56 protein-coding genes, 1 tRNA gene and 1 pseudogene (1 of these 58 only partly in view) are annotated in these 55596 nt (G+C 64.0%); 29 read left to right on the top strand and 29 right to left on the bottom strand.

The features are described from left to right. On the top strand, positions 1–854 hold the 3' portion of the coding sequence (gene dhaK / locus E4K64_RS26250; RefSeq protein ID WP_135166063.1) for a dihydroxyacetone kinase subunit DhaK. 130 nt of this gene lie to the left of the window's left edge; only the last 854 of its 984 coding nucleotides appear in the window; its start codon lies beyond the left edge, outside the window; the stop codon is at positions 852–854. Between the two features lie 647 nt (positions 855–1501). Here dhaK and E4K64_RS26245 read toward each other — a convergent pair. Continuing rightward, complete coding sequence (locus E4K64_RS26245; protein WP_135166062.1) at positions 1502–1741, bottom strand: (2Fe-2S)-binding protein; 240 nt, start codon at positions 1739–1741, stop codon at positions 1502–1504. Further along, positions 1738–2574, bottom strand: coding sequence for a xanthine dehydrogenase (locus tag E4K64_RS26240; RefSeq protein ID WP_135166083.1), 837 nt, complete (start codon positions 2572–2574; stop codon positions 1738–1740). The genes E4K64_RS26245 and E4K64_RS26240 overlap by 4 nt, the downstream gene beginning before the upstream one ends. A 336-nt stretch (positions 2575–2910) precedes the next feature. On the opposite strand from E4K64_RS26240, the gene E4K64_RS26235 reads away from it, so the two are divergent. Beyond that, the gene (locus E4K64_RS26235) at positions 2911–3738 is read left to right on the top strand and encodes an SDR family NAD(P)-dependent oxidoreductase (protein WP_235884788.1); all 828 of its coding nucleotides are present in this window, start codon (positions 2911–2913) and stop codon (positions 3736–3738) included. A 173-nt stretch (positions 3739–3911) separates the two neighbouring features. Here the strand turns inward: E4K64_RS26235 and E4K64_RS26230 are convergent. Next, positions 3912–4064 (bottom strand): annotated as a pseudogene (locus tag E4K64_RS26230) (molybdate ABC transporter substrate-binding protein); the annotation flags it as partial. Between the two features lie 235 nt (positions 4065–4299). On the opposite strand from E4K64_RS26230, the gene modD reads away from it, so the two are divergent. The 3 genes from modD (at position 4300) to E4K64_RS26215 (ending at position 6123) form a co-directional block, all read left to right on the top strand. Beyond that, positions 4300–5202, top strand: a complete 903-nt coding sequence (gene modD / locus E4K64_RS26225) for a ModD protein (protein ID WP_167772262.1) — start codon at positions 4300–4302, stop codon at positions 5200–5202. A gap of 137 nt (positions 5203–5339) precedes the next feature. Beyond that, positions 5340–5684 (top strand): hypothetical protein, encoded by a 345-nt coding sequence (locus E4K64_RS26220; RefSeq protein ID WP_135166059.1) that lies wholly within the window; start codon positions 5340–5342, stop codon positions 5682–5684. A 235-nt stretch (positions 5685–5919) separates the two neighbouring features. Next, positions 5920–6123 (top strand): hypothetical protein, encoded by a 204-nt coding sequence (locus E4K64_RS26215; RefSeq protein WP_135166058.1) that lies wholly within the window; start codon positions 5920–5922, stop codon positions 6121–6123. Between the two features lie 248 nt (positions 6124–6371). Here E4K64_RS26215 and E4K64_RS26210 read toward each other — a convergent pair whose 3' ends face one another. Further along, positions 6372–7070: a hypothetical protein gene (locus E4K64_RS26210; protein WP_135166057.1), complete on the bottom strand. Its 699-nt coding sequence runs from the start codon at positions 7068–7070 to the stop codon at positions 6372–6374. 444 nt (positions 7071–7514) lie between these two features. Here E4K64_RS26210 and E4K64_RS26205 point away from each other — a divergent pair, with 444 nt between their 5' ends. The 6 genes from E4K64_RS26205 to E4K64_RS26180 all read left to right on the top strand — a co-directional run bounded on the left by E4K64_RS26205 (position 7515) and on the right by E4K64_RS26180 (position 13535). Continuing rightward, complete coding sequence (locus E4K64_RS26205) at positions 7515–8912, top strand: MFS transporter (RefSeq protein WP_135166056.1); 1398 nt, start codon at positions 7515–7517, stop codon at positions 8910–8912. A 119-nt stretch (positions 8913–9031) separates the two neighbouring features. Next, positions 9032–9859 (top strand): 3-oxoadipate:acetyl-CoA acetyltransferase, encoded by an 828-nt coding sequence (locus tag E4K64_RS26200; protein WP_135166055.1) that lies wholly within the window; start codon positions 9032–9034, stop codon positions 9857–9859. Positions 9860–9994: 135 nt separating this feature from the next. After that, positions 9995–11197 carry an MFS transporter gene (locus tag E4K64_RS26195; protein ID WP_135166054.1) on the top strand — a complete coding sequence of 401 codons (1203 nt, stop codon included), beginning with the start codon at positions 9995–9997 and terminating at the stop codon, positions 11195–11197. A gap of 200 nt (positions 11198–11397) precedes the next feature. Beyond that, complete coding sequence (locus E4K64_RS26190; protein WP_135166053.1) at positions 11398–12627, top strand: CaiB/BaiF CoA transferase family protein; 1230 nt, start codon at positions 11398–11400, stop codon at positions 12625–12627. A 202-nt stretch (positions 12628–12829) separates the two neighbouring features. After that, positions 12830–13045, top strand: coding sequence for a hypothetical protein (locus tag E4K64_RS26185; protein ID WP_126258062.1), 216 nt, complete (start codon positions 12830–12832; stop codon positions 13043–13045). 97 nt (positions 13046–13142) lie between these two features. Next, positions 13143–13535: a RidA family protein gene (locus tag E4K64_RS26180; RefSeq protein ID WP_167767490.1), complete on the top strand. Its 393-nt coding sequence runs from the start codon at positions 13143–13145 to the stop codon at positions 13533–13535. A gap of 166 nt (positions 13536–13701) precedes the next feature. On the opposite strand, the gene E4K64_RS26175 is transcribed toward E4K64_RS26180, so the two are convergent. Further along, on the bottom strand, positions 13702–14364 hold the full coding sequence (locus tag E4K64_RS26175) for a TetR/AcrR family transcriptional regulator (RefSeq protein WP_135166051.1): 663 nt from the start codon (positions 14362–14364) through the stop codon (positions 13702–13704). 220 nt (positions 14365–14584) lie between these two features. On the opposite strand from E4K64_RS26175, the gene E4K64_RS26170 reads away from it, so the two are divergent. The 4 genes from E4K64_RS26170 to E4K64_RS26155 all read left to right on the top strand — a co-directional run bounded on the left by E4K64_RS26170 (position 14585) and on the right by E4K64_RS26155 (position 18451). Next, on the top strand, positions 14585–15820 hold the full coding sequence (locus tag E4K64_RS26170; protein WP_135166050.1) for an acyl-CoA dehydrogenase family protein: 1236 nt from the start codon (positions 14585–14587) through the stop codon (positions 15818–15820). 138 nt (positions 15821–15958) lie between these two features. Further along, entirely contained in the window at positions 15959–17017 is a 1059-nt protein-coding gene (locus E4K64_RS26165; protein WP_135166049.1) for a phosphotransferase family protein, read from the top strand. A gap of 445 nt (positions 17018–17462) precedes the next feature. Continuing rightward, positions 17463–17828, top strand: a complete 366-nt coding sequence (locus E4K64_RS26160) for an NIPSNAP family protein (RefSeq protein ID WP_135166048.1) — start codon at positions 17463–17465, stop codon at positions 17826–17828. Beyond that, positions 17825–18451: a LysE family translocator gene (locus E4K64_RS26155; RefSeq protein WP_135166047.1), complete on the top strand. Its 627-nt coding sequence runs from the start codon at positions 17825–17827 to the stop codon at positions 18449–18451. Before E4K64_RS26160 ends, E4K64_RS26155 begins: the two co-directional genes overlap by 4 nt. A gap of 152 nt (positions 18452–18603) precedes the next feature. On the opposite strand, the gene argE is transcribed toward E4K64_RS26155, so the two are convergent. Next, entirely contained in the window at positions 18604–19782 is a 1179-nt protein-coding gene (argE, locus tag E4K64_RS26150; RefSeq protein WP_135166046.1) for an acetylornithine deacetylase, read from the bottom strand. 1203 nt (positions 19783–20985) lie between these two features. After that, a complete protein-coding gene (locus E4K64_RS26140; protein ID WP_135166045.1) occupies positions 20986–21771 on the bottom strand; it encodes an SDR family NAD(P)-dependent oxidoreductase in 786 nt (261 codons plus the stop codon). 135 nt (positions 21772–21906) lie between these two features. On the opposite strand from E4K64_RS26140, the gene E4K64_RS26135 reads away from it, so the two are divergent. Continuing rightward, positions 21907–22605: a histidine phosphatase family protein gene (locus E4K64_RS26135; protein ID WP_167772261.1), complete on the top strand. Its 699-nt coding sequence runs from the start codon at positions 21907–21909 to the stop codon at positions 22603–22605. Positions 22606–22671: 66 nt separating this feature from the next. After that, a complete protein-coding gene (locus tag E4K64_RS26130) occupies positions 22672–23439 on the top strand; it encodes an SDR family NAD(P)-dependent oxidoreductase (RefSeq protein WP_135166044.1) in 768 nt (255 codons plus the stop codon). A 193-nt stretch (positions 23440–23632) separates the two neighbouring features. Here E4K64_RS26130 and E4K64_RS26125 read toward each other — a convergent pair whose 3' ends face one another. Next, positions 23633–24868 (bottom strand): serine hydrolase domain-containing protein, encoded by a 1236-nt coding sequence (locus E4K64_RS26125; protein WP_135166043.1) that lies wholly within the window; start codon positions 24866–24868, stop codon positions 23633–23635. 150 nt (positions 24869–25018) lie between these two features. Between E4K64_RS26125 and E4K64_RS26120 the strand changes: the two genes are divergently transcribed. Beyond that, a tRNA-Trp gene (locus tag E4K64_RS26120) sits at positions 25019–25094 on the top strand. A 118-nt stretch (positions 25095–25212) separates the two neighbouring features. On the opposite strand, the gene E4K64_RS26115 is transcribed toward E4K64_RS26120, so the two are convergent. The 3 genes from E4K64_RS26115 to E4K64_RS26105 form a co-directional block, all read right to left on the bottom strand. Beyond that, positions 25213–25974, bottom strand: a complete 762-nt coding sequence (locus tag E4K64_RS26115) for a glycosyltransferase family 2 protein (RefSeq protein WP_135166042.1) — start codon at positions 25972–25974, stop codon at positions 25213–25215. A gap of 140 nt (positions 25975–26114) precedes the next feature. Then, complete coding sequence (locus E4K64_RS26110) at positions 26115–26621, bottom strand: hypothetical protein (protein ID WP_135166041.1); 507 nt, start codon at positions 26619–26621, stop codon at positions 26115–26117. An 8-nt stretch (positions 26622–26629) separates the two neighbouring features. Continuing rightward, positions 26630–27136, bottom strand: a complete 507-nt coding sequence (locus E4K64_RS26105) for a hypothetical protein (RefSeq protein ID WP_135166040.1) — start codon at positions 27134–27136, stop codon at positions 26630–26632. A gap of 161 nt (positions 27137–27297) precedes the next feature. Between E4K64_RS26105 and E4K64_RS26100 the strand changes: the two genes are divergently transcribed. Further along, positions 27298–28959 (top strand): hypothetical protein, encoded by a 1662-nt coding sequence (locus E4K64_RS26100; protein WP_135166039.1) that lies wholly within the window; start codon positions 27298–27300, stop codon positions 28957–28959. Here E4K64_RS26100 and E4K64_RS26095 read toward each other — a convergent pair. From E4K64_RS26095 to E4K64_RS26010, 18 genes are all read right to left on the bottom strand, one after another. After that, positions 28943–29983: a Gfo/Idh/MocA family protein gene (locus E4K64_RS26095; protein ID WP_135166038.1), complete on the bottom strand. Its 1041-nt coding sequence runs from the start codon at positions 29981–29983 to the stop codon at positions 28943–28945. The two genes, E4K64_RS26100 and E4K64_RS26095, sit on opposite strands and share 17 nt — an antisense overlap. A 13-nt stretch (positions 29984–29996) precedes the next feature. Then, positions 29997–31190 (bottom strand): class I SAM-dependent methyltransferase, encoded by a 1194-nt coding sequence (locus tag E4K64_RS26090; protein WP_135166037.1) that lies wholly within the window; start codon positions 31188–31190, stop codon positions 29997–29999. Beyond that, entirely contained in the window at positions 31183–32400 is a 1218-nt protein-coding gene (locus E4K64_RS26085) for a class I SAM-dependent methyltransferase (RefSeq protein ID WP_135166036.1), read from the bottom strand. Before E4K64_RS26085 ends, E4K64_RS26090 begins: the two co-directional genes overlap by 8 nt. 237 nt (positions 32401–32637) lie before the next feature. After that, positions 32638–33609, bottom strand: coding sequence for a lysylphosphatidylglycerol synthase transmembrane domain-containing protein (locus E4K64_RS26080; protein ID WP_135166035.1), 972 nt, complete (start codon positions 33607–33609; stop codon positions 32638–32640). A gap of 202 nt (positions 33610–33811) precedes the next feature. Next, on the bottom strand, positions 33812–35572 hold the full coding sequence (locus E4K64_RS26075) for a hypothetical protein (protein ID WP_135166034.1): 1761 nt from the start codon (positions 35570–35572) through the stop codon (positions 33812–33814). 4 nt (positions 35573–35576) lie between these two features. Continuing rightward, positions 35577–36164: a WbuC family cupin fold metalloprotein gene (locus tag E4K64_RS26070; RefSeq protein ID WP_135166033.1), complete on the bottom strand. Its 588-nt coding sequence runs from the start codon at positions 36162–36164 to the stop codon at positions 35577–35579. Then, complete coding sequence (locus E4K64_RS26065) at positions 36142–36807, bottom strand: class I SAM-dependent methyltransferase (RefSeq protein ID WP_126258082.1); 666 nt, start codon at positions 36805–36807, stop codon at positions 36142–36144. The genes E4K64_RS26070 and E4K64_RS26065 overlap by 23 nt, the downstream gene beginning before the upstream one ends. A gap of 25 nt (positions 36808–36832) precedes the next feature. Next, positions 36833–37225: an LIC12192 family sporadic carbohydrate cluster protein gene (locus E4K64_RS26060; protein ID WP_135166032.1), complete on the bottom strand. Its 393-nt coding sequence runs from the start codon at positions 37223–37225 to the stop codon at positions 36833–36835. Continuing rightward, a complete protein-coding gene (locus E4K64_RS26055; protein WP_135166031.1) occupies positions 37218–38024 on the bottom strand; it encodes a sporadic carbohydrate cluster 2OG-Fe(II) oxygenase in 807 nt (268 codons plus the stop codon). The genes E4K64_RS26060 and E4K64_RS26055 overlap by 8 nt, the downstream gene beginning before the upstream one ends. Continuing rightward, complete coding sequence (locus E4K64_RS26050; RefSeq protein WP_135166030.1) at positions 38021–39139, bottom strand: DegT/DnrJ/EryC1/StrS family aminotransferase; 1119 nt, start codon at positions 39137–39139, stop codon at positions 38021–38023. The genes E4K64_RS26055 and E4K64_RS26050 overlap by 4 nt, the downstream gene beginning before the upstream one ends. Continuing rightward, on the bottom strand, positions 39129–40235 hold the full coding sequence (locus tag E4K64_RS26045) for a DegT/DnrJ/EryC1/StrS family aminotransferase (protein WP_135166029.1): 1107 nt from the start codon (positions 40233–40235) through the stop codon (positions 39129–39131). The genes E4K64_RS26050 and E4K64_RS26045 overlap by 11 nt, the downstream gene beginning before the upstream one ends. An 8-nt stretch (positions 40236–40243) precedes the next feature. Further along, positions 40244–41203, bottom strand: a complete 960-nt coding sequence (locus E4K64_RS26040) for a transketolase family protein (RefSeq protein ID WP_135166028.1) — start codon at positions 41201–41203, stop codon at positions 40244–40246. 10 nt (positions 41204–41213) lie between these two features. Beyond that, on the bottom strand, positions 41214–42062 hold the full coding sequence (locus tag E4K64_RS26035) for a transketolase (protein ID WP_135166027.1): 849 nt from the start codon (positions 42060–42062) through the stop codon (positions 41214–41216). After that, entirely contained in the window at positions 42037–43074 is a 1038-nt protein-coding gene (locus E4K64_RS26030; protein ID WP_167772260.1) for an aminoglycoside phosphotransferase family protein, read from the bottom strand. Before E4K64_RS26030 ends, E4K64_RS26035 begins: the two co-directional genes overlap by 26 nt. After that, on the bottom strand, positions 43071–43682 hold the full coding sequence (locus tag E4K64_RS26025; RefSeq protein ID WP_235884784.1) for an HAD family hydrolase: 612 nt from the start codon (positions 43680–43682) through the stop codon (positions 43071–43073). Before E4K64_RS26025 ends, E4K64_RS26030 begins: the two co-directional genes overlap by 4 nt. Before the next feature lie 5 nt (positions 43683–43687). Further along, a complete protein-coding gene (locus E4K64_RS26020; protein ID WP_135166025.1) occupies positions 43688–44689 on the bottom strand; it encodes an NAD-dependent epimerase/dehydratase family protein in 1002 nt (333 codons plus the stop codon). Positions 44690–44716: 27 nt separating this feature from the next. Beyond that, a complete protein-coding gene (locus tag E4K64_RS26015) occupies positions 44717–46282 on the bottom strand; it encodes a PfkB family carbohydrate kinase (protein WP_135166024.1) in 1566 nt (521 codons plus the stop codon). 82 nt (positions 46283–46364) lie between these two features. Further along, positions 46365–47381: an SDR family oxidoreductase gene (locus E4K64_RS26010; RefSeq protein WP_135166023.1), complete on the bottom strand. Its 1017-nt coding sequence runs from the start codon at positions 47379–47381 to the stop codon at positions 46365–46367. Between the two features lie 165 nt (positions 47382–47546). Between E4K64_RS26010 and E4K64_RS26005 the strand changes: the two genes are divergently transcribed. The 10 genes from E4K64_RS26005 (at position 47547) to rplL (ending at position 55475) form a co-directional block, all read left to right on the top strand. Further along, positions 47547–48134, top strand: a complete 588-nt coding sequence (locus tag E4K64_RS26005) for an SIS domain-containing protein (RefSeq protein WP_235884783.1) — start codon at positions 47547–47549, stop codon at positions 48132–48134. Between the two features lie 12 nt (positions 48135–48146). Beyond that, on the top strand, positions 48147–49166 hold the full coding sequence (locus E4K64_RS26000; RefSeq protein WP_135166021.1) for a lysylphosphatidylglycerol synthase transmembrane domain-containing protein: 1020 nt from the start codon (positions 48147–48149) through the stop codon (positions 49164–49166). 85 nt (positions 49167–49251) lie between these two features. Beyond that, complete coding sequence (locus E4K64_RS25995) at positions 49252–50520, top strand: class I SAM-dependent methyltransferase (RefSeq protein ID WP_135166020.1); 1269 nt, start codon at positions 49252–49254, stop codon at positions 50518–50520. 370 nt (positions 50521–50890) lie between these two features. Beyond that, on the top strand, positions 50891–51082 hold the full coding sequence (gene secE / locus E4K64_RS25990; protein ID WP_135166019.1) for a preprotein translocase subunit SecE: 192 nt from the start codon (positions 50891–50893) through the stop codon (positions 51080–51082). Further along, on the top strand, positions 51082–51636 hold the full coding sequence (gene nusG / locus E4K64_RS25985; protein WP_007602985.1) for a transcription termination/antitermination protein NusG: 555 nt from the start codon (positions 51082–51084) through the stop codon (positions 51634–51636). Before secE ends, nusG begins: the two co-directional genes overlap by 1 nt. A gap of 131 nt (positions 51637–51767) precedes the next feature. Further along, positions 51768–52196, top strand: coding sequence for a 50S ribosomal protein L11 (gene rplK / locus E4K64_RS25980; RefSeq protein WP_006611824.1), 429 nt, complete (start codon positions 51768–51770; stop codon positions 52194–52196). Positions 52197–52202: 6 nt separating this feature from the next. Further along, positions 52203–52895, top strand: a complete 693-nt coding sequence (gene rplA / locus E4K64_RS25975; protein ID WP_126258096.1) for a 50S ribosomal protein L1 — start codon at positions 52203–52205, stop codon at positions 52893–52895. 90 nt (positions 52896–52985) lie between these two features. Then, positions 52986–53939, top strand: a complete 954-nt coding sequence (locus E4K64_RS25970; RefSeq protein ID WP_135166018.1) for a 2-hydroxyacid dehydrogenase — start codon at positions 52986–52988, stop codon at positions 53937–53939. 585 nt (positions 53940–54524) lie between these two features. Then, positions 54525–55043 carry a 50S ribosomal protein L10 gene (gene rplJ / locus E4K64_RS25965; protein ID WP_135166017.1) on the top strand — a complete coding sequence of 173 codons (519 nt, stop codon included), beginning with the start codon at positions 54525–54527 and terminating at the stop codon, positions 55041–55043. Between the two features lie 54 nt (positions 55044–55097). Further along, positions 55098–55475: a 50S ribosomal protein L7/L12 gene (gene rplL, locus E4K64_RS25960; protein ID WP_100177007.1), complete on the top strand. Its 378-nt coding sequence runs from the start codon at positions 55098–55100 to the stop codon at positions 55473–55475. The last annotated feature ends 121 nt before the right edge of the window (positions 55476–55596 follow it).

Raw genomic sequence — 55596 nt, 5'->3', positions numbered from 1 at the left:
GGAAGGTCGCGCTGGTTTCGGGCGGCGGCAGCGGGCATGAGCCGCTGCATGCCGGCTTCGTCGGCTACGGCATGCTGGATGCGGCCTGTCCGGGCCAGGTGTTCACCTCGCCGACGCCGGACCAGATCGTCGAGGCCGCGCAGGCCGTCGCAGGCGATGCCGGCATACTCTTCATCGTGAAGAATTATGCGGGCGACCGCATGAATTTCGAGATGGCGGCCGAGATCGCCGAGGGCCGCATCGCCACCATCGTGACGGATGATGACGTCGCGGTGGAGAACTCCACGCACAGCATCGGGCGCCGCGGCGTCGCCGGCACGCTGATCGTCGAGAAGATCGTCGGCGCCGCCGCCGAGAAGGGCCTCAACCTCGAAGGCTGCGTCGCGCTCGGCGAGCGCGTCAATGCGCGGACCCGCTCGATGGGCGTGGCGCTGACGAGTTGCACGGTCCCGGCCGCGGGCACGCCGACCTTTTCGCTTGGCGAGGACGAGATGGAGATGGGGGTCGGTATTCACGGCGAACCGGGACGTCGGCGCGTCAAGCTGGAGCGTGCCGACGCGATTGCGGACGAGATGACCACTGCCATCGTGCAGGATCTCGACGCGCGCGACGGGGCCGAGGCCCTCCTGTTCGTTAACGGCTTCGGCGGGACGCCGACGATCGAGCTCTATCTGATGTACAACGCAGCGCGCCGGATGCTGGAAAAGCGCGGCTTGCGCATCGCCCGCTCCTTGGTCGGCAGCTTCGTCACCTCGCTGGACATGGCCGGGTGCTCGCTCACCGTGAGCCTGCTCGATACAGAGACCACAGCGCTCTGGGATCAACCCGTGCGCACGGCCGCATTGAAATGGTGACCGCTGCGACGGGCGACCGCTGATTTTCAGATCGCGCCCCGGCCGACGATTGGCCGGGGTCTTACCCAGTACCGGAAGGCTGCCGGTTCAACCTCCCTGAAACTTGCCGTGTCCTTCGGGCACGGCATTTTTTTGGGTGGTGCAGATAGGATCGCCAGCTAGATCGGATGTGGAGCGGTCGTCCTGAGAGATTGTAACGGAAGAAGTGAGGCGTTTCTGGTGCGGTAGTCCAACGGGCGGCGAAATCCAGCACAGCTAAGCCATTGATCCGCTGGTGGGCCCGGCAGGACTCGAACCTGCAACCAGACCGTTATGAGCGGTCGGCTCTAGGAGGGCATCAATTTGGAGCATCTTTCGATGCTTCTGGTGGGCCAGGCACGACTCGAACCTGCAGACCATTTTGCGGGGGTGGGGCTAGCTTTACCCTCGCATACGGCAGGGCTTTGCTTCAGCGGGTCGACCAAAAGGCACCTTTGCGAGCGAAATGCACCAAAATTCGTTGCCCTCAGCCGTAACCCTTTGAAATCGCACAAAATGCGAACGCCCTCCGAGAGCACCATAGGAGCGCAACTGCCGGCCTTCGGCGGTCAGCAGCGCGACCGGTCTTTTATGCTTGCTCGCGCTGCTTGGCGCGCTTGACCTGCGCGTCATGCTTGGCCTCGTCGTCGTGATGCAGCTCGTGCGCCACCGCTTTGGTCGATGATCGTTGACGCTTGAGCCGGCCGCTCCTCCAGAATCCGCTTCACCGAATGCGAGCATCGTCCGCACCTGACCGTGCAGCCCAGGCAGTCGTAGACCTGTGCGGCCGAGAACAGCTCGTCGTCGGTCGAAACGAGCGCGCCCCTGATGTCGTGATCGCTGATGATGTTGCAGGAACAGACGATCATGCCGGATTCCGTTGCGTGATGCGTCGCGCGGCGTGGAGCCTGACGGCGGCGATGGTGGCGTCGGCGATGGCACGGCCGCGGTGGTCCGTTCCGGTCCATTGGGCGTCGCGGCCGCGCGGGTCGATCTCGAGCAGCTTGACGCCGGCCGGAACTTCGCTGCCGTCGCGGGCGATGCCGCGCAAGATGCCGTCGCGGGGGGCGAGCACCGGGACGCCCGAGAGGTGGCCGAGCACGACATCCCGGTAGACGCGGGCGCCGATCTCGATCGGTGTGTGCCAGCGCCCCGCGAACCGCGAATAGACAAAGCGCTCCGCGCCGACATCGCCCAGGGTGCTCGCAACGCCGTCGGCTGCGTCTGTCCAGCGCTGGTCAGAGACGAGGCCGATCCTGCCCGGACGCGTCTCCACTGCGAGGTCGCAATTGAAGTTCGAGGAGAACCCGGGGCCGAGACCAATGGTCAGCCGGGCCAGCCGCCTGAGGTCGGGGGTGATCCGACACTTTTGAAGACGCGCATCGATGAGGAGGTCGATTTGGCGGACGGGAAGAAGGTCGAGCAGGCCGAGCCATGTGACCAGGATTCGCGCCGGCCGGCGCAGGGCCTGGTAGACCTGCATGCCGTCGTCCGCGCGTTCGGCAACGATGTCCTCGAGTCGCGCGGTGTCGGCGAAGAGGGCGTCGTGGAAGGCCATCTTGCGGCGGATCACCGGCGGATCCGGATCATGCGACAGCACCACGCAATAGCCGGCGCGCACAAGTCCGAGGGCGACCGCGGATGCGATCTCGTTGGTGCCGAGGATAACAGCAAAGAGTCGTTGGTCGTTCGGCTGGGGCATTTGAAACCACTTTTGCAGGAAAAGGGCAGCAAGACAGGGCGCGAATGAACGTCGAGACGGGAAGAGCAAGAGCCGGGCCATTTGGAACGATTGAAAAACAGCTCTCAACTGCCGATCAACGTTCACGAAGAAGGAGCGCACCGGGACGGCGTTGCTTGGTCAGAAACTCAACGCTCGCCTGTTGCAAATCTTCCAACGTGTCGCGAAGCGGACACCGCGCCCCAAAAATCACAATGATTGGCCGGCAAAGCGTGGCCCAAATCCTGCAAAGTTGCTCCCGTTGTCATCGTGTGGCGCCCGCCGGGGCGCGGTGAGGAGCTTTGCGTGACGCTCGATCTGCTGGACCGCGACGGCGCGCCGGGCGACGCGTCGGCCCCCGATGTTGCCCTGTGCCCGTTTCACGGCGACAAGTCGCGCGCACAGCACGGCGCGCGGAAAACGCTCGTGTTGACCGGTGCGTCGCGGGGTATCGGTCACGCCACCGGAAAGCTGTTCTCCGAAGCCGGCTGGCGGATCATCACCTGCTCGCGGCAGCCGTTCGATGGTGATCGATGCCCGTGGGATTCGGGAACGGACAGCCACGTTCAGGTCGAATTGAGCGACCGTCGCGCGTTGCCGAGAGCGGTCGCGGAAATCAAGGAGCGGCTCGACGGCAAGCCGCTGCATGCGCTGATCAACAATGCCGGCATCTCGCCCAAGGCCGCCGACGGCAGCCGGTTGAACTCGCTGACGACGCCGGTCGAAACCTGGATGAGCGTCTTCCACGTCAACCTGCTCGCGCCGATCCTGTTCGCCCAGGGCCTGGTCGAGGAATTGAAGCTGGCGTCCGGCTCGATCGTCAACGTCACGTCGATCGTAGGTTCCCGGGTTCACCCGTTTGCCGGCAGCGCCTATGCGACGTCGAAGGCGGCACTTGCGTGTCTGACCCGCGAGATGGCGCACGATTACGCGCAGTTTGGAATTCGCGTGAATGCGATCGCTCCCGGGGAAATCAAGACGGACATCCTGTCGCCGGAGACCGAAGCGCAACTGGCGCCCATCATCCCGTTGCATCGTGTCGGCACGCCCGACGAGGTCGCCAAGGTAATCTTCTTCCTGTGCTCGGATGCGGCCAGCTACGTCACAGGTGCGGAAGTACCGATCAACGGAGGTCAGCACGTGTGATCAAGCGGCAGGCGTCGATCGCCAAAGAAATTTTGTCGATTTGCGCTGGATCAATGCGGCGAACCCGCTTTCGCGCGTGACGCCCGTTCCGGCGGCAATTTCCGCGAGACGGATGACAAAGCGTGCAAGCGCGACGGAATCTTTTTGCAGCGATGCTGACAAGTTGAGCGCGACTCGTGACCGGTCTTCTGCTTGAAGAGGGCGGCAATCTCCCTGGCGGCATCGGTGAAGTTGGCGGCCACGGCGACGTTGGTCTGTGCGGCCTGCGCCGATGCGCATGCGAGCAGCAGTCCTGCGACAATGGTGATCGAGCGAAGCAGCTTCATGATGAACTCCAGCGGCCGGCAACGCCTCCGCGCGAGCCCGATTGCTGCGAGGCGCCGGCCAGCGAGAGCTCAGCAATTGGCGTGCCGGATGGGTCCGTGAATTCTGGTGTGCACCTTGCAGGAATGAGCGCCGAAAGATCGGCGTTCCCGCTGCTTGCGGCGGCGGGGCCGGCGATCCGTGTCGGGTTTGCGACAAAGTCGTCGGCAAGCCGACACCAGTGAAAGGAAGCACGCCATGGCAATAATTGCATCGCGCGCCGAGCTCGAGCGTCTGCTGGAAGACGATGTGCCTTACGGCGACCTCACCACCGAGGCGCTCGGGATCGGCATGATCGACGGCGTCATGCGGTTTGCTGCGCGCTCGCCGATGGTGCTGGCGCTCGTCGAGGATGCCGCCGCGATCATCGGCCTCGCTGGCTGCGAGGTCGAGCTGTTCGCCGCATCCGGCGCGGCGCTGGAACAGGGCGCGCCGATCCTCGAGGCCCGCGGTCCGGCCGCCGGCCTGCTGCGGAGCTGGAAGGTCGCGCAGACCTTGATCGAGATCTGGTCCGGTGTCGCCAGCGAGACTCGCGCCATCGTCGACGCGGCGAGGGCGGTCGCCCCGCAAATTGCGGTTGCCTGCACGCGCAAGAACGTGCCGGGCACCAAGCGATTTGCAGTGGCGGCCGTCAAGGCAGGTGGTGCCGCCATGCATCGGCTCGGCCTGTCCGAGACCGTGCTGGTGTTTCCCGAGCACCGTGCTTTTCTCGGCGAGCTGCCGCTGTTTCAGGCGGTCGAACGCTTGCGGCGGGCGGCACCGGAGAAGAAACTCGTGATCGAGGTCAAGACGGCCGATGCTGCCCTTGCCGCGGCAGTCGCCGGCTTCGACGTGATTCAGGCCGAGAAGTTTTCGCCAGCCGAGATCGCTGCCCTGGTCAAGCGCATCGCTTCCATGGCCTATACGCGCGCCCGTCCGATCATTGCTGCGGCTGGTGGGATCAATGCGGCGAATGCTGCGGCCTATGCCGAGGCCGGCGCCGATGTCCTGGTCACGTCGTCGCCCTATCTGGCAAAGCCCAGGGACGTGCAGGTGCGGATCGTGGCGACCGACACAGCTGTGGTCCGCTCATGCCAAAACCTCAGTTCAGCCGTCGCCTGAACTGAACCTGCGCCGGCATGATCGGTCGCGGGACACGGAGGGGCCGATCGCCCGGATCCAGGCTCGAGCCTGATCCAGATCAATTCGGCGCGGATCGGATGGTCTATCTGTCGGTTGTCTCTTGGAAAGACCGCGACATGACCGACAAGCCGATCGATTGGACGCCGGATCTCACGCTGCCGACCTCAAAATCCACCGTGCAGCACTTCATCGCAAATGCCGGCGGCGATCGCCTGGAGATTGATGCCGCCCCCTGGGGCGAGGCCGATCTCGCCGTCAACGGTCGATCGATCGCTCACGTCGAGACGGCACCGAGCGCCGGGGATGCGTTTCGGGCGCTCGAGACGATCGCTGAGGATTTCGAGGCCAGCAATAAGGCTCGCGGTGACCGGCGCCTGGATCAGGCGATCGAGGATGACGAGGTCCGCCAAAGGCTGGGTCTGACGCGCCTCCTGCGCGGTCGCGATCAGCGAGACCGCTGATATCGCCGCCGCGATGAGCGCAATCCGCGCGGGTTAGAGCGGAGCGACCCGGATCCTCTAGGAACCATCGCATTGCGTACGAGTTGGCCGGTCGGGCAGGACCGAAAGTCACACGAGGCCGACCGTGCAGGAAGACGTACGCGTGCGCGTCACGGCCGCGCATCCGCAGCTGACGCAACGTTAAGCCCGCCGGCGCGTTATCGGGCGAACGGTTTCTGAAACTCAGGAGTGGACAATGGGCCTTGCTCAATATGCCATCGTACCGGTGCAGGACGAATGGGGCGTGCTGCACGACGGCAACGTCAGGAGCAAATACGCCACCAAGGAAGCTGCATTCGAATCGGCGGTCGCCGCAGCGTCCCTCGCGCTTCGTGAGGGGCATGAAGTCCATGTCAGCGTGCCCGGCCGCGAAGCCGGCGAGAATGCGCTGGGCAGCTAACCATCACACGATCAGTCGGCCGCGCCGCTCGGCAATTCCGATTGCAACCTCGGCGCCGGCATTGAAATCGAGGCGGCGGCGCTTGATTCGCGTCTTGGGCGACTGCATCAATGGTCAGTCGTCAATGTCGCTCCTGATCTGACTTTACTTCAGCTTCGGGGCAAAGCGGCCGTGACCGGACCTGCTGCTGGCTGGCCCAAGTCGTGAATTGACCCTAAGCAGACTCCGCTCGCGTCAAAGTCGTCTATTTAGTTCCTATTTGGTCCTCGATAGAAATCGTATGCATTCAGCTCATTCGCGAACGATCCACCAGTGTGGAGACGACTGCCATCGAGCTGACCCTGAATTGTCTTCAGCCAAGGCAGCTTTGTTTCGACCGCGCGAGCAATTGGGTCATCTGTCACCTCGATGGTAACCTCGCGGAGCGCAACGTCAGCTCCAAAGGTTGCTCGGAGATTTGCTGGATCAACTTGCACGACCGACTTCGGGTCATTGGGGTCGCTGAAGTGAACCAACATTGGAATTACATCGAGCTGCAACACGCGATGAGGGCGCCGCTCCATCAACAGCCGCACTTTTGGAAGAGGATCGATCTCGCCCTTGAGCAGATCGGAAAAAACATGAAACAGCATCCAAGCAGGGCCACCTAGATCTCCAAATCCAGTCTTCGGTCCTCGCAGAAGCGCGAAGAGTGTGCCGTGAGAGCCGAGGTCAACCATCACAGCTTCGCCGCTGATCTCACTTCCAGCCCCGCCCATAGACCCAAAGATGGGTCTCATGTCGGATTGCTTGACCTGGATGACACCAGAACCACTGACGAGCCTGCCATCAACATCTACGTTAACCGTTAGTCGGTATCTGATTGTTTCGCTCAGGCTACCACAGCCAGTTAATGCGCTCACTAAAACGCAGAGCGCGGCCAGCCGTTTCGCAAGGAGTAGAGCCATCGCCGTAACTAATTCACGCCTGATCGAGCTTTCTGGCGCTCTAACAAGCTTTGGTTGTGCATGGCAACGGGCTAAGGTTCAGTAAATGTTTGTCCCGGCCGCCCGTAAAGGCGCAAAGCTGGCCAGGGCTTCACTTCTGCTTATGGCCCTTCGCGCCATTTGGCTGCGGTGCAGAATTTGGGTTGCTATTGAGGTACAGCGGACCCTTCCGTGTCTCCGCCCGGCAGATTTATCGGCTCGAGGTCCAGATAACATCATGTTAGGTTTATCGGATAACTGGGTAATTGTGTTACCCGGGCGATAGCCTATTGTCGCGACCAATCAGACATCCATCGGCAGTGACAAGCGCTCGCGAAAGTCCGGCGGAGCGCCGGGAGAGTGCTGCCCAATTTCCAATGAAGTCCGCCAACGGGACATCAGCAAAGCCGGGAGGAATTTTTCGAGATGACGACAGCTCGTGCGATCCACGATAAGAGTCAGTCCAGGAAGGCTGCTGCCAGCGGCTGGATCGGATCAGCCCTCGAATATTATGACTTCTTCATCTACGCGACCGCGGCGTCGCTGATCTTCCCGCAAATCTTCTTCCCGTCGGACAATCCCACCGTCGCGATCGTCGCGTCGCTGGCGACTTATGGCGTCGGCTACGTGGCCCGGCCGATCGGTGCCTTCGTGCTCGGTCATTGGGGCGATACCCATGGCCGCAAGACGGTGCTCATCGTCTGCATGTTCCTGATGGGCATCTCGACCATGGCCGTTGGTCTTCTGCCCACCTATCAGCAAGTCGGCATGCTGGCGCCGATCCTCCTCGTCATCCTGCGCCTGGTGCAGGGATTTGCCGTCGCCGGTGAAATCTCCGGCGCGAGTTCGATGATCCTGGAGCACGCACCGTTTGGCCGGCGCGGCTTCTATGCAAGCTTCGCTCTTCAGGGGGTGCAGGCGGGACAGATTCTCGCAGCAGCCGTCTTCCTGCCGCTGGCCGCCTATATGCCCACCGATGCCTTCAACAGCTGGGGTTGGCGGATTCCCTTCCTGCTCAGCTTCTTCGTCATCGTCGCTGGCTATATCATTCGCCGCGAAGTCGATGAGACCCCCGCCTTTGCCCGCGAGGGCGAGCGGGGAGAAACGCCGCGGGCGCCCATCGTCCAGGCCATCAAGCTGAGCTGGCGGGACATGCTCAGGGTCATCTGCATGGCACTGATGAACGTCATTCCGGTGGTGGCGACCATCTTCGGCGCAGCCTACGCGGTGCAGCCGGCCTATGGCATCGGCTTTGCCAAGGACGTCTATCTCTGGATCCCGGTGCTCGGAAACATGTTGGCCGTGTTCGTCATTCCCTTCGTCGGCCATCTCTCCGACAAGGTTGGCCGCAAGCCTCCGATCATCGTGGGCGCGTTGCTCTCGGGCCTGCTTGCCTTCGGCTATCTCTACGCCATCAGCATCAGGAACGTGCCGCTTGCGATCACGCTCTCGCTGCTGATGTGGGGCGTCGTCTATCAGGGCTACAACGCGATCTTCCCGAGCTTCTACCCGGAGCTGTTTCCGACGCGCACCCGGGTGTCGGCGATGGCGATCTCGCAGAACATCGGGACCACCATCACCGCGTTGCTTCCGGCCCTGTTTGCGACCGTAGCGCCTCCCGGCTCGGTCAACATCCCCTTGACGGTGGGCGCGATCGCCTTCGGCATCACGGTCATCGCCGCGCTGGCGGCGGTCTCGGCGCGGGAAACCTATCGGATCAGCATCGACGATCTCGGCAATCCCAAGGCCGTTCCGATGCCGCGGGCGGACTATGAGCGGCAGCGCGCGGAAGCGGCGAGCGGGGCGGCCGCAATTCCGACCTGATGGAGACGTGACGAGGCAGCCGCTGCGAGCCATGATGTTTGCAGCGGCAGGGCTTCATGCGCTACTTAACGATCTATTCGACTTTGTGCGCGCGAGCGCGATCATCATGAGGTCCAGGGATGAACCCCGTCGTCGTTGCTGTTGCCATCACCGGCTCCGTTCCGCGCAGGAAGGACAATCCGGCGGTGCCCATCCTGCCGTCCGAGCAGGTCGAATCGACGCACCGGGCCTTCGAGGCCGGGGCCACGCTTGCCCACATCCATGTTCGCAACGACGACGAGACGCCGTCCTCGGATCCCGAGCGCTTTGCCCTGGTGCAGGAGGGGATCAGGAAGCATTGTCCTGGCATGATCATCCAGTTCTCGACTGGCGGGCGCGGCCGCGATCCTTCGGCACGTGGATCCTCGCTCTATCTGAAGCCGGACATGGCTTCGCTATCCACCGGCTCGGTGAACTTTCCGACGATCGTCTACGAGAACAGCGCCGCTCTGGTCGAGACTCTCGCGACCGGCATGAAGGCGAATGGCGTCCTGCCGGAGATCGAGATCTTCGACCTGTCGCATCTGCATGGTGCGCGCCGCCTGATCGAGGCGGGGCTGATCGATCCGCGTCCGCATGTGCAGTTCGTCATGGGCGTCAAGAACGCGATGCCGGCGGATGAGCATGTCCTCGACATTCTCCTCCAGGAGCTCAAGCGGCTGATTCCGAAAGCGACATGGACCGCGGCCGGGATCGGACGTCATCAGGCCGAGGTCATGGGCTGGGCGCTGGCGCGGGGCGCCGACGCGGTCCGAACCGGGCTCGAGGACAATATCAGGGTCGACAAGACGCGCCTGGCCGGCAGCAACGCCGAGCTCGTGACCATCGCTTGTGAGGCCGTCACGCGCCACGGCCGGCGCGTCGCAACCGCGGCCGAGGCGCGATCCTTGCTCGGCATCGCGGCGTAAGGGACGGCGATCCTCCGCCTGACATGCTCCCGGCTGCCTTCTGCCATTCGGCGGCCGGTGTTCCCGCGCCCTGAGTCTCCGGCTAAGAGAGGTGTCACGGGCGTGATCGCGCCCGGCAGGCAGGCGACGTTTGGAATGCACTTCTTGAAATCGGACGGCAGGCTGATCGGCGTCCTGCTGGTGCTCGCCATCACGCAATTGATCGGATGGGGCACGATCGGCCTTCCCGCCATCGTCGGGCGCGATCTCGCCGCCGATCTCGGCATGAGCCTGCCGGCGGTATTCGCCGGGACATCCGTTCTCTACGTCTCGATGGGCCTGTGCGCGCCGTGGCTCGCCCCATCGTTTGCACGTCATGGCGCGCGGACGGTCATGATGGTCGGCACGGTCGTCACCGCGCCGGGCTTTCTGCTGCTGTCCCTCGCGCGCGAGCCGATGCTGTATTTCGCCGCCTGGATCGTGCTCGGCGTCGCCGGCAGCGCAACGCTGTCGACTGGCGCCTATATCATGCTGAACGAGATCGCCGGGCGGAAGGCCAAGAACGCGATCGGGGCCTTGATGCTGGTGACGGGCCTGTCCAGCAGCCTGTTCTGGCCGGCGACCTCGTTCCTGAGCGGTCATCTCGGCTGGCGGGGGACGTGCCTCGTCTATGCCGCGATGCTGCTCCTCGTCAGCCTGCCGCTTTACGCGTTCGTCGCGCCACGCCGGAAGATCGTGGCGGATGATGCTGGCGAGCCGGTCAAGTCACCGCTGCCGCCCGCGATTCCGAGGAGCACGTTCGGCCTCGTCGTCGCCGCGATCACGCTGAACGCATTCGTCAATTTCGGCATCAGCGCCATCCTGATCGAGCTCTTGAGGGCGGAGGGGCTGGCGCCGGCGCAGGCACTGGCCTTCGGCTCGATGCTGGGCGTGATCCAGGTCAGCGCCCGCGGGCTGGATCTGCTCGGCGGCGGGCGGTGGGACGGGATCACGACAGGGCTCGTTGCCGGCACGGCACTTCCCGTGGCCATGCTGCTGTTGATGCTGAGCGAGGGCGCGACCTGGGCGGTCGCGGTCTTCATCCTGCTCTACGGCGCCGGCAGCGGCGCGATGGCGGTGGCGCGGGCCACCATCCCGCTCGTGTTCTACGACCAGGCCGAGTTCGCCAAGGCAATGTCGATGATCGCGCTGCCGCTCAATCTCGCCTCCGCGATCTCGCCGCCGCTCCTCGTCGGCCTGCTCACGCAGTTCGGCAGCCGCGGCGCGCTCGGTCTCACGCTGGTGTTCTCCTGCGCCACGGTGCTGATCCTGGTTCTGCTCGGACGGCGACGGCCGCGGGCGCTGGCGGCCGCGACCTGAGCCGATGAGCCGATATTCGCGGCGCGGAAAGTGTTGATGGCAATGTCGTCTGTGCCCGGCAGGAGATAGCCGCATGCCGCCAGTGCAGGGCTCAGCGCGCCAAAATGGTGTATCGGCAGGGAGCGCGGGCCGCTTCGGGCGGCCGCGCCAAAATCAACTCCAAAATCAACTCCAAGATCAGTTCCCCGGAGGAAATCGACATGTCGGCCTTGCCGCTCTCAGGCATCAAGATCCTTGACCTCACCCGCGTGCTCGCCGGGCCCCTGTCGGCCCAGATGCTGGGCGATCTCGGCGCGGAGGTCATCAAGATCGAGCGTCCGGGCACCGGCGACGACGCGCGCGCGTTCGGGCCGCCTTATTTGACCGACCCCGAGGGCAAGGCCAACAACAACAATTCCTTCTACCTCTGCGCCAACCGCAACAAGAAGTCGGTCACCGTCAATATCGCCAAGCCCGAGGGGCAGGCGATCGTCCGCGAACTGGCCAAGGACGTCGACGTCTTCATGGAGAACTACAAGGTCGGCGATCTCAAGCGCTACGGCCTCGACTACGAGACGATCAAGGCGATCAACCCCGGCATCATCTATTGCTCGGTGACCGGCTTCGGCCAGACCGGGCCCTATGCGCCGCGCGCCGGCTATGACGCCATCCTGCAGGCGATGGGTGGCCTGATGAGCGTCACCGGCCACATGGATGGCGAGCCGGGCGAGGGTCCGATGAAGGTCGGCCCCTCCATCGTCGACTACATGACCGGCATGAACACCTCGATCGGCATTCTCTCGGCGCTCTATCACCGCGATGCCAACAACGGGCAGGGCCAGCACATCGACGTCTGCCTGTTCGATACCGTCATCGCGTCGCTGTCGCACTGGCTGCAGATCTACCTCGTCAACGGCAAGACGCCGCCGCGCCGCGGCACCTGGGGCAATGGCGGCATGCCGGCCGGCGTGTTCCGCTGCACCGACGGCGAATTGATGCTGGTGGTCGGCAATGACGGCCAGTTCCAGCGCACCTGCGCCGTGCTCGGCGAGCCGGAGCTGGCGAACGATCCGCGCTTCCTCAGGAACAACGACCGCGTCGTGCACGGCAAGGAGATCATGGCGATCTTCGCCGGCCTGTTCCTGAAGCAGCCGGTGGCCTATTGGCTGGAGAAGCTGGAGGAGGCCGGCGTGCCCTCGGGTCCGATCAACAATTTCGAGCAGGTGTTTTCCGATCCGCACGTTCAGTCGCGGGGCATGCGGGTGAAGACGCAGCACAAGTTCGAGCCGGAGCTGTCGCTGATCCGCAACGCGCTGACCCTCTCGGGCACCCCCATCACCGAATACCGCGCCCCGCCGCTGCTCGGCGAGCACACCGAGGATGTGCTCGGCGGCAAGCTCGGCTATGATGCGGCGAAGATCGAGCAGCTGAAGCAGCAGGGGATCATCTAGCCCACTGAAGCGGCGCGCGTTCTTGCCTTCTCCCACGCAGAAAGAAGGGAAGACCGCGACCGCAGCGGACGCGCCGGCGATGCTGGGGCTGGCCTGAGGCTTGCGGGCAATCCCCAGATAAGTCCGGTCCGTAGTCGCACAGGCTTCCGCTTTGAGCGGGACTCTGGTTCGATCTGTCCACTTGGGTCCGGGAGGGAATTGCATGTCCTACACGATCGGGTTTCAGGCCAGGAACCAGAAGTCCATTCTGGCGACCGAGGCGGCCACCGCCAATCAGGCCGTCGCCATCATTGCCGCGCTGCGGCAGAGTGCCGACGAAATAAAGTTCATCCGCTCGCCGCAGGAAGGCGAGATGGGCATCGAGATGCTGCTGCTGCTCGCCAAGGAAGAGGCCGAGGAGATGCCGCAGCGGGCGTAACCCGCCGGTACAGTCACACTTCGGTCAGAAGCGAAGCATGCCGGCTGCAGAATGATGTAGTCAGGCTCACGTCTTGCTTGAACCGAAAGTGACGCCCATGAAACGCCAAGCGCTCCGTGTCGAGCCGATCTCGACCTTTCTCGATCGCGTGAAGGCGCCGACCTCGCCGGTGACGCGCGCCGGCAACATGATCTTCGTCTCGGGCCTGCCGCCGTTCGACCCGGAGACCGGCGAGATCGCCTCCGCCCCGATCGAGCGGCAGAGCGAGCGCGTCATGGAGCAGATGAAGCTGTGCCTGGAAGCGGCCGGCGCCTCGCTCGACAACGTCATGAAGTGCAACGTCTACTGCACCTCGACCAGACACTTCGCCGCGTTCAACGCGGTCTACGCCCGCTATTTCCCGCAAGATCCGCCGGCGCGCATCTTCGTCTGCACCCCGGAATGGTTCGGCCCGTTCGACGTCGAGATCGATTGCATCGCGATGATGTGAGGCACCTCGCCCCCGCTTGCGGGGAGAGGTCGGATCGCTCTTGCGATCCGGGTGAGGGGGTACAGGTCCCTCGACGATCTCACGCGCGGAGAGAGCCCCTCACCCCCAACCCTCTCCCCGCAAGCGGGGCGAGGGAGCGCACCGTCGGCGTGGCGCCGGTCTTGCGCTACCGCGCCGCCACCCGCGGCGGCGCCTTGGGTTCCGCCTTTCCCGCCGTCAGCGCCATCGTCGCCACGCTGACCACGCGCGCGACCACGTCCTCGACGTCGTCGAGATCGCACTTGCCTTCCGACAGTTTGGCCAACCGCTCGCTCTCGCGGATGGTGTGATGCGCCATTGCGAGCGCGAAGTTGAGGCCCCAGTAGATATCGACGTCGCTGCGCTCGGGCAGGGCGCGGCGCATGGCGCCGGCGAATTTCCGCAAATGGTCGATCTCGCGGTTCTTGATGCGGCGGATCGGCGGCACGGATTCGATCGAGGCGCGGATCATGAAGCGCGCCGCGGTCGAGCGCTGGTTCTCAGGCCCGAGGCAGCCGCGCAAGGTCGGCCCGACCAGCGCGCGCAGGATCACCTCGATCGGCGCGCGGCCGCCGCCTTGCTCTTCCGCCGCCTTCAGTTCGCGCAGGCGCTCGCGGTTGGTCGCGATCGAGCGGGTGACGAACAATTCCGCGATCAGCTCGTCCTTGGAGCCGAAATGATAGTTCACCGCCGCCAGGTTGACGCCCGCCTCCGCGACGATGTCGCGCAGCGTCACGTCGCTAAAGCCGCGATCGGCATAGAGCCGTTCGGCGGCGGTCAGGATGGCGGACCTCGTATGATCGCTGGCCATGGATGTCCCGGAGGGAGGGAGTTGCAATTCAAACAGTTGTATGAAACTATCGTTTGAAGGCCGGAGATGTCAATCCGCAATCGGGACTCGTTCGCAACGCGATGGGTGTTCCGAAGCGTCCGCAAGCCCGCGCTTGCGGGCCGTACGCAACGGGAGGACAGTCCGGCGCAAAACAGCCCCGCGAAGCACAGTTCGCAAAAAGAGAGACGAGGAGCGTCCCATGGATTTCGATCTGTCCCCCAAGCAGAAGGAATGGCTCGACCGCGTGCGGTCCTTCATGGCCAAGCACGTGCGCCCGGCGGTGCCGATCTACGACCAGCAGGATCACAGCGGCGAGCGCTGGAAGGTGATCCCGATCCTGGAGGACCTCAAGAAGAAGGCGAAGGCCGAAGGTCTCTGGAACATGTTCATGCCGCCGTCGGAGCATGAGGACGACGAATTCCGCGGCGCGGGACTGACCAATCTCGAATACGCGCTGCTCTCGGAGGAGATGGGCCGCATCAGCTGGGCCTCGGAGGTGTTCAACTGTTCCGCGCCCGACACCGGCAACATGGAAGTGTTCATCCGCTACGGCACCAAGGAGCAGAAGCGCAAATGGCTGCGCCCGCTGATGGACGGCGAGATCCGCTCGGCCTTCCTGATGACGGAACCGGCGGTCGCCTCGTCCGATGCCACCAACATCGAAACCCGTATCGAGCGCGACGGTGACCACTACGTCATCAACGGCCGCAAATGGTGGTCGTCCGGCGTCGGCGATCCCCGCTGCAAGATCGCGATCCTGATGGGCAAGACCGATTTCAAGGCGGCCAAGCATCAGCAGCAGTCGCAGATCCTGGTTCCGCTCGACACCCCCGGCATCAAGGTCGAGAAGATGCTGCCGGTGTTCGGCTTCGACGATGCGCCGCACGGCCACGCCCAGGTGCTGCTGGAGAACGTGCGGGTGCCGAAGGAGAACATCCTGCTCGGCGAAGGCCGCGGCTTCGAGATCGCGCAGGGCCGGCTCGGTCCCGGCCGTATCCATCATTGCATGCGCACCATCGGCAAGGCCGAGGAGGCGCTGGAGAAGATGGTGAAGCGGCTGTCCTCGCGCACCGCGTTCGGCAAGAAGATCGTCGAGCACTCCGTGTGGGAGCAGCGCATCGGCGAAGCCCGCACCAACATCGAGATGACGCGTCTTTTGTGCCTCAAGGCCGCCGACATGATGGACAAGGTCGGCAACAAGACCGCCCAGGCCGAGATCGCCATGATCAAGGTCGCAGCGCCCAACATGGCACTGAAGATCATCGACGAGGCGATCCAGGCATTCGGCGGCGCCGGTGTCTCGGACGAGGCGGGTCTTGCCAAGGACTACGCCCACATCCGCACGCTCCGTCTCGCCGACGGCCCGGACGAGGTGCACAATCGCGCCATTGCCAGACTTGAGGTTCGGAAGTATGCAAATTCTTCAAGTCACTAAGGACGGCGGAGAGCGCTGACCGCGCTCTCCCCACCGTCATTCCGGGCTCGCGAAGCGAGAACCCGGAATCTCGAGATTCCGGGTCTGGTCCTTCGGACCGCCCCGGAATGACCGACAAGAAGAAGAGGGAGCGTCATCGTGGCTGACGGCGTCAGGAAAGACGAAGAATTTTCGGGCACCAAGCCGGTCGAGGAGCGGCATCGTTTCGACGAGCTGCGCCTGGAAGCCTGGATGCGCGAGCACGTCGAAGGCTTCGAGGGGCCGCTGGTCGTGCTCCAGTTCAAGGGCGGCCAGTCCAATCCGACCTATCGCCTCAACACCCCGAACCGTTCCTACGTGATGCGCCGCAAGCCGTTCGGCAAATTGCTGCCGTCGGCGCACGCGGTCGATCGCGAATATCGGGTGATCGCGGCGCTCGGCAAGCAGGGCTTTCCGGTCGCGCGCGCCTATGCGCTGTGCCAGGACGACGGCGTCATCGGCGCCGCCTTCTACATCATGTCGATGGAGGAGGGCCGCGTGTTCTGGGATCCGACGCTGCCGAGCCAGACGCCGGAAGACCGCCGCAAGATCTTCACCAGCAAGATCGAGACGCTGGCGAAACTCCACATGTACGATCCCAATGCGATCGGCCTCGGCGACTTCGGCAAGCCCGGCAATTATTTCGCGCGCCAGATCGACCGCTGGACCAAGCAATATCGCGCCTCCGAGACGCAGCACATTGCCGAGTTCGAGAAGGTCGCCGAATGGCTGCCGAAGACCGTGCCCGAACAGGCGCGCGTCTCGATCGTCCACGGCGACTATCGCCTCGACAACATGATTTTCCACGCGACGGAACCGCGCGTGCAAGCCGTGCTGGACTGGGAGCTGTCGACGCTCGGCGATCCCATGGCCGACTTCACCTATCTGCTGATGCAGTGGATCATGCCGGGCCTCGACGGCGCCGACCTCAAGGCGCTCAACATTCCGAGCGTGGAAGAGGCCGCGCAGATCTATTGCAACGTCACCAAGATGACGGTGCCCGATCTCAACTGGTACTTCGCCTACAACCTGTTCCGTCTCGCCGGCATCACCCAGGGCATCGCCGGCCGCGTCCGCGACGGCACCGCCGCCAACGCCAAGGCGCTGGAATCAGCCAAGCGCACCGTGCCGCTGTCAAAGGCCTCGTGGCAATACGCGCAGAAGGCGGGCGCGGTGTAGAAATGACGAAGGGTGCGGCGGGTGGCCGCGCCTTTCGCTTTCGGCAGTTCGTCATCCCGCACATTCGCTGTCATTGCCCGCGAAGGCGGGCAATCCAGTATTCCAGAGACGCCAGTGCTTGAACCGAGAAGCCGCGGCGTACTGGATGCCCCGGACAAGCCGGGGCAATCGCATATGGCATCACACGCGAGCTGAGCGCGCGCCTCGTCCTTCGAGACGACCGCTTCGCGGTCTCCTCAGGATGAGGCTAAGTGGCATCGGTGCCCGCTGAAACTGCCGCCGCGCACTCCGTCCTCATCCTGAGGGCCCGCCAAAGGCGGGCGTCTCGAAGGATGGCCGCAGGGAAAAGCTCTCATATGCGATAGCCCTGCGGTCGTGCCGGGGCATGACATCTTCCTTGTCCTGCGTGCACGGCTAACCATATCTCCTCCGCAAGGAGACGGTCATGATCCAGCAACTGCGCATCTACGAAATCTTCGAAAAGAACAAGGCTGCCTTTCACGCCCGCTTTCGCGATCACGCCGCGCGCATCATGCGAGCCAAGTACGGCTTCCGGATCGTCGCGATGTGGGAGACCAGATTCGGCGACCGGACCGAGTTTGCCTATCTGCTGGAGTGGCCGAACGAGGCGGCGAAAACGTCTGCTTGGGCAGCCTTTATGGCCGATGCCGAGTGGAGCGAAATCAAGCGTGCGACCCACGCGGAGCATGGACTGATGGTCGGCCAGATCGAGGACCGCCTGCTTGTCCCCGTGGACTATTCGCCGTCGCTCAGGCTGTCACAGGAATTCACCTCGGAACCGCGCGCATGATCGACCACGCCACCCTCATTGCCTACATTCTGATCGTTCTCGGCTTCGTCTTCATTCCTGGCCCCGCGACGCTGCTCACGATGGCGCGGGCTGCAAGCTCTGGAACGAGGGTCGGCATTGCCACGGGCGCCGGCATTGCTGCGGGTGATGCGATCCACACTGGCATGGCGATCGTCGGCCTGTCGGCGATCATCGCGACGTCGGCGCTGCTGTTCAGCCTCGTCAAATATGCGGGCGCAGCTTTCCTGATCTATCTCGGCATTCGTGCCATGCTCGACAAGGCGCCGATTGAGCTAAACGGCGGCGCCCCCGCCATCAGCGCGGGCCGCGCCTTCCGCCAGGCTGTGCTGACCGAAGTGCTCAATCCGAAGACCGCGCTGTTCTTTCTTGCCTTCCTGCCGCAGTTCGTCCGGCCGGAGCACGGTTCGATCACCATTCAACTTGCGATACTCGGCGTCGTCTTCGTGCTGCTCGGCTTACTTAGCACCGTTGTATTTGCCGTCGGCGCCGGCCGTCTCGGCAATCTCCTGCGCCGCCATCCGGCCGTCGTGAAATGGCAGGGCAAGGTGGTGGGGGCCATCTACTGCGCCGTCGGCGTCAGGCTGGCATTGCAGGAGCGCTGAGGCGCCGCGCCCGCGCTCGCTCCAGTAGTGGTGGGCAAAGGCGCGTAGCGCCGTGCCCACCATCTCTTCGTGATCACAGCGAAACGATGGGCACGCTTCCGCCTTCGCTCTTCGAGCTACGGCGGACAAGCCGCTTTGCCACCCTACGGCACCTACGCCGCGGCCTTCGCACAATGCGCGATCAGTCTCTCCACGAACCCTGCGCATTTCTCCAGCTCGGCCATCTCCACGAACTCGTCCGGCGTATGCGCCTGCGCGATCGATCCCGGGCCGATCACCACCGAGGGGATATCGGCCATGCTCGCGAACAGGCTGGCTTCAGTGCCGAACGCGACCTTGGCGTGGTCGTTGCGCCCGGCAAGGCTCTTGGCCAGCGTGACGATCGCAGCGTCGGCAGCGGTGTCGAGCGCGGGATAGTCGAGGATCTCCTCGAAACCGATGCCGCAATCCGGATGCCGTGCCTTCATCGCCGGCTCGAGCTCGGCCTTGGCCCAGGCGACGATCGCATCCGTCACCTCGCGCGACTCGGTGATGCCGATGCCGCGGCATTCGAAATCGACCGTGCAAGTGTCCGGCACGATGTTCAGCGCGGCGCCGCCGTGGACGATGCTGGTGAGCAGCGTCGAGTGCGGAACGTCATAGAGGCTGTCCGTCGCGCGCACGGCCGCAAGCGTCTCGGCGCGGCGGCGGATCTCGACGATCAGCTCGGCCGCATATTCGATCGCGTTGACGCCGTCGGGGGCGATCGAGGAATGGCGGGCGAGCCCGTGAAAGGTCGCGCGCACACCGTGCTTGCCCTTGTGGCCGATGATCACCTTCATCTCGGTCGGCTCGCCGATGAAGGCGCCAAGCGGCTTGATCTTCTTCTTCGCGACCTCGCCGAGCATCGGCCGCACGCCGACGCAGCCGATCTCCTCGTCATAGGAGATCGCCAGATGAATCGGCGTTGCAAGCCTGGCCTCCACCATCTCCGGCACCATGGCGAGGCACACCGCGACAAAGCCCTTCATGTCGGTGGTGCCGCGACCGTAGAGCCTGCCGTCGCGCTCGACCAGCTTGAACGGATCCTGGCTCCAGTCCTGGCCCACGACGGGTACGACGTCGGTATGGCCCGACAGCACGAAGCCGGGACGGTCGTCGGGGCCGATCGTGACCCACAGCGAGGCCTTTTGCCCGGTCGCGTCCACGATGCGCTCGCCCGTGATGCCGAACGCGGCGAGGTAGCTCTCGATATGGGCGATCAGTGGCAGGTTGGTGCGGTCGCTGACGGTGTCGAACGACACGAGGTCGGCGAGGAGTTTTCGAATACGGTCGGGTCTTGGGCTCGGCATTGTCTCGTTCTGTCAGGGGATGGAGGCTGAGGTTGCCTGCAGGAACCATACCAACGTGGGGGCCGGTGGGGCAAATCACCATCGCAATCGTCATTCCGGGGCGATGCGTAGTATCGAGCCCGGAATCGTTCCACATCGGCGCTGCGAAATGGAGGCCGGGTTCGCGCCTTCGGCGCGCCCCGGAATGACGAGAGGCTGCCAGACCTTGCGTTGCCCGTCGGGCAAAACACCCGAGGCCTAGGTCAACGCCCATCATCAAAAATATTCCGCTTTACCGAAATTCGGAAATGACGTATGTGTCGTGCAACCCGGCCTAAGGAAGAGGGGCGTATCGCGATCGTCACGAACGCGGGCCGGGCGGCGGTGGACGCCGATAGCATCGGCGCGATGAGTTTTGCAGGGCGGGTAACCGTGAGCGGAACCTCTCGCGCACACGACCGGTGCGATCGGCGTACGGCAAAATCGTGTGGTCCTGACGCCCGGGGTCTGGCGTCAAGTGTTGCGGTGATGCGGCGGCCCGACCGGGCGCGCGCATCAGCCATCCGCAAGGCGACGGGGGCAATAGTGCAACGCTCCCCGGGGAGAGCACGACATAAGCCGTCAAACCACTGCGCAGGGAAGGCCGGATGTTTGGCTCCACCTGTATGCCGCTGTGCAGCTTTTTTTAAGCACACGCTTTCGCACAGTGGACCGTGGGTGCCCGGCTGGCACCCGGTCTTCCCTGCGCCCTCTTTCAATTCATGAGGGTGAGGCGACAAGCAAAGCTCGGGCGAAACAAGCCGCGAGGAGGCGATGCTGTGTCCGCATGAAGGCGAGTACGTTGCAAACCCTATGCATCACCGTCACCCTGAGGTGCGCGCGCTGCGGTGCGATAGCGTCGCAGAGCAAGCCTCGAGGGGCGACGGGCCCCGCTGCATCAGCTCGGCCGCGCATCCTTCGAGGCTCAGCATGCGATGCATTCGCATCGCACGCCTCGCACCTCAGGATGACGGAATTGATACTGTCCTGCGGAGAGATTCTGCATTGCTTCCGCCTTCGTACGCAACACCCCGCTCTCGTGCCCCGGACGCAGCGCAGCGTCCCTTCGACGATGCGCTGCTGAGCCGGGGCCCATGTCGCAGCGAGTGCCACGGCCCGCCGGGTCCCGGCTCTGCGCAGCAGCGTAAGAACGCTGCAGCGCGTCCGGGACACGGGACGTCCTCACTACACCGGCTTGCCCGTGTACGGCATCGATGCCGTCAGACCGCCGTCGACCGGGAACGCCTGGCCGTTGACATACGAGGCCTCGTCGCTGGCCAGGAACAGGCCCATCGCTGCGAGCTCGTGCGGCTGGCCCGGGCGCTTGAGCGGGTTGAGCTGGCCGATCTTGTCCTGGGTGCCGCGTTCCTTGGCGCGGTCGAAGATCGGCTTGGTCATGCCGGTCTCGATCAGGCCCGGGCACACCGCGTTGATGCGCACGCCGGTGCCGGTGAGCGAATAGGCGGTGGTCTGCACCAGGCTGATCACGCCCGCCTTGCTCGCCGCATAAGGATGCCCGCTGGCGCCGGCCTTGAGGCCCGCGACGGATGCGGTCAACACGATCGCGCCGGACTGCTGCTTCACCATGTGCGGCATCGCATGCTTCACCGCGAGGAACGGCCCGATCAGATTGATGCGCAAGATCTCCTGCCAGTGTTCCACGGTCTGCTCGGGAATCGGAACGAGCCCGCCGGAGATGCCGGCATTGGCCCAGATCACGTCCAGCCGGCCGTGGGTCGTCACCGCCTTGTCGATCACGGCGATGACGTCCGTCTCCGAGCCCGCGTCCGCGATCATGGCTTCCGCGACGCCGCCGGCTTTCTTGATCTCGTCGACCGTCTCCTTCACCGCCTCGGTGCGATCGACCGCGATCAGCTTGGCGCCTTCCCTGGTGAACAGCAGCGCGGCGGCACGGCCAATGCCGCTGCCGGCGCCGGTGATGATGACGGATTTGCCCTGCAGGCGGCCCATGCGTTTCTCCCTTGTGATGGCTCGCGCGACGCTTGCCGCGCGACGGAATTTCAAACAAGATTTCAAACGGTAAAGTGTCTTGAGACAGGTTCGCTACTGACGTACAGCGACATCAGACGGGATGGAAGGGTTTCGATGGCAGGTGCAGACAAGCCCAATGTGGTCGTCACGCGATGGTGGTGGGTCCGTCACGCGCCGGTCCGCAATGACGGCGGCAACATCTACGGACAGTCCGACATCGCCTGCGATACCAGCGATACCTATGTGTTCAATGCCGTTGCCAAGGTGCTGCCACGCAAAGCGGTGTGGTATTCGAGCAATCTGATGCGCACGCACCAGACCGCCGAGGCGATCTGGGAGGCCGGCTTCCCGCGGCCTGCGTCGATGCAACGGGAAGCGGACCTTGCCGAACAGAATCTCGGCCGCTGGCAGGGCATGAACCGTGCCCAGTTCATCGCCAGCCGTCCCGTCGGCGCAAGCTGGTTCGCCGACATCAACGAGCCCGCGCCCGGCGGCGAAAGCTTCATGGATCTCTACAACCGCACGCGCCGCACCATCGAGCGGATCAACAAGGAGGCGGCCGGGCAGGACATCATCGCGGTCGCCCATGGCGGCACGATCAAGGCGGCGCTGGGGCTCGCGCTCGACGGCCAGCCGGAGCGGGGGCTGTCGTTCGACATCGACAATTGCTCGGTGACCCGGCTCGATCATTTCGCAAGTCCCGATCGCACGGTCTGGCGGCTTCCGATGGTGAACCAGCAGCCCTGGATCGCGGACGATGCGCACGCGGCGATGCACCAGCCGGCGGGACCGGAAGTCAAGAAGCTCGCCTGAAGCGGTTGTCGCTCGCGCGAGCGACATCAGTTTCGGGCCAATCAAATCGTACTCAGGGAGAGACACATGACCTTGTTCGACATGAAGGGGAAAGTCGCCGTCATCACGGGATCGACGCGCGGCATCGGGCTTGCGATCGCCGAGCGCATGGCCGAGCACGGCGCCAAGGTCGTGATCTCCTCGCGCAAGGCCGACGTCTGCGAGCAAGTCGCGAAGGGCATCAACGACAAGTTCGGCAAGGGCACCGCCGCCGCGGTCGCCGCCAACATCTCGTCAAAGGAGAACCTGCAAAACCTCGTCGACGAGAGCAACCGCGCCTTCGGCAAGATCGACGTGCTGGTCTGCAATGCGGCCTCGAACCCGTATTACGGTCCGCTCGCCGGCATCTCCGACGATCAGTTCAGGAAAATTCTCGACAACAACATCGTGGCCAACAACTGGCTGATCTCGATGGTGGTGCCGCAGATGATCGAGCGCAAGGACGGCTCCATCATCATCGTCTCCTCGATCGGCGGCCTCAAGGGCTCGACCATCCTCGGCGCCTACGCCATCTCCAAGGCCGCCGACATGCAGCTCGCGCGCAATCTGGCTTGCGAATACGGCAAGCATAATATCCGTGTGAACTGCATCGCGCCCGGCCTGATCAAGACCGACTTTGCGAAGGCGCTGTGGGACAATCCGGAGAACCTGAAGGCCTCGACCTCGCGCTCGCCGCTCTTGCGCATCGGCATCCCCGACGAGATCGCGGGCGCGGCCGTGTTCCTGGGCTCCAAGGCCGGCGACTTCATGACCGGCCAGACCATGGTGATCGACGGCGGCGCGACGATCAGTTGAGGTGAGCTCTCGTGTCCCGGACGCGGTGCGCTCCCTCTCCCGCTTGCGGGAGAGGGTAGGGGAGAGGGTGTCTCCGCGGTGGGATTCCCAATGAGGAAAAAGCCCTCTGCCGGCGCTTCGCGCCGCCCTCTCCCGCAAGCGGGAGAGGGCGCACCGCATATGCCGCTCGATCGTTCGGTGAAGGTTCGAGTCGCTACTCCACCGCGGCGTAAACCAGATCCCGCACCAGGGTCCGCGTGTAGTCGCGCTGTCCCGGCCCCTGGCTCATGAACACCACGAACAAATCCTCCTTCGGATCGATCCAGAAGAACGTGCCGGCGATGCCGCTCCAGAAATACTGGCCGACGCTGCCGGGGAATGGCGCGATGCCGGCCTCGCGGCGCACGGCGAAGCCGAGACCGAAACCGTGGCCGGGCGAGAGCAGGGTGCCGTTGATCTGAACGTGCGGCCCGAGATAATCGGACGCCATCAGCTCCAGCGTCTTGCGGCCGATGATCCTGTTGCCATCCAGCGTGCCGCCATTGCGCAGCATCAGGCAGAAGCGGGCATAGTCCATCGTGGTCGAGACCAGGCCGCCGCCGCCGGATTCCATCACCGGCTGCTCGAGCATGTTGAAGAGCGCGACCTTGTCGCCGGTCCAGGGATCGGCCGCGAACGGCTCGGCGAGCCTGCTCGCATTGGCCTCGGAGGTCGCGAAGCCGGTCTCGGCCATCTGCAGCGGGGCGAGCACGCGCTCGGTGAGGAAGGCGCTGAGCGACTTGCCGCTGACGACCTCGATGATGCGGCCGAGAATGTCGGTGGAGCGGCTGTAGTTGAATTCCGCGCCGGGCTGGCAGACCAGCGGGAAGCTCGCCACCAGTGCGGCATGCTCGGCGTTGCTGATCTTGCGGCTGCGGACGCGGGACTCCTGATAGAGCTTGTGCACGGGGCCGTCGCCCTGGTGCTCGTAGGTGAGGCCCGAGGTGTGGCGGAGCAGGTCCTGCACGGTCATCGGCCGCGTCGGGGCGACCAGCTCCAGCTTGCCGTCCTTGACGATGCCGACCTGCTGGCTCGCGAATTCCGGGATGAATTTGGCGACGGAATCGCTGAGCAGGAGGCGGCCGTCCTCGACCAGCGCCATGACGGCGACCGACACGATCGGCTTGGTCATCGAGAAGATCCGGAAGATCGAATCACGTGCCATCGGCGCGGCGGCCACCGGGCTCTGCTTGCCGAGCGCCTCGAACCAGCCGACCTGGCCACCTCTCGCCACCAGCACCGTGACGCCGGGAACGGTTCCCTTGTCGATCTCGCGCTTGAAGGCGTCCGACATGGCCAGGAGGCGGGGGCGCGACAGCCCGAGGGTCTCCGGGCGCGCCTCCGGCAAGGGCGGGGTCAACGGCGCGATGCCGGCCTGCGAGGCGGCTGGAGCAGTCGCTGTGGCGGTCATGGGCACTCCCAGTTGTTCTTGATTATCGGCAATGGACTGTGGCCCAGAAGCCCCGGCACAAACAAGCGAAGCCGGCGCGGTTCACCCTTGCAATCCGGCCGCTCTCTGTGCTTGAAAGCGCGCCTGATCCTAAGGCGACGCAGGGTCTGTAGGAGTGTAGCTCAATTGGTAGAGCACCGGTCTCCAAAACCGGGGGTCGCAGGTTCGAGCCCTGCCACTCCTGCCAGTAAAATCAGTCACTTAGATGAGATGCTGGCGGGGTAGGGACAAGGCGTCCCTCGTACGAATCGCCGAAAGCCAGTCCAAATATCCGAGGTCCCGCGCCGAGGCCTGCGGGGCGCGCCTCAACGCGCGAGGGTCCGCTCCGCGTCGCGGGGAACCTGGCTGAGATCGACGTCCCGGATGGGAACGCGGCGCAGCAAAGAGACGATGGTGCCGACGAGCTCGAAATAGGTGTGCAGCCGCAGCGCGCGGGACGATCCCTTCAATTCCGCGTTCAGGCTCACGGGTACCTGCACGTAGCTGAGGCCGAGCTGGAGCAGCGAGATCAACGCGCAGATCTGATAACCGTAGCCGTCGGTCTTCACCGCGATCTGGCGCAGCCATTTCACGGGATAGACGATCATGCTGTGGTAGTCGGACAGCCAGAAGCCGAACAGGCAGTTCAGGATGAACCGCAGCGAATGCGACTGCAGCGAGCGGTTGACCGAGCGGTCCGACTGATTGTCGCGATAGGTGATGACGAGGTCAGCGGCGCCGGCCGCCTTGAACATCCGGGCAATACCTTCGTTCTGGAAGGCGTGATCGCCGGGAATGAGCGTGATGGCGTCGAACTTCGCGCGCGACAGGGCGTATTCGAAGCCGGCACCGACGCCCCGCCTTTCGGCGTTATGTTGCACGATGATGCGCGGATCGCCGGCCGCGAACTCGTCCATGATCGCGCCGGTGGCATCAGTGCTGCCGTCGTCGATCAGGAAGATTTCGAAGTCGTCGAGCAGCTCGCAGGCCAGCGGCAGCACGCCGCCAATGGTGTCGGCGATCTTGTCCTGCTCGTTCAGAGCAGGGATGACGATCGTAAGCCGCTTTGCCGCCCTGGAAGGTGTCATCTTATGCCGCCGTTGCCGGCTACCCTTGACTGGTAGAAGCCCGGGGCAATTCTAGGTCATCTGAGCCGGGCGAACAATGTGGCCCCGGACATGGTCCACACAACCGGACACGAAAGCCGGGATGTGTGTGTTTCGCGCAACTAGTCGGAAAAATCGTAGAGGCCGGTATCGCCAATGCCGAAGGCACGGCGCAGCCGTCCGATGCGGCCTGCCATATTCCGGCCCGCCGCCGTCGCCCTGAAGTGCGAATCGACCGGTTCGACCAGGCCGCCATCGACCAGGTTCCCAATTCGTCCCCGGAAGAGATCCGGAACCTGCCTTTCGGCGATGTCCGAAACCGCGGCCCTGCGACCGGGCCGGTCGACTAGGCCGCGCAGGATGTCCAGGGAAACCGATTTATACACCGCGCCAAAGGCGAAAACGTAAGTCATTACGAAAAATCCGAAAATCGAGGCGGCGTTCCAATACTGGAATTGCGGGATGGCGAAAATTCCGAGCATCACGCCGAGACCATGCGAGACGACCGCGGCGATCGCGAGCAGGATCACGGGTCCCAGCGCCCACGCGCGAGCGCGGGCCATGAGCTGCAAGGCAGGCGCCAGCAGGGCAAAGACGACGACGGCGACAAGTCCGACAGCGAAGGACATCGTGCCGCTCACCCAAGACCCGTCGACAGACGAACAAGCTTGACGAGATGCGCGACCGCTACCCCCTTGGCCGTCGGGGCCAGCCGGCCGTCTGCCGTCACCACCAGCCCGGAGCCGACCAGGAGCTTCAGGCGGTTGTGCGCGAAGGTGCCGAGATCTCCGCCCTGCATGTACGCCTCGGCCCAATGCTCCAGGGTGAGGGGGCGCCCGGCCTGCACGAGCGCCGTGAGCAGCGTCAGCGTGAATCCCCACGCCAGGAGGCTGAACAGGATGTAGCAAAACATCATCGCCGTCCCCAACAGCAGGAGACCGCCAATCACGTCGCCGACGTCGCGTTGACCTGGAAGCGCTACACACGCGATCGCGTAAAAGATGACGACGCTGACGCAGGCCAGCCGGAAGCGGCGGCCGGATCCGCCGGTGGCGGCGATGCGCGCGTAACACAGCAACAGCAGTGGAAAGGCGATGCTGAGACCAATCGCAGCGGCCTGCGCCGGGCCCGGTAGCATGTTCATTGCGTAAATCGCCCCGGACGCTCTCAGGCCCAGCCAGAGCGGAAGTCTATAGGAGGTCGCATTTTTCCGGTCAAGAGAGCCCCGGCGCCCCGGACTTGCGGACGTCTTGTGGGCGTGCGAAGCCTTGCCGACGCCGTCCCCTTATTCGAGATGCTCCCCAATTGCTGCGTGCGATAGTCGTCCTCCTCATCGTGTTGCTGGCTGCACATGCGCCGATGCTCATGAACGACGGCCTCTTCATGGACGACTGGCTGGTGCTCAAGCCGCGTGCGGACTATTTCATTGACATCGGCTTCCTGCTGAATGGCGCCGGTCATCCGATCTTTTACAGTTACGATATGCTGGCGAACTGGACGGGCGCACCAGTAGCCGTGATGGTATCGCTGGCGCTTGCTGGAATCGTCTTCGGCGCGGTCTGTCTGGTGCTGACGGCGACGCGGCTCGGTTTGCTCGATCGCGCCGAAGCGGTCGGCGTCGCGCTGATCGTCTGGACCTATCCCGGCTATCAGCTTTGGGCGGGCAAGGCCAACGCCGTCTACGTTTTCAGCTTTGGGCTGCTGTTCGTTGGCGCTTGGCTGTTGGTCCTCGCTTTCGGCGCCCGAGGCTGGCGGCTTGTGTCGCTTCGCGTCGCTTGTGCGTTCGTGTTCCTTCTCAGCTTCGCACTCAACTCGACGGTCGTGCTCTATGCCTTCGTCATGCTTGGGCTGTTCGTTGCGACATGGCAGAGCGGAAACGTCGGAGAGGGCTTCCTTCGTCGCAGCTGGCACGCAGCCTGGCGTTGCGCGCTGGGCTATCCGGAATTGATCGTGCTTCCTCTGGTATATGCGGCCGCGCTCAGTATCTGGTTCAAACGGATTGGTCTCTATGCGCAACACTATGGCGCCCATCTCCCCACGCTCGGCGAAATGGCGAATGGATGGCGGGCGTTCTTCGGCGCCGGCTACAAGGACGTCGTGATCCACGCCATTCAGGCAGCGTCCCAGAGTCCGGCCCCTTTCGCCATCGCTGCTGTCCTCGTCGCCGTCACTGTGTTGCTGCTGCGTCCCGGCAAGGAGCCGCCTGCATCAAGACGCGTGATCGCCTTGCCGCTCGCGCTAGCCGTGGTCCTGTTCCTCGCCTTGTCGTCGCCCTATCTGATCGCTGGCCTGCGACCCTCTTCCACACATTTTTACGAGAGCCGTCACCTGTTGCTGTTCGGTGTTCCGGCGGCGCTGACGCTGCTCGCGCTCAAGCGTCTGGCCGACCGTTGGATCGGCTCTGGCGTTGCCTTCGCGATCCTGTTCGGATCGGGAACGATGCTGTGGATCGGCATGTTGTGGAACGACTACGTCTTCCTGCAGGCGAGAACGCTGAAGCAGGAGGCTCTGACGAGCAGCCTTGCCAACCGGGTGCAGCCGGCGGCCACGGTCTACGCGCTCGACGATCACTTTTTCGACCATCCGTCGCGTGACGTGCCGTTCGGCCTAGCCGAGGTCACGGGCATGCTTCGCCTCGCGTGGGGCAATCAGCCCTTCTTCGGGTTTGCCTTGCGTGCCGAACGGCCCGATATTCTCTACGAAATGGCCGAGAAACGGGTCGCTCCGGGAACTGCATTCCGTCACTTCGATCCGTCGGGGCCGCAGGCAACGATCTTGTTGCTGGCGGCCCCTGGGACTGCGTCGGATCGGACGTTGGTGCGAAAGTACTACACATGCCGTTTGCTGGCGCGCTGTGATGTTGCAGAGCTTCTGGCTCAAATTGCGCAGGTCACGATCGAGGTGGGCCCGATCGCCGGCATCATTCCGCTCGACCGCGCAAGCGAGAGTGTCAAGCCAGGCCGCTAGCCCACCGCTTCCAGACTGTCTCCGCAAGCGCGATGTCGGTCACCGAATCCGCGCCGGAGGCCAGCGGTGTACCATGCGTGGTGACATCGGAAACGAAGGCGTCGGCCTGACGCCGAAATGCCCAGCTCGCATCACCCGTCAGCCGCGTGCGTTGACCATTGCGATCAACAACCACCTCCGCCTCTTCTGCGGCAAAGGGTGGGGGTAGCTCCAGGGTCACCGCGCCGCGCTCGAAGTCGATGGTCAATCCTTCGCGCCAGGCTCCGTCTGACCCGCTCACGAGATCGAGCGTGCAGGCGATGCCGTCAAAATCGAGGGTGATGCGCCCGGCCCCTGAAGCCTCGATCGCGCTTTCGGCGACCGCGGGCGAAGACCCGAGCAAATAGCGCGACAGGTTGATGATATGGCTGAAGACGTTCAGAAAGTTGTCGTAGCCGGGGCGCATCGCGCGCGGCATCCAGTCCGGACCATCCTGCCAGAGTTCGAGCCCGTCCGGGCGTGCTTCGCCGGTCATCACGAAATTGTCCTGCGACCGCCCCGTGTCGCCGCCGAAGCACCAGCCCTTTGCCCGGACGATGCGTCCGAGCGAGCCGTCATGACGCAAGCGCGTCAGCACCTCCAGCGCCCGTGCCACGCCGGCGTCGTGACGCTTCATGTAGCCGATGCTGTAGATGAGGTTTTGCTGCCGTGCGGCTTCGGCCAGCGACATGGCCTGGGTGGTCGTGTAGGCCATCGGCTTTTCAGAGAGCACGTGCCGGCCGCTGTTGAGCGCGTCCAGCACGATCGGGCCGGTGGCCCGGCGCTTGGTCACGACCACGACGGCGGATACCGCGCTGTCCGCGAGCAGCTCCCGGTGCGAGCCGTAAATTCGCGAGATGCCGAATTTCTGCGCGGCCGCAGCCGCCAGATCCGGCCGGAGGTCTGCGATCGCGACGACGCGACAGGCGGGATTGGCGACGAAATTGGCGAGGTGGCACATCTGGCCGACCATGCCCGTTCCGATAATGCCAATGCCTGGCCTCAATGGCTGCGCTCCCTTAGCGCTTCCGGATGACGAGGAAATGCGCCGGTTGTCCCCAGGCGCCGATGAATGCTGCATCCGACCCGGTGAGGGCGGCGACGGCGGACGCGTCCCGCCGCCCGATCGCAGCAAAGATGCGGTGGAAGCTGTCGAGCGTAGCCGCGATGGCTTCGATGTCGGCCGCGTCGTCGGCGAGAACGTCGGTCGTGCCGATCGTCTCGCGCAAGGACGCAAGTCCCGCGACGACGCGCGGCAGGCTCTCGCCGAAGGGTTCGTCGATCATCGCATCGACGTCGCGAACCAGCGCCTCGATCGACGCGGAGATCGCCTGCACGGCATCGGCCTTGCCGACCAGATAGAGCTTTCGCCCGCCGAGGAAGCTCAGGCGGCTGCGATCGAGATGGCGCGCGGCGCGACGCAGCCTCTCGTCACCGGGCAGAACCTTCTTGTGCCAGTAGATGTCGAGGCTGTCGCGGTAGGCCGGCCATGCCGAATGGATGTCGAATCCCTGGTCGTGCGCCGCCGTGCACAATGCGGTCGCGTCGAGGAAGTAGCGATGCCGGACGAACGGATTTTCCAGCACGTCCATCAGCCAGGATTCGAAGCTGCGGGTGTGCGGAATGCTGTTCCACTTCGTCTCGAACAGCATCTTCGCCGTCTCAAGCGCAGGACGGCCGGTCAATGCCTTGCCCGCCGCATGCATCGCCTTGAGCGCGAGCTCGAAGAAGCCGCCATAGCGCTCGTAATAGGAGACGACGGCGTAACCGTCCGGATTGAGCAGGCGGTGGAAGATCGCGAGCCATTTTTCGCTCGGCTGCACGGTGTAGATGAAGCCCTCGGCATCGATGATGTCGAAACGGCTGTCGCTGCTGAAGCCCTCGACGTCGGCCAGCGCGAGCTCGCGAAGACGTCCGGTCAGGCCGAAACGCGCGAAATAGGCCTCGATCTTCGGGTGCGCGAGCCGGTTCGGTTCGGCGAGCGTCATGTTCGCGCCCCAGCCGGCGAACACCAGCGCGTTCTCGCCGGAATCGGGGCCGAACTCGAGCACCTCGGCATCGCGAAACAGTCGCGGCGGCAGCACCAGCTTGTCCGAAAACAGCTCGCGCCGCTGGATGGCATAGGCCTCGAGCTCGCTGGACGATTTGAAATTCCCGAACGTCGGCAGGACGTCCTGACGTTCGTAATAGTTGAAGAGCTTGTCGTCAGCCATGCCGCGACCCTGCGGCCGCCTCGAGACGGTCGAGCTCGCTCCAGATGTCCGAGGGCGCGAAGATCGAAACGATCTGCAACGGTCGCTTCACGTTCTCGCGCAGCCGGCTGCTGACCTTGGCCTCGTTCTCCTCGTTCACGGCGAGAAGACAGACGAGTGGCCCAGACTTGCCTGCGAGATCCTCGGGCGAACGGATCGGAATGCCGGTACCGGGCAGGAACAGTCCCTGGCGCTCCTTCTGGTCGTCGACGGAGAGATCGACGAGATCGGCCAGCTCGTGGGCGTTGGTGAAGGTGCAGGCGCGGCAGCCGGCGCCATAGATGGCGATCTCCGCGCCGTTGGCGCGGGCCTTCGCCAAAATCGGGCGGAGGCGTGCGCCATACTCTCTCGCGCGCTGACCGAATTTCTCGCCGACGCCGGACGGCGCGGGCGGCGACGCCACGTCGCCCTTGGCACGGCGGGCGGCGATCGCAAGGCTGCCGCCGCTGAAATTGTATTTCTTCACGGACACCGCCTCGAAGCCGTGGCGCGCCAGCAGCGCGAGCAAGGTCGGCTCGGTGAAATAACTGACGTGCTCCTCCCAGAGGACCGAGAGGTCTCCCACCGCCGAGCCCGGAGCAAAATCAGGTACGTCGATGAACAGCAGGCCGTCGTCGCTGAGCGCGATCTTGACGCAGTCGAAGAAGTTCTCGAAATCGACGATGTGCTCCAGCACCTGGCGCGAGACCACGAGGTCGAACTTGCCGGCACTCGCGACCGCATCGTGACACAACGCCGGGCTGATCATGTCGGCATAGACCTTTATGCCGCGCTCGCGGGCGATCTTGCCCGACACCGGGTTGGGCTCCACGCCCACCAAGGTCTTCGCACCGCGTTCGCGCAGCTTGTCCATGAACAGGCCGTCGTTGCATCCGATCTCGAACACGGATTGATGCTTGGAGAACTTCGCGATGGTGTCGAGCTCGTCCGCCTGATGCGGCTCCGGCTTCCAGCTGCTGAAATTGTAGTTGAACTGGCGATACAGAATTTCCGGATCGATCGGCTTGACGATCTGTGGCAGGCCGCAATCGCCGCAGGCCAGCACTTCGAACGGATACCGTTCCTCCTGCTCGTTTCGGCTATGCCGAAGGCGGTGCGCAATCGGCATCAATCCGAGGTCGATGACCGGACGCAGGTTGGTCGAATGGCAAAGGCGGCAATGGTCGGTCACTGGTCAGGCTCTTTGCAGGAACAACATGGAGGCACAGCCCCCGGGTGAAACTCCGAACTGGCTGAAGGCTATATAGTGGCTCAGCCTGCGCCACAATTCCTAAGTTGTCTTGTCCCTGCGCCACCAGCGGCCGGAACAGCGCCGCGCCACAGCACCATCGCCTTCGATCGATGGCATCCGGCCCGTCGGGTTGCTGCGGCAGTTCCGTGCGGTTGCACCTCGTTCAGGTACGCGCAATTACCGCTGATAGAGCGGTGGAGCAGTATCATCCGGTTCGGCGTCGTAAGCCGCACGCTCGGGCGCAAGCAACCACACAGCGCCCCCGATGACGCCGACAATGAGATTGCCGAGCCCAAGCAAGATCGATATCGCGAGCGCCTTGTCGGATGCGATGCCGACTAGCCCGAGCGCGCCGACCATCGCTCCCTCACGGATGCCCCATCCTCCGATGGAGAGCGGGACGGCGGCCGCCATGATCACCAGCGGCACGAGGACGAATGCGTCGAGTGCGGACAATCCGGCGTCCAGCCCGATCGCGAGGACATAGGAAGCCGTAATGGTCAGAAGATGAACAACAATAGCCGAACCGAACAAGGCTTTACGTCCTGCTTTCGCGAGTAGCGGGGCCTCGAGAAGCGCCGCAAATTGCATGATCCGGACGGGAAGACCTGCAGTCATTCGGGCCGACAACCGATTCAACATCAGGAGGACGATTGCGCCGAAATATGCGGCAGCGATGATAGCTGCGACGGCGAACAGCAAGACGTCGTCATGGATGCGCGAGATCAAGGACGGCATTCCCGCCAGAATGAGCAAGCCGAGGGTCAGAAGGCCGATGAACCGATCCGCGACAATGCTGCTCAGGGTCTGCGACCACCTTACTCCATGGCGCCGCAACATCCATATACGGACTGCTTCGCCGCCGGAGGGCAACACCTGATTGAACCAGGCGCTGGCAAGTACGATGCGCCATCCGGCCACCCAATCCAAGGACACGCCGATCGCGCGGAGGATCAGAATCCAGCGGTTGCACAAGGCGAACGTCTGCGCGAACAGCAGCAGCATCGCCAGCGCGAGCATGTGTAGTTTGACAGCGAGAAGGTCGGCCTTGAGTGACGAAAGATCGAGGTCGCGTGCAACCAGAATGATAATGCCGGCTGAGACCATGAACTTGGTCAGGACAATGATCGTCTTCTTGCCAGGAGGCATCGTCAGCCCGTTCCACCCGTCAGCAGCCAGTCCTTCCCGGCTTCGCGCATCGGCTGAATGCGACCGGCCGGAGGAGGGCGATGGGGAGCCGCGGCGCTAGCTCTGGCGAGCATGGGTGCAATGGCTCAAGTCGAACTGGTCCGTTCCAGGGAAACCTACCAGGAGGATCAACGGGAGCCATAGTATGAGCATCGCGATTTGCCTATCGAGCTCCGGAGCCGGAGTCCTCGCAGGCTGGCGCGGGTAACGCCAGCAGCCAGGCGGCTCCCCGTACTCCGGGCCGGCGGCAAGGTGGCCGGTATTCTGCTCTTGCTAGCGGAATTGCCAGATCGTCCTTCAATTGCATGAGCTCGCCGCGACCTTGCGTGGCCGACGGCGCATCCTCAAGGACGGCCCTCATCAGTTCGAGCAGTCCGATGCGATCGGGCGGCGGAATTCCGGGCGCCGCGCGGTAGCGCCAGGTCTCTCGTCGTGGGGGGCAGGGAAAAAATTCGAGGTAGGAGATCGTGCAGCCTTCACTCCGGACAGCCCCAGAACTGTCGAAATCTCCACAATGATCCGTGTACACGAACGATCGCGCTCGATTTGCATCGCGCAGCGCCATCTGTGCGACATTCATGTCAGGGGCGCCAAGGCAGCGGGAGCGATACGAGATTATATGGACATTTTCTATATGGAGCCTCACGACCTTTGGTTCGGGGTCAGCAAGCAAGGCTGCTCGAACTTGCCGCTGGAGATCCGAGCTGATCAGCCCGTCGTAGAGAAGCCATTTGGAGTCCTGCACCATGGACAGCGCGAAGACGGTGAGCAGGCCGCCAGCCAAACCGGCGCGCAATCGTGCTCCCGGAACCGCCTGGATCAACGTCGCCATCAGCATCAAGATGCCGAACTGCGAGGGAAAGAGCAGTCTCGATTCCGCCCGCATCACGTCGCCATAAATTCCGGTGATGGCGTAAGGCATCGCACCGAGGAGGGCGATTGCGGCTCCCAGCACCAGCAGCAATATCGCGTTGGCGGACGAGACGAAGCTCCTCAGCAGCCATGGTGTCCAGAATGCGCTGGCGGAGAGCAGGGCCGAGCCGACCATGGCGGCCAATGCCAGGGCTGCGGAATTGCGGCTTCCCAGTAGCTCGAACCCGCGGGAATAGGCGTAGTCCAGGCCGGTCCAAAAGGCCATGAAATGGGCCGCCAGCGCTTCTCGGATGACGACAGGGTCAGACACGAAACTATATTGTCCGGCGTAATGACCGCTCTTCCCCAAAATCGTCAGCCGCAGCAAGATGATGGTCGCGATGGCCAGCCAGAACGGAACGAGCCGCGCAAGTGTCCGTGTCCAACGTTCGCCGGCAGATCGGGCCAGCACGACCCGGAGTGGCTCGAGGGCGATCAAGGTCTCCAGCGACAATGAGAAGAACAGGCAGAACGGTGCGGCCCATCGAAGCGCCCGTACTTTCGAATAGGTCAACTCGTAAGACAACAAATAGAAAAGCAGGAGGACGTCGTAGACGGCGTTCTGCGAAAGGCGAATGACGTAAAACGGGCTGAGCAGGAAGAGAGCCGCAAACAATGCAGCTATCGGCTTCGTGTGCGGTGACTTTTGGAGGATGGAGTAGAGCAACATGCCGTTCGCGAGGTGGCAACCCAGACCTGCTAACCGCGCAGCGACGTCGGGCATATCGGGCAAGAGAACGACGAGCAGCGACATCGGCACGATGAAGCCGGCATGAGCCGCTTCCCGCAGCACGCGGAAAAGTCCGGGGAGGCCCTCGGTCCAGTAGGTGTAGTAAACGCTCCAATCGTCGCCGAAGACCTCGCGTGCGAACAGTGCAGGCAAACTCGCACCAAGGGCGAGAACCACACCGACCCAGACATATCCGATACCCATTCGCTCGCGCATGTAGGAAAGCGCGGCGTGTGGGATCGTCTTCCGGCGAAAGCCGTCAGGACGGACCGGTTCGATCATGGCCTCAGGCCCTAGCATCGCGGCCTTGATGTTCGATGACGAGCCTGCCGATCTGCGCGACGTAGTCGCGCACTTCGGCGGCGTCACTGCCATCGGGGGCCCAGTCCGGAAAAGCCGTCCGCGAGGGATCGAACGGACCGGCGGTGGTCTCGTGGAACACCAGCCATTCCGAGGTGATCAGGATCGAATGGAAGACCTTTTCCGGCATGCGATAGTAGCAGCGCTTGCCCTGGCCGTAGGGCGCCATCTCGAGCACCTCGCGAATGCGGCCGTCGTCCTCGAAGATCACGACCTGCGCGGTGCCCTCGATGACGTGAAACGATTCAGGTTTGCCAAGGTGCTTGTGGGGCCGCACATAGGCCTCCCGGTGGTGCACGATCAGCATCTCGTGCAGGCCGGACGAAGGATCCGGATGCGTGCACAGCCGGCTGCGCAGACGCGGGTTGCCGGCGGCGATGCGTTTCAGTTCCGCGATCGTGGCGTCATCCGCCGTGACGATGGCGTCGTCAGAATAATAGACCTCGGGATTCTGCGCGCGCAGAGAGGTCGGCCGGCGCAGGCCCGTCGCCTCATTCGAAGAAGATGAACCCATGGTCGCCCCGGTATCCGCATTTGTCGTAGATCCACGCCCAGGTTTCCGGGCCGTGGAAGCTCAGGCAGGTCAGCTGCCAGTAGAGCAGATTGGCCTTCTCACGCTCGTTGCGGAAGGATTCCACCATCAGATATTTCGAGGTGCCGCGTCCGACGCGCTCGATCTCGGGCACCGCGCGGAATACGTCCTCGAGCGGAAGGTTGTGCAGCACGCCGAGCGACACCACGAGATCGAAGCTGTGATCGGGGTAGGGCAGCTCGACGGCGTTGCCGACCTGGAGCTGCGGCCGGACCTCCTCCTTGGCATTGGCGATGCCGTAGTCGGAGATATCTATGCCGGCGATGGTGAGGTCGGGGACGAGCTGGGTGAACTCGTAGAGCAAATAACCCTTGCCGCAGCCGACATCGAGCACGCTCATGCCGGGCTTGATGCCGTAGCGATCGATCAGGGTCTGGGCGAGCGGGCGCCAGCGGCCGTCATAGCGATAGCCGCCATAGCCGTAGCGCCGGTCGCCGTCCCAGTAGTCGCGGCCCCATTGCCGCGCGACGGTGGCGGATTCCGCCTTGTCGTGCTCGACCACGCGCTGGACGTAGTTCCGCCTGGTCGAGGCGTGCATCGGCTGGAGCAGGTTGATCTCGCTCATGGGGCTCAACCGGTCCGCGGCATCGTCACAGGATGGTCGCGTACTTGTTGACCAGCAGGATGTCCTCGACCGCCTGGATGTCCTTCTGCGACGACAGCGTGATCTCCTCGACGGCTGCGTGGAGGTCGCAGCCTTCGCGCAGCACGCGGTCGTAGATTTCCCGCCGGCGAGCCTCGTCGGGCGGCAGCATGAAGATGCTGTAGAGAATCATGCCGCGCAGCTGCGGCAGCTCGTCCAGGATGTCCTCGAGCACCATGTAGCTGCCGGGCATGGTGTGCTCGGCGGCACTGAGGAGATAGTGCAGGTTCTTCCGCCGCGCATAGTCGCGGATCACGATGTTCTGGACGTGCTGCGGGGTGCGGCTGCCGTTCAGCGGCCGGGCGCCGATATAGCCGCGGTGGCCGGCTCGCTCAGCCATGGAAGCCTCCAGGCAGCTTGTACTGCATGCCGACCCGCGTCGCCGGGCGCAGCAGGATCGGCTCGAAGAACTCGCCGAAGCGCTTGTCCGCGTAGGGCGACATGATGCTCTTGAAGCGGCAGTTCATGCTCCAGCGCGTCCCGGCTTCCTCGTTGACGCGGTTGCCGTGCATCAGGGTCTGGTTGAACAGCATCACGTGACCGTAGGGAATCTCGATGAAGGTCGCGTGCGGCTTGATCGTCTTGTACAGCTCCTCGGCGCTGCGCAAGGTCGCCATCCGGTCCTGCATCTCGCCGTTCAGGGAGGGCGGTAGCAGATACATCGATTTGGTCCGGTGCACGTCGACCAGCGGCACCCACACCACGACCTCGAACGGCGAGTCGCCCGACCAGACGTCGGAATGGGTGGCGAGCAGCGACGAGCTGTCCCCGGGAAGCTGGATGCTCAGGTTGACGCGGCGCTGCATGCAGAGCTCGTTGCCGACGATGGTCTCGATCGTCGAGCGCGCCAGACGGAAATAGGTCGGCCGGAACCACGGCTCGGCATTGAGGCCGTTGAAGACGTGCAGCCGCAGGCCGTTGAGATCGTCCACGCTCACGCGCGTGTGGATGGTGTCGAGCATCGCGTAGGGATCGTTGCTGTGCGGCAGCTTCAGATAGTCCGCCGCGAGCTCCGCGGCGCGCCGCTGGATGCGGTCGAGCCCGGCGCGATCGTCGGCCGGCGTGGTGACGAAGCCGTCGTCGATGAACCGCTGCGCCAGCGCCTGCTCGTCGGCCTGAAGGAAGTCCGTATCCGTCATGCAAAGTACTCCCGGGCGGTCGCGCAAATATAGCTGATGTCGGCGGCCGACAGGAACTGGTTGATGGGAAGCGTGAGGATCTGGTCGGCCTGCCGCTCGGTCACCGGGAACGCGCCGCGGTCATGACCCAGATGCGCCGCCGCCGGCTGCAGGTGGATCGGGACCGGATAGTGGATCGCAGTCTCGACGCCCTTGTCGGCCAGATATTTCTGGAAGTCGTTGCGGCGGTCGGTTTGCACCACGAAGGTATGGAAGGTGTTGAACTCGATGTTGCGGCAGGGCGGAATGAACAGAGGCAGGCCTTCGAGCTCAGCGCGGTATTGCGCGGCGTTGCGCCGCCGGCGTTCGATCACGGAGGGCAGGTGACGCAGGCGAATGCGCAGCACCTCGGCCTGGAGCGTGTCGAGCCGTGACACGATGCCCCATTCCTGGACGTCACTGCGGTTGATCAGGCCGTGATTGCGCAGCCGGCGGATCCTGGCGGCGAGGCCGGCGTCGGCGGTGACGAGGAAACCGGCATCGCCGGCCGCGTTGAGATTCTTCAAGGGATGGGCGGAGAAGCAGCCGAACGTGCCGATGGTGCCGCTCATCCGGCCGTCATAGGTCGAGCCGACGGCTTGCGCGCTGTCCTCGATCACGGCGAGCGCGTGCTTGTCCGCGATCGCCATCAGAGGGGTCATGTCGGCCATGCGCCCGGTCAGATGCACCGGCATGATCGCCTTGGTGCGCGCCGTGACGGCGGCCTCGACCGCGGCTGGATCGATGTTCTGGTCCGGCAGCACGTCAGCAAACACCGGCGTGGCGCCGACCGCGATGATCGCGGCGGTCGACGCCACGAACGAATTCGGGGGGGTGATGACCTCGTCGCCGGGGCCGATATCGAGCGCCCGCAAGGCGAGGATCAGTGCGTCGGTGCCGGAATTCAGCGTCACCACATGCGGCGAGCCGAGATAGGCCGACAATTCCTCCTCGAGCTTTCCGACCGCGGCGCCGCCGATGAAGTCGCCGCGCTGGAACACGCCCTCGACCGCCTGCATGATCTCGGCGCGCTCTTCCTCGAATTGCGCGGGAAGATTGACGTAACCGATGCGCCGACGGCCGGTGTCAGCGTCCATGGCAGAACTTCCTGACGGTCTCGATGACGCGGTCCTGCTGCGCACGCGTCAGATGCTGGTCGACGGGGAAGCTGATGACCTCCTTGGCATGGCGGTCGGTGACCGGGAAGGTGCCGGGCGCGTAGCCGAGATGCTTCAGGCCTTCCTGCTGATACAGCGGGATCGGATAGTGGATCTTGGCCTCGATGCCGTTGTCCAGGCAGTATTTGTAAAGCTCGTCGCGGCGTTCGGCGAACACCATGTAGAGATGGTAGACGTGCTTCACGTTGGGCCGGCGCGGCGGGACGCGCAGGCCAGGCAGGCCGGCAAGGCCCGCGTCGTAATAGGCGGCATTCTCGATCCGGCGCCGCGTGATCTCGCTGGTCTGACCGATCAGCCAGTTGCCGACGACCGCCTGGAGGGAATCGAGTCGCGAATTGCAGCCCAGGATCGCGATCTCGTCGCGGTTCTTCATGCCGTGGTTGCGGATCAGGCGGAGCTTCTCGTTCATGCCGTCGTCATTGGTGACGACGACGCCGGCATCGCCCCAGACGTTGAGGTTCTTGAGCGGATGCAGGGAGAAGCCGGCCGCGATGCCGTGGGTGCCGGAGCGTTTTCCGGCGAACTCCGACAGGATGCCCTGGCAGGCGTCCTCGACCACGGGGAGGTTGTGGCGTTGCGCGATCGCCATCAGCTTGCCCATGTCGGTGACCTCGCCGGTCAGCTGGACCGGCATGATCGCCTTGGTCTTCTTGGTAATCGCGGCTTCGACCTGGTCGACGTTCATGCAGAAGGAATCGTCGCAATCGACCAGCACCGGCGTCGCGCCGGTCTCCGCGATCGCACCGACGGTGGCGATGAAGGTGTTGGCGGCGGTGATGACCTCGTCGCCATGGCCGATGCCGAGCGCCTTGAGCGGCAGCTTGAGCGCGTCGGTGCCCGATCCGACGCCGATGGCGTGGCGCACACCGATCAGTTCGGCAAAGCGCTTCTCGAATTCGGCAACGGGCTTGCCAAGGGTGAAGTCACCGGTCGCCACCAGCCGGCCGATCTCGGCCAGGATCGGAGCGGGGTCGGCGAATTGCTCGAGCAGATAGGAATATCGAACGTCGTACATGTGACCCGTCAGGTGGAATGAAGTTGAGGAGCGGAGCTGCGCGACGCCGCGAGCGCGTGCTCGATCGACGTCGCGATGGCGTTGGCGGACAGTCCGTGCTTCTTCAGCAGCGAATCCTGCGAGCCGTAATTGTGCATGAAGCGGTCCGGCAGCGACAGCCGCAGCATCGCAGGGAAGCCGGAGCCGAGCCTGTCGATCAGCGCTTCGGCGACGGCGCTGCCGAGGCCGCCGGAGGGCACGTGCTCCTCCAGCGTCGCCACGAGCTTGGTGCCGCGCACCGCCTGGAGCAGCGCCTCGGCGTCGAGCGGCTTCACAGTATGCATGTGCAGGATGCCGGCGCGAATGCCTTGCGCGGCGAGCTGGTCGGCGGCGGCGATTGCGCGCTGAAGCATGATGCCGGTGGTCACCATGAGGACCTCGCCCGGCGGCCGCATCAAGATGGCCTTGCCGATCTCGAAGCCGTGCTCGGCCTTCGAGACGATGGCGTCGCCACCCTTGCCCAGCCGGATGTAGATCGGCCCGGTCCAGTCGAGCGTCTTTTCCATCAGCCGCGCGGCCTCGTCGGCGTCGCACGGGCAGACCACCGTCATGTTCGGCAGCGCCCGCATGATGGCGATGTCTTCGATCGCCTGGTGGGTGGGGCCGAGCGGCGCGTAAACGAGACCGCCGCCATTGGCGATCAGCCGTACCGGCAGGTTGTGCAGGCAGAGATCGACGGCGACCTGTTCGTAGCAGCGGCGGGTGAGGAAGGTCGCGATGGTGTTGACGTAGGGGACGAAGCCCTCCATCGCCAGACCGGCCGACATGCCGATGATGTGCGCTTCCGAAATGCCCTCGATCAGATGGCGCTTGGGAAACTCCTTGCTCATTGCGCGCAAGGTGCCCGCGCCGGGATCGGAGCCGATGTAAAGCACCCGCTCGTCGCGCGCGGCGAGCTTGTGGACCATGTTCATCGCGGTGTTGCGCATGGGGTGCCGATCAAAAATCGCCGACGGCGACGCGAATGGCGTCGAGCTCGCTGTCGGTCAGCTTGTTCTTGTGATGCCAATCGGCGTTGGATTCCGCCGGCGGCAGACCCTTCCCCTTGACGGTATGGCAGATGATCGCGGTGGGTTTGCCCGGAACGGCCGGGACCTGCTTCAGGACGGTGCGCAGCGCGCCGACGTCGTGGCCGTTGAGCTCCTGCACGGCGAAGCCGAAGCTGCGCCATTTGTCCGCGAGCGGCTCCAGCGGCAGGACGTAGTCGGTCGGCCCGTAGCTCTGGAGCTTGTTGTAGTCGATCATCGCGACCAGGTTGTCGAGCCCGTGCTTGGCCGCGCCCATGGCGGCCTCCCACACCGATCCCTCGTTGATCTCGCCGTCGCCGAGCAAAACGAAGGTTCGGTAGCTGCGCTCGCGCATGCGCGCGGCGAGCGCGAGTCCGACGCCGATCGACAGGCCGTGGCCGAGCGCGCCGGTCGATGCCTCGACCCCCGGCACCATGCCGTATTCGGGATGTCCGCCCAAGATACTGTCGGAGCCGCAAAACCCGTCCAGTTCGGACAGCGGGAAGAAGCCGCGATCGGCGAGCAGCGCATAGAGCGCCAGACAGCCGTGGCCCTTGCTGAGGATCGCGCGATCGCGTTCCGGATCGCCCGGGTTGTTCGGGTCGATCCGCAGCACGTCGTCGTAGAGCACGCGGACCATCTCGATCAGCGACAGGGCCGGACCGACATGGCCGCGTCCCGCGGAGCGGACAGAACCGAGGACCAGGCGGCGCAAATACAGACTGCGCTCGTCCAGCGTGCAGGTGAGGGCGGCTTCAGCGTGGGGTGAGATCTGGATCACGTTGGCAAATCGTTTGATGAAGCCGGCGGGCTTTGTCGAGCTGACCGGCAAGGCGGACCGTCAGATCGCCACCTTGCGCAGCCAGGGCGCGCCGGGAGCGGCTTTCGGGCAAATAGGCATTCAGGACAATCAGGCACCAAATCGCCCCGAAGACAGGATACAGCACGTCACGGCGGATCGCAAACGCGTCATCCCCAGCTTCGAACGCGCGCGAGAGCCTCTCGATCAATCGGTTCGCGCTGGCCTCCGGCAGATCGCTGCCTGGGTGAATCGCGGTGTCGGACACGAGCTTAACCGGATCGTCCCACCCGAAATATTCGAAGTCGATGAAGCGCAGCCTGCCGTCCTCGACGCGCAGCGCGTTGTGCAGTCCGAAGTCCGAGGGGCTCAATGCGCGATGAGCGGGCAAAAGGTCCGCTGCGGGATTTCGGCCGAGTTCCGCATAACGTCGACGGAGTCGTCGAACGGCGGAGGCCGTGCTGGGAACCAGGCTGCCGTCGATGAACGCACGCAGATCCGGATGATCGTCCGAGGCCCGCCTCAGTCCGTCGAGGCGCTGCTCGTACTGGGCGATGGCTTGCTCGGGCGAAAAGATGCTGGCCGAGGCGTTCCGCAGGGTCTGTGCACCATCGGCGTCGCGCAGCTTCTGCAATTCGATCAGGAAATCGGCCAGCTGGTCGGCATCGTCCTCGCGGGGATGCAGGACCGCCGCGTCACCGTCGAACCATTGATACAGCGCGCAGAACGCATCTGCGTCCTTTGCGATCGGCCGCGGCGTCGACGAGATGCCGTGGCGCGATAGAAACGTGAGCGCGTCGTATTCCTGTCCCAGGCGATCGCGCCCGTCGGACGGATAATGCTTGAGGGCGAGGGGCGGTCCCTTCGCCATCTCCAGCCGAAACACCCTGTTGTTGCCGCCGGACCGCGCCGGTTGAGCGGCTACGACCTGCGCTCCGGCCAGGCGGCTGCCGATCGAAATTGCATCCAGCGCGTTCAGGTCCGGCTCGCTCATTGCGCGAACACCTCGCGGCTTATATCCGCCCAGCTCGCAATCGGCTCGCAATGATCAGGATGGGGAGGCCGCGACTGCGTGAACAGGATCGATCGCGTCGTCTTCGGAAAATGCGGCTGCTCAAACACGTCGACGAGATCGTCAATGAAGATATCGAGCTTCAGGCTCGCGAGCCGCTCGACCTTGGCCGCCAGCGTGTCCTCGAAATAGACATTACCCACGGCCAGCGCCGCATCGGCGGCGTCGATGAGACCTGCAGCTTTCAACCAGCCGCGCGCGGCCTCGCGCAAGTCGACGCGGTCGGGATCCTGATGGCCGAACTGCGTCTTGTGGCTGACGATGTAGACGCTCGCGCCGGCCTTGCGACAGCTTGCGAGGAACTCGCGGACTCCAGGATAGATCTCGGCGCCGCCAATGCCCTTGCCGTAGACGAAGCCCTGCAGCCCCTGCCAGGCCAGCTCGCCGCCGGCACGGGACCGCAAGAGATCCCGTACCTCGGTCTTCAGCCCCTCCCAGCCCTCCGGCACCAGCCCACGCTGACGCGCGACGGCGGCAAAGACCCTGTCGTAGCAGATGATCGTGTTGTCGAAATCGATGCCGATCCGCACGCCGCTCACTTCAGGCTGATGTTCTGCATCATCTTGATGTTGAAATACCGGGGATCGTTGAGCGAGTTCGGCAGGCGGCCGGCCTTGAAGGCGTCCACGAGGCCGGACACGGCCTGCTCGATCGTGTGGGTCGGCGCAAATCCGAGCTCGCGGCGGATTTTCTCCGACGACACGTGGTAGGAGCGCAGATCGTCGGTCGGCTCGACGGCGACGTCGACGTTGTCCCCCACCACCGATTTGACGATGTCGGCGATCTTCATCAGCGAGTGGTTCTCGTAGCCGATGTTGTAGGTCTTGCCGTCGATCTTCGCGTCGTCCTGCTGCAGCAGGAACAGATAGGCCGCGGACATGTCCTGGATGTGCAGATTTGGCCGCTTCTGCGTTCCGCCGAACACCCGGATGCGGCCGGTGTTGACGGCGAGATTGGTCAGGATGTTGACGACGACGTCGAGACGCTGCCGCGGTGCGTAGCCGCAGACGGTGGCGGGACGAACCGTGCAGGTGACGAAGCCGGACGCCGCCTCTTCGGCGAGGTCGGTCTCGCACATCGCCTTGAACTTGGAATAGTCCGTGAGCGGCTCGCAGGACAGTTCCTCGGTCACCTCGGCCTCGTCCTTGATGCCGTAGACGCTCGACGAGGAGGCGTAGATGAAGCGCTTGATGCCGGCCTTCTTCGCGGCGCGCACCATCGGCCGGAAGCAGTCGTAGTTGATGGACTTGCCGAGCGCCGGATCCAGCTCGAACGAGGGGTCGTTGGAGATGCAGGCGAGGTGGATCACGGCGTCGTTGCCGCGCAGGGCCTCGTTGACCGCGGCCTCATCGCGGATGTCGCCCTTGATCAGGCGCAGGTTCGGGTTGTCGCGAACGGCGTTGAAGACGTCGTCGCCGTACATGAAGAGGTCGAGCACCGTGACCTTGTGGCCGGCCGCCAGCAACTGGGGAACCAGTACGCTGCCGACATAGCCGGCGCCACCGGTGACCATCACGTTCCATTTCCGATCAATCACTGTCGTTCTCCAGATTTTCCGTTCGCGTCACTTCAACAACGCGGTGACGAACTTGACCAGCGGTGCCTTTTCAACCGAGTTGCGGTGACCGACGATGCCGACCTTGATCGCGCCCGCCGCATTGCCGATGAAGGCGACGTCCTCGATATTGCCGCCCGCCGCCACCAGCGGCGCCGTAATCGTCAGGAAGGCATCGCCGGCGCCGACCGTGTCGACCACGGTCTTGGTGAAAGCGGGCACGCGCGCGACGCCGGTCTTCGACGAGAAGGGGTAGCAGCCGAAGGAGCCGTGCGTGATGATCATGTTGTCGCAGTCGATCTTGCGGTGCAGGCCGTCCTCGATCACCGATGCGATGTCGCTGAACTTGTCGGTGGCGGCCAGCCGCGCTTCCGGCGCGTCGATGCAGACGTAGTCGGCCCGCGGATATTTCGTGATCAGGTTGTAGCCGTGGTTGCCGCTGTTGCTCTGGGCATTGACCGCCAGGAACTTGGAGTTCGCGATCAACGCCTCGATCGTGCTGGACGCGATCATGCCGTGACCGAAATCGGTAACGATGACGACGTCCGCGGCGCGCACGCGCTCGGCGGTGACGCGGTCGATCTCCTTGCGCGTGGTCTCCTCGAGCGGCGTGTCGTCCATGGTATAGACTTCGAACAGCTTGTGCAGATAGCCCATCTCGACGTACCGCAACTTGCGGGTGGTCGGACGGCCCTGAATGCGGATCGGCGTCAGCGTGACATTCGGGCGGACATGCGCGCGAATGAACTCCTCAGGGTAGTCGTTGCCGCCCAGCGTCGTGACGATCTCGACCGACTTGCAGAAGCTCGCGACGTGATTGGCCGCGGCGATGACGCCGCCGGCAAATTGCTCGCCGTTCTTGAGCAGGGTAGCGACGATGTTCTCCTTCGAAGCCTTCCCGAGCGCCGTGACGTATTGGTATTCGTCGATGATGGTATCGCCGACCAGCACGACGTGCATGTCCTGGATCTTGTCGATCAGCTTCAGCAGCCGCTCGGCGCCGCCGCCTTCGCGCACCTTCTGCAGGTAGTCGCGCAGGGGTGGATCGTAGATGTCGAAGTAACGGTTCAGCAGCGACGACGAGCTGAAGGTCACGTCGCGCGTGAAGACGATTCGCCCGCCATGACGTTCGACGGCCTCGCGCTCGATGGCGATCTTACCGGTGACGTCGTCCTCGGGATTCTCGTAGTCCGAGCCCTTCACGTAGATGTCGGGGCGCACGGTATCGAGCACCGGCTCGGCGCTGGAGGTCTGGTTGATGCCGACCCAGTCGACCGTGCCGAGTGCGGCCAGCATCTCGGCACGCATGTTCTCGGGGAAGATCGGCCGTCCAGGGCCCTTGTTGACGAAACGGTCGGCGGTGATGGTCACGATGACCACGTCGGCCTCGTTGCGCGCCGCCAGGATGTGCCGGACGTGGCCGAGATGCACCAGATCGAACACGCCGTGGCAGAGCGCGACGGTCAGGCCCTTTGCCTGCACGGCACGCGCGATCTCGCCGAGTTCCTCGATCGTCCTGATCTTGTCGTGCGGTGCCGGATGGACGGCCGGCTTGTCTGTCTGAGCATTAGCCATGTGAATTACCCAAAGCGCCGGTAGGTCTCAGATGGCCGCCCGGAAATGATCGAATCGCGGCAAGAATATCCCGCGCACCTGTTCAAGAGCTTGCCTTCTGGGCCGAGCCGTTGTCGTCACCGAGATATTTGAACCAGTCCTTGGTGGCGTCGGCGATCTTGTCGACCGTCCACAACGGCGCGTCCTTGTACTGGTCCATCGATTTCAGCATCGTCGCAACGCCGTCCTCGAATTTCACCTTCGGCGTCCAGTTCAGGACCCGTTTGATTTTGGTAATGTCGGCGTAGGTGCAATCGGGCTCGCCCGGACGTTTGGGGATGTGGACCTTGTCGCCGCCGAGAAGCTCGACCAGCCGGTTGACGCTGTAAGTGTTGTCCGAGCCGACGTTGAATATCTCGTGCGAGATATCGGAGCGCGCGGCGGTCACGAAGGCGTCAGCGACGTCGCTGACGAAGGTGAAGTCGCGCGTCTGTTCGCCGTCGCCGACCACCGTGAAGGGCTTGCCGGCGAGCTTCTGCGCCATGAACACGCCGAACACGGCACCGTAGGTGCCGGTGGTGCGATGACGCGGCCCGTACACGTTGAACAGGCGGAGCGCGACCGCCGGCAGCTTGTAGACCTGGCACCAGTGCATGACGCACTGCTCGCCGAGATTCTTGGTAAGCGCGTAGGGGTACATCGGCCGGATCTCGGCGCTCTCCGGCGTCGGGTAGACGTCGGGAATGCCGTAGCAGGACGACGATGCGGCATATACGAAGCGGCGGACGCCGGCGTGCCGTGCCGCCTCGAGAACGTTGACCGTGCCGTCGACATTGGCGCGATGATACGGGATCGGGGACTCGATCGAGGGAACGATGTCGGCCAGGGCCGCGAGATGGAAGACCCAATCGATACCGTGGAAATACGGCCTGATCGAGTCGAGGTCGGTGACGTCCGCCCGCACGACCTTCAACTGGCTCGAATTGGCGCGCGAGGCCAGATTTTCCGGGCGGCCGATGACGAAATTGTCGAGCGCGACCACCTCGTGGCCATCGTCGAGGAGGCGATCGACGAGGTGACTTCCGATGAAACCTGCGCCACCAGTGACAATGCATTTCATGGGGAACATCCGTGACGCGAATGCCCAGCGAAACAGGCCGGCCAATGTTGAGTGAAACCCGAAAGCCGACTATCAGCCGCTCGCCGACTTTGCAAGCATTATGCCTTTGCAATCCCTGGTGATAGCCGGTATCAGGGCATCATGTTGCAGCCGAGCCGCCAGCCCATGCCTGTCGAGTCCGTCGATCCCGATCACAAGGCTTTCCTCGTCGATTATGTGGGGCGCCTGCATCGCGCGACGGCTGTCGACGACGGCGTTTTTGCCAGGATCTCCGCCACCCGCGCCATCTGGTTGCGCACGCGCGAGCAGGGCGGCCGCGTCATCTTCATCGGCAACGGCGGTTCGGCGGGCATCGCCTCGCATCTGGCGATCGATCTGGCGAAGAACGCAGCAGTGCCTGCGCTCTGCTTCAGCGACGCGAGCATGATGTCGTGCCTCGCCAACGATTACGGCTTCGAGGATTGGATCGCGCACGCCGTGCGATTGAACGCGCGTGCCGGCGACTGCCTCGTCGCGATCAGCTCGTCCGGGCGCTCGAAGAACATCCTCAATGCGGTTGCGCAGGCGCGGACGATGAAGCTCGACGTGATCACGCTGTCGGGGATGAATGCGGACAATCCCCTGCGCAATCTCGGCGACGTCAATTTCTTCGTCGACAGCCGCAGCTACAACATTGTCGAGACGACGCACCAGTTCTGGATGATGGCCGCGATCGACCTTGTCATCGGTCGTGCGGAATATCCGGCATCCTGAGGCGGGCACCCGATGCAGTCGCGGTTCAAGCAGGCGGCCCTGTTTTCGGTAAAGCTGCTGCTGTCGATCGCCGTGCTGGTCTACATCGCGCGCGGTCTCGACCTGCAACAATTGCGCAGCCATCTCGTCTCGGTCGATCCTTTCCTGTTCGTCCTCGCGCTGACGCTGATTTTCTTCCAGACCTTCGTGCTCAACGGCCGGTGGGAGCTGATCATGCGTGCGCTCGGCGTCTCGCTGGACTGGCTCGCCGGCTGGCGCATCCTCATGATCAGCCTCTGGTTCAATCAGGTGTTGCCGTCGTCGGTCGGCGGGGACGCCGTGCGGATCTGGCTGCTGCGCCAGCGCGGCGTGCAGTGGTCCGAGGCGGTCAAGGGCGTCGCGGCCGATCGTTTCACGGCCTTGATCGGGCTGATCGTGCTGATGGTGGCCGGATTGCCGTTCCTCACGTCACGCGTGTCCAATCCGGCCGCGATCCTGGCCATCGGCGGGCTGACGCTGGCGGGCGTCGCCGGCACTGCAATTCTGTTGACGCTCGACCGCCTGCCCAGGCGCCTCGTTGCGCATCCGGCGATCGCAAGCTTTGTCCGGTTCGGAACGCTGGTCAGGTTCCTTCTCCTGCAGTCCGAGAGACGCGCGTTGCTGTTCGGATCGGCGCTCCTCATCCATCTCGTGACCGCGGCGGCCTGCTACGCCTTGGCGCGCGGTGTCGGCGCCCAGCTCTCGATGACGGACGCCGGCGTCCTGATTCCGCCGGTGGTGCTGTTGACGGCGGTCCCGATCTCGATCAGCGGCTGGGGCGTTCGGGAAGGGGCGATGGTCGCCTGCCTCGGTCTGGCCGGCGTCCCTTCCGAGCAAGCGCTGTCGGTCTCGCTGCTGCTGGGCGCCATCAGCGTCATCATCGGGCTTGTCGGAGGTGCGATCTGGCTGGCAAGTCCGGAGCGCGGATCGTATTCCGCGGACAACGCCGCCAAGGCGGCGGAGGAAGCCCCCAGCTACGACGGGCTGGGCAGGGAAGTCTCGAGCCAGCCATGACCCGCTTGAGTCCATTGCTGCCGGTGTGGTTTTCAAGGGGTGGGATTGCCTCACCCGATCGCCTGTCTCAATTTTCGGTTCCACGATGAAAAATCTGTTCTACGTCCGCCAAACCTGCCGCCTCTGCCATTCGGACAAGCAAGAGCTGGTCGTCCCGATGGCGGGCATGCCCATCGGCACGCCGAACTTCCAGGTCCCCGACGCCAGCGTCGACGATCCCGTGTTCCGCGCCGCGGTGCCGATGGCGCTGCATCTGTGCAGGGATTGCGGCCATCTCCAGATTCTCCATGTCGGCAATCCGGAGATCCAGTACCGCAATTACGTCTACACCACGTCGCTCTCGCTCGGCCTGCGGGAGCACTTCGCGGGCTATGCCAACGACGTCGTCAGCCGCTTCGCCATCGCGCCGGGCTCCTTGGTCGTCGAGCTCGGCAGCAACGACGGATCGCTGCTCGGGTTCTTTAAGGAGCGCGGGATGCGGGTGCTCGGCGTCGATCCCGCCGTCGAGATCGCGCGGCGCGCGACGGAGGCGGGGATCGAGACCATCGGCGATTTCTTCACCGATGCGATCGGGCGTCGCATCCTGCAGAGCCACGGTGCGGCGAGCGTCGTGATCGCCAACAACATGATCGCCAATGTCGACAATCTCGATCCCCTGGTGATCGGCGTTCGCGACGTGCTCGCGCCGGACGGATTGTTCGTCTTCGAAACGCAATACGGCGTCGACGTCACCGAGAAGAACCTGCTCGACACCGTCTATCACGAGCACCTGTCGTATTTTAACATCAAGCCTCTGATCCGTTTCTTTGCCCGGCTCGGCATGGAGCTGATCGACGTCCAGCACATCTGGACCAAGGGCGGCTCGATCCGCGTGACCGTGCAGCGCGCCGGGGGCGCCAAGAAGCCGTCGGCGGAGGTCGCGCGCTTCGTTGCCGAGGAAGACCGGCTCGGTGTCGATCAGCCCGCCTATTATGCGCCCTACGTGAAGAGGATCGCCGCCATCCGCGACGAGCTGGTCGCGATGGCCGACGCCGCCCATGCGCGCGGTCAGCTCGTTGCCGGTTACGGCGTCTCGGTCGGCACCACGACCCTGCTGCCGCAGTTCGGCCTGGAGAACAAGATCGACTTCCTGGTCGACGACGACCCCAAGAAGGGGAACGTGATGGCCGGCCCGGGCTATGACATCCCGATCCTGCCGCCTGCCGCCCTTTACGAGCGCAAGCCGGCGTTCGTGGTCGTCTTCGCCTGGCGCTATGTCGACCCGATTCGGGCCAAGCACGCCCGCTATTTCGCCGAAGGCGGAAAGTTCGTGGTGCCGCTGCCGGGCGTTTCGATGGTCGACCGGGCCGACTGATCGCGTGGCGGCCGAAGCGGCGAGTGCCCCCCGACGGGGCGCTCTGAGGGAGGCGGTTGGAAGCCGCGGTTACGCCGTGCCAGGGTGGGGCAGATAAGCCTTTGATCCGGCTTGGCTCTGATCTCCTGCCTGGAGCGATCGGCTCGCCTGGGCGCCCCCTCTATATCTTGACCTTTGCTCCTATCCGCAGTAGATACCCCGCACTCGCAGCCGGCCCGTTAGACGCGGATCTCCGGCGCGGCTTTGAAATCCCCGAACAATCGAGCCCGGTTTCCGGCTCATCCTTCGAGACAGAGGGCTGGGCCAACGGCGGCTGTTCGGATCCCTGAAATTCATTCGCGTCTGTCGACGGACGTTGGACATCAAAACGATGGCAGTCAGCCCGTTCAAGTTCTTGCAGGAAGTGCGCTCGGAGACCGCCAAGGTCACCTGGCCGACCCGCCGCGAGACCACGATCACCACCATCATGGTGTTCGTCATGGTCGCCGTGGCCTCGATCTTCTTCTTCGCCGCCGACCAGGTCATCCGCGTCCTCATCACCTTCCTTCTGGGCATTCACTGATGGCAACAGCAACCGCTCAACTGTCCGACAAGCGCTGGTACATCGTTCACGCCTATTCGAACTTCGAGAAGAAGGTCGCCGAATCGATCCGCGAGCAGGCCAAGCAGCGCGGGCTCGAGGAGCTGTTCGAGCTGGTGCTGGTGCCGACCGAGAAGGTCACGGAAGTGCGCCGCGGCCGCAAGATCGACGCCGAGCGCAAGTTCTTCCCCGGCTACGTGCTGGTGAAGATGAAGCTGACCGACGAAGCGTTTCATCTGATCAAGAACACGCCCAAGGTCACGGGCTTCCTCGGCGCAGAAAACAAGCCGATGCCGATCTCGGAGGCTGAGGCCATGCGCATCCTGCACCAGGTGCAGGAGGGCGTGGAGCGGCCCAAGGCGTCGGTGTCGTTCGAGATCGGCGAGAATGTGCGCGTGGCCGATGGCCCGTTCGCCTCGTTCTCGGGCGTCGTCGAGGAAATCGACGAGGCGCGCTCGCGCGTGAAGGTCGCGGTGTCGATCTTCGGTCGCGCAACGCCGGTCGAACTGGAATTCGGTCAGGTCGAGAAGGTCTGACCGGGTATTGCGCGAGACTTCGGTCTTGCGCGGCAAGAGGCGTGGGAGGACGAGGGCGGTTGCCAGCCGCCGTTGATCCTGACCACGAACCTGAAACCGCCGGCGACATACCGGCACAACAGGAGTGATACATGGCAAAGAAAGTGACCGGATACCTGAAGCTTCAGGTCCCGGCCGGTGCGGCGAATCCTTCGCCCCCGATCGGTCCCGCGCTCGGTCAGCGCGGTCTCAACATCATGGAGTTCTGCAAGGCGTTCAACGCCCAGACCCAGAAGGAAGAGAAGAACACCCCGATTCCCGTGGTGATCACGATCTACGCCGATCGTTCGTTCACCTTCGAGATGAAGACGCCCCCGATGTCGTTCTTCCTCAAGCAGGCTGCCAAGATCCAGTCCGGCTCGAAGGCGCCGGGCCGCGACAAGGCCGGCAAGGTGACCAAGGCGCAGGTGCGCGAGATCGCCGAGAAGAAGATGAAGGATCTCAATTGCGATTCCATCGAATCGGCCATGAAGATGGTCGAGGGCTCCGCCCGTTCGATGGGCCTGGAAGTTGCGGGGTAAGCGGTCATGGCAATCGGAAAGCGTTTGAACAAAGCCCGCGAAGGTGTTGACCGCGAAAAGCTTTACCCGCTCGCGGACGCCATCAAGATGGTCAAGGAGCGCGCGAAAGCGAAGTTCGACGAGACCATCGAGATCGCGATCAACCTCGGCGTCGATCCGCGTCACGCCGACCAGATGGTCCGCGGCGTCGTGACCCTGCCGAACGGCACCGGCCGTACGCTCCGCGTCGGCGTGTTCGCCCGCGGCGCCAAGGCCGATGAGGCCAAGGCTGCGGGTGCCGACGTCGTCGGCGCCGAAGACCTGGTCGAGAAGGTGCAGAACGGCTCGATCGATTTCGACCGCTGCATCGCCACTCCCGACATGATGCCGCTGGTCGGCCGTCTCGGTAAGGTGCTCGGCCCGCGCGGCCTGATGCCGAACCCGAAGATCGGCACCGTGACCATGGACGTCACCGGCGCGGTGAAGGGTGCCAAGGGCGGCTCGGTCGAGTTCCGTGTCGAGAAGGCCGGCATCCTGCAGGCCGGCGTCGGCAAGGCCTCGTTCTCCGAGGAAAAGCTGGTCGAGAACATCAAGGCCCTGGCTGACGCTGTCGCCAAGGCCAAGCCCGCCGGCTCCAAGGGCACCTACATCCAGCGCGTTGCGGTGTCCTCGACGATGGGCCCCGGCGTGAAGGTCGAGCCGGGCACCATTCTCGGCTAAGGTTTCGAAATGACGTGAGGCGAGGGGCGGAATTGGGCAACCGATTCCGCCCCTCGTCGTTTGTGGCGGCGCTCACCGGAAACAAGAACAATGGCTGACAAGGTCCTGATCTATTCGCGCTTTCCCAAGACGATGATGACGCGCTTCGCCGAGCGCTTCGAGCTGCTCGATACCGGCGGCAAGCCCGCTCGCGACGTGTTTCCGGCCGAGGAGCTCGGCGGCATCCGAGCGCTGCTGACCGCCGGCGGCACACCGCTCGGCGCGGAGGCGATGGACCTGTTTCCCAAGCTCGGCGCCATCGTCTGCTACGGCACCGGCTATGACGGCGTCGACCTGAAGGCGGCCGCCAGCCGCAACATCGCGGTCGGCCACAGTCCCGGCGCCAACGCCGCCTCGGTCGCCGACATCGCGATGACCCTGATGCTGGCGACGACACGACGGATCCTGGTCGCCGACCAATATGTCCGCAGCGGCGATTGGGCCGCCTCGAAGCCGTCGCCGATGATGCGCCCGCAGGCCGGCATGCCCGGCCGCCGCATCGGCATCTACGGCATGGGCGAGATCGGCCGCAAGATCGCGGCGCGCTGCGCCGCCTTCGAGAGCGAGCTCGGCTATTTCAGCCGCACCCGATACGATCTGCCTTATCGATATTTTCCGTCGCTGGAGGCACTGGCCGACTGGTGCAGCATGTTGATGATCGCGGTCCGGGCAGGGGCCGAGACCCAGCACGTCGTCAACGCCGACATCCTGAGGCGCCTCGGCGCGGACGGCTATGTCGTCAACATCTCCCGCGGCTCGGTGATCGACGAGAAGGCCCTGGTGGCGGCCCTTACCGACAAGACCATCGCCGGAGCCGGCCTCGACGTGTTCGAGAAGGAACCGCACCGCCCCGATGCCCTGACCGCGCTGCCGAACGTGGTGTTCGCCCCCCATATCGGGGGCCACACCCTCGAATCGCACGTTGCCATGCAAGCTTGCGTGCTGGCGAACCTGACCGCGTTCTTCGCGGGCGAGCCGCTGCCTTACGCGGTCAAATCGGCCTGAATCGGTCCTTATCGGCCGCCCCAGGCCCTGCGGGCAACGGATCGGAACTGGTGTGAATTTTGCTCTTGGCAAGCCGGCAGAGAGCGGTTAAAGAACCGCTTCCGGACGTGCCGGCTTCGGCGGGCGCGTTCGTGCACGCATTCCGAAAACCCGACACGACAGGAGATCATTCCTTTTCAGGACGTCCGTAAGGATTTGCCCGAAAAGGAAAGAAAACCCGTCGGTTGGTGGAATGTGGGCAGGGGTCGGGCGGTTCGCCGGCTGACCTTGTCCTGTCCAAGACTGCAGGCGCCTGCGGGAAATTTCGATTTCTCAACGGCTTAATCGCATGGCCTGCATAGACGGGTGAAGACCGGATTTCACTTCGCATCCAGCTTTAAGGGCTGGTTCGCGAAACGGGTCTGGTTCGGACCTCGACACGCCGTGGGCGCCTTCAGGTGCTCCCGGAGGGCAGGCTTTGAATTGTCGTCTTGCCCGGCGCGTGTCCTGGGGGATTTGGCCCCGAGGTTCAGGTTTTGGGTGGGACGATGGGTGCAACCCGGCGGTCCCGCTTTCGCGATGACCGCCAACCGGAGAGAGCTTGCTGTGGAACGAGCGGCAAAAAAAGAGGCGGTCGAACAGCTCAATGAGGTCTTCAAGACCACGAGCGTCGCGGTCGTTGCTCAATATTCCGGCCTTACCGTCGCCCAGATGCAGAAGCTGCGCCAGCAGATGAAGCAGGCGGGTGCCGCGGTGAAGGTCTCGAAGAACCGTCTCGCCAAAATTGCTCTTGAAGGCACTGACGTCGTTGCCATCGGTCCCATGCTGAAGGGACCGACCGTGATCGCCACTTCGAACGATCCGGTAGCGGCGCCAAAGGTCGCCATCGAATTCGCCAAGGCGAACGAAAAGTTCGTCATCATCGGCGGCTCGATGGGGAAGACCGTCCTGAATGTCGACGGCGTGAAGGCGCTTGCCTCGCTGCCGTCGCTTGATGAACTGCGCGCCAAGATCGTCGGCCTCATCGTGGCCCCGGCGACCAAGATCGCTCAGCTCGCCAATGCGCCCGCGGGCAAGCTCGCGCGCGTCATCCAGGCTCATGCCTCAAAGGGCGAAGCGGCCTGACGCCCTTCGCAAAACTCAAACCCGAACCAGACTTACACGTAAGGAAACTGAACAATGGCTGACTTGCAGAAGATCGTTGACGACCTCTCGAGCCTCACCGTGCTCGAAGCTGCCGAACTGGCGAAGCTCCTCGAAGAGAAGTGGGGCGTTTCGGCTGCCGCGGCCGTCGCCGTGGCCGGTCCGGCTGGCGGTGGCGCTGCTGCCGCTCCGGCGGAAGAGAAGACCGAGTTCACGGTCGTTCTCGCCAGCGCCGGCGACAAGAAGATCGAGGTCATCAAGGAAGTCCGCGCCATCACCGGTCTCGGCCTGAAGGAAGCAAAGGACCTCGTCGAGGGTGCTCCGAAGCCGCTGAAGGAAGGCGTGAACAAGGAAGAAGCCGACAAGATCAAGGCCCAGCTCGAGAAGGCTGGCGCCAAGGTCGAGCTGAAGTAACGCAAGTTACTCAGCGAAATCCCGGGCTCGCGAAGCGAGACCCGGGATCTCGTCCCAAGATCGTGGGTGGCCGGGTCAAGCCCGGCCATGACGATCGGAAAGACGGGCGCCAGATGCAAAA

It is taken from the genome of Bradyrhizobium frederickii, from assembly GCF_004570865.1.
Lineage (GTDB): Bacteria > Pseudomonadota > Alphaproteobacteria > Rhizobiales > Xanthobacteraceae > Bradyrhizobium > Bradyrhizobium frederickii.
Note: the sequence above shows the minus strand (reverse complement) of the source record. Positions and strands in the feature narration are given on the sequence as shown.

What these genes read in the sequence shown, in the direction of transcription:
- E4K64_RS26245 (WP_135166062.1), bottom strand. Translation starts at nt 1,741, where the DNA reads ATGATCGTCTGTTCCTGCAACATCATCAGCGATCACGACATCAGGGGC.
- E4K64_RS26240 (WP_135166083.1), bottom strand. Translation starts at nt 2,574, where the DNA reads ATGCCCCAGCCGAACGACCAACGACTCTTTGCTGTTATCCTCGGCACC.
- modD (WP_167772262.1), top strand. Translation starts at nt 4,300, where the DNA reads ATGGCAATAATTGCATCGCGCGCCGAGCTCGAGCGTCTGCTGGAAGAC.
- E4K64_RS26220 (WP_135166059.1), top strand. Translation starts at nt 5,340, where the DNA reads ATGACCGACAAGCCGATCGATTGGACGCCGGATCTCACGCTGCCGACC.
- E4K64_RS26215 (WP_135166058.1), top strand. Translation starts at nt 5,920, where the DNA reads ATGGGCCTTGCTCAATATGCCATCGTACCGGTGCAGGACGAATGGGGC.
- E4K64_RS26210 (WP_135166057.1), bottom strand. Translation starts at nt 7,070, where the DNA reads ATGGCTCTACTCCTTGCGAAACGGCTGGCCGCGCTCTGCGTTTTAGTG.
- E4K64_RS26205 (WP_135166056.1), top strand. Translation starts at nt 7,515, where the DNA reads ATGACGACAGCTCGTGCGATCCACGATAAGAGTCAGTCCAGGAAGGCT.
- E4K64_RS26200 (WP_135166055.1), top strand. Translation starts at nt 9,032, where the DNA reads ATGAACCCCGTCGTCGTTGCTGTTGCCATCACCGGCTCCGTTCCGCGC.
- E4K64_RS26195 (WP_135166054.1), top strand. Translation starts at nt 9,995, where the DNA reads ATGCACTTCTTGAAATCGGACGGCAGGCTGATCGGCGTCCTGCTGGTG.
- E4K64_RS26190 (WP_135166053.1), top strand. Translation starts at nt 11,398, where the DNA reads ATGTCGGCCTTGCCGCTCTCAGGCATCAAGATCCTTGACCTCACCCGC.
- E4K64_RS26185 (WP_126258062.1), top strand. Translation starts at nt 12,830, where the DNA reads ATGTCCTACACGATCGGGTTTCAGGCCAGGAACCAGAAGTCCATTCTG.
- E4K64_RS26180 (WP_167767490.1), top strand. Translation starts at nt 13,143, where the DNA reads ATGAAACGCCAAGCGCTCCGTGTCGAGCCGATCTCGACCTTTCTCGAT.
- E4K64_RS26175 (WP_135166051.1), bottom strand. Translation starts at nt 14,364, where the DNA reads ATGGCCAGCGATCATACGAGGTCCGCCATCCTGACCGCCGCCGAACGG.
- E4K64_RS26170 (WP_135166050.1), top strand. Translation starts at nt 14,585, where the DNA reads ATGGATTTCGATCTGTCCCCCAAGCAGAAGGAATGGCTCGACCGCGTG.
- E4K64_RS26160 (WP_135166048.1), top strand. Translation starts at nt 17,463, where the DNA reads ATGATCCAGCAACTGCGCATCTACGAAATCTTCGAAAAGAACAAGGCT.
- E4K64_RS26155 (WP_135166047.1), top strand. Translation starts at nt 17,825, where the DNA reads ATGATCGACCACGCCACCCTCATTGCCTACATTCTGATCGTTCTCGGC.
- argE (WP_135166046.1), bottom strand. Translation starts at nt 19,782, where the DNA reads ATGCCGAGCCCAAGACCCGACCGTATTCGAAAACTCCTCGCCGACCTC.
- E4K64_RS26140 (WP_135166045.1), bottom strand. Translation starts at nt 21,771, where the DNA reads ATGGGCCGCCTGCAGGGCAAATCCGTCATCATCACCGGCGCCGGCAGC.
- E4K64_RS26135 (WP_167772261.1), top strand. Translation starts at nt 21,907, where the DNA reads ATGGCAGGTGCAGACAAGCCCAATGTGGTCGTCACGCGATGGTGGTGG.
- E4K64_RS26130 (WP_135166044.1), top strand. Translation starts at nt 22,672, where the DNA reads ATGACCTTGTTCGACATGAAGGGGAAAGTCGCCGTCATCACGGGATCG.
- E4K64_RS26125 (WP_135166043.1), bottom strand. Translation starts at nt 24,868, where the DNA reads ATGACCGCCACAGCGACTGCTCCAGCCGCCTCGCAGGCCGGCATCGCG.
- E4K64_RS26115 (WP_135166042.1), bottom strand. Translation starts at nt 25,974, where the DNA reads ATGACACCTTCCAGGGCGGCAAAGCGGCTTACGATCGTCATCCCTGCT.
- E4K64_RS26110 (WP_135166041.1), bottom strand. Translation starts at nt 26,621, where the DNA reads ATGTCCTTCGCTGTCGGACTTGTCGCCGTCGTCGTCTTTGCCCTGCTG.
- E4K64_RS26105 (WP_135166040.1), bottom strand. Translation starts at nt 27,136, where the DNA reads ATGAACATGCTACCGGGCCCGGCGCAGGCCGCTGCGATTGGTCTCAGC.
- E4K64_RS26090 (WP_135166037.1), bottom strand. Translation starts at nt 31,190, where the DNA reads ATGGCTGACGACAAGCTCTTCAACTATTACGAACGTCAGGACGTCCTG.
- E4K64_RS26080 (WP_135166035.1), bottom strand. Translation starts at nt 33,609, where the DNA reads ATGCCTCCTGGCAAGAAGACGATCATTGTCCTGACCAAGTTCATGGTC.
- E4K64_RS26075 (WP_135166034.1), bottom strand. Translation starts at nt 35,572, where the DNA reads ATGATCGAACCGGTCCGTCCTGACGGCTTTCGCCGGAAGACGATCCCA.
- E4K64_RS26070 (WP_135166033.1), bottom strand. Translation starts at nt 36,164, where the DNA reads ATGGGTTCATCTTCTTCGAATGAGGCGACGGGCCTGCGCCGGCCGACC.
- E4K64_RS26065 (WP_126258082.1), bottom strand. Translation starts at nt 36,807, where the DNA reads ATGAGCGAGATCAACCTGCTCCAGCCGATGCACGCCTCGACCAGGCGG.
- E4K64_RS26060 (WP_135166032.1), bottom strand. Translation starts at nt 37,225, where the DNA reads ATGGCTGAGCGAGCCGGCCACCGCGGCTATATCGGCGCCCGGCCGCTG.
- E4K64_RS26055 (WP_135166031.1), bottom strand. Translation starts at nt 38,024, where the DNA reads ATGACGGATACGGACTTCCTTCAGGCCGACGAGCAGGCGCTGGCGCAG.
- E4K64_RS26050 (WP_135166030.1), bottom strand. Translation starts at nt 39,139, where the DNA reads ATGGACGCTGACACCGGCCGTCGGCGCATCGGTTACGTCAATCTTCCC.
- E4K64_RS26045 (WP_135166029.1), bottom strand. Translation starts at nt 40,235, where the DNA reads ATGTACGACGTTCGATATTCCTATCTGCTCGAGCAATTCGCCGACCCC.
- E4K64_RS26040 (WP_135166028.1), bottom strand. Translation starts at nt 41,203, where the DNA reads ATGCGCAACACCGCGATGAACATGGTCCACAAGCTCGCCGCGCGCGAC.
- E4K64_RS26030 (WP_167772260.1), bottom strand. Translation starts at nt 43,074, where the DNA reads ATGAGCGAGCCGGACCTGAACGCGCTGGATGCAATTTCGATCGGCAGC.
- E4K64_RS26015 (WP_135166024.1), bottom strand. Translation starts at nt 46,282, where the DNA reads ATGGCTAATGCTCAGACAGACAAGCCGGCCGTCCATCCGGCACCGCAC.
- E4K64_RS26010 (WP_135166023.1), bottom strand. Translation starts at nt 47,381, where the DNA reads ATGAAATGCATTGTCACTGGTGGCGCAGGTTTCATCGGAAGTCACCTC.
- E4K64_RS26005 (WP_235884783.1), top strand. Translation starts at nt 47,547, where the DNA reads ATGCCTGTCGAGTCCGTCGATCCCGATCACAAGGCTTTCCTCGTCGAT.
- E4K64_RS26000 (WP_135166021.1), top strand. Translation starts at nt 48,147, where the DNA reads ATGCAGTCGCGGTTCAAGCAGGCGGCCCTGTTTTCGGTAAAGCTGCTG.
- E4K64_RS25995 (WP_135166020.1), top strand. Translation starts at nt 49,252, where the DNA reads ATGAAAAATCTGTTCTACGTCCGCCAAACCTGCCGCCTCTGCCATTCG.
- secE (WP_135166019.1), top strand. Translation starts at nt 50,891, where the DNA reads ATGGCAGTCAGCCCGTTCAAGTTCTTGCAGGAAGTGCGCTCGGAGACC.
- nusG (WP_007602985.1), top strand. Translation starts at nt 51,082, where the DNA reads ATGGCAACAGCAACCGCTCAACTGTCCGACAAGCGCTGGTACATCGTT.
- rplK (WP_006611824.1), top strand. Translation starts at nt 51,768, where the DNA reads ATGGCAAAGAAAGTGACCGGATACCTGAAGCTTCAGGTCCCGGCCGGT.
- rplA (WP_126258096.1), top strand. Translation starts at nt 52,203, where the DNA reads ATGGCAATCGGAAAGCGTTTGAACAAAGCCCGCGAAGGTGTTGACCGC.
- E4K64_RS25970 (WP_135166018.1), top strand. Translation starts at nt 52,986, where the DNA reads ATGGCTGACAAGGTCCTGATCTATTCGCGCTTTCCCAAGACGATGATG.
- rplL (WP_100177007.1), top strand. Translation starts at nt 55,098, where the DNA reads ATGGCTGACTTGCAGAAGATCGTTGACGACCTCTCGAGCCTCACCGTG.